Source organism: Pseudomonas muyukensis (assembly GCF_019139535.1).
Classification (GTDB): Bacteria; Pseudomonadota; Gammaproteobacteria; order Pseudomonadales; family Pseudomonadaceae; genus Aquipseudomonas; species Aquipseudomonas muyukensis.
The window spans coordinates 648,082-705,107 of record NZ_CP077073.1; the positions used below are offsets into that span (position 1 = coordinate 648,082).

Genomic DNA, 57,026 nt, shown 5'->3' on the forward strand with positions numbered 1-57,026 from the left:
GCGCAGAAGGCCGGCCGTGAATCCCGTGGCCACCGTTTCCACCACCCGGAAAACGTACTCATCACCACCCCGGCCAACTACGTCGAGGACCTGCGCAAGGCCCACGTGCTGGCCGACTTCGCCGAGCGTCGCGAGCTGATCAGCAAGCGCACCGCGGAGCTGGCCATGCAGCAGGAAGGCACGGCCATCGTGCCGCCGGCACTGCTGGACGAAGTGACCGCGCTGGTCGAGTGGCCGGTGCCGCTGGTGTGCTCGTTCGAGGAGCGTTTCCTCGAGGTGCCGCAGGAAGCCCTGATCACCACCATGCAGGACAACCAGAAGTACTTCTGCCTGCTGGACGGCGAAGGCAAGCTGCTGCCGCGTTTCATCACCGTGGCCAACGTCGAAAGCCGCGATCCGAAACAGATCGTCGAAGGCAACGAGAAGGTCGTGCGCCCGCGCCTGACCGACGCCGAGTTCTTCTTCAAGCAGGACAAGAAGCAGCCGCTGGAAAGCTTCAACGAGCGCCTGAAAAACGTGGTGTTCCAGGCGCAACTGGGCACCGTGTTCGACAAGGCCGAGCGCGTCTCCAAGCTGGCCGCGTTCATTGCCCCGCACATCGGCGGCAGCGCCGCCAACGCCGGCCGTGCCGGTTTGTTGTCCAAGTGCGACCTGGCCTCGGAAATGGTCGGCGAATTCCCTGAGATGCAGGGCATTGCCGGCTACTACTACGCCCTCAACGATGGCGAGCCGCAAGACGTCGCCCTGGCGCTGAACGAGCAGTACATGCCGCGTGGCGCCGGTGCCGAGCTGCCGCAGACCCTCACCGGTGCTGCCGTGGCCATCGCCGACAAGCTCGACACCCTGGTCGGCATCTTCGGCATCGGCATGCTGCCCACTGGCAGCAAGGACCCGTATGCCCTGCGTCGCGCCGCCCTGGGCGTGCTGCGCATCCTGATCGAGAAGCAGCTGGACCTGGACCTGACCGCCGCGGTCGAGTTCGCGGTCAAGCAGTTCGGTGCCAAGGTCAAGGCCGCCGGCCTGGCCGAGCAGGTGCTGGAGTTCATCTTCGACCGCCTGCGTGCGCGTTACGAAGACGAAGGCATCGACGTCGCCACCTACCTGTCGGTGCGTGCCCTCAAGCCCGGCTCGGCGCTGGACTTCGACCAGCGCGTGCAGGCCGTGCAGGCGTTCCGCAAGCTGCCGGAAGCCGAGGCCCTGGCCGCGGCGAACAAGCGCGTGTCGAACCTGCTGGGCAAGGCCGAAGGCGCCATCGCCGAGCAGGTCGAGCCGAAGTACTTCGACAACGCCAACGAGTTCTCGCTGTACTCGGCCATCCAGCAGGCCGACCAGGCCGTGCAACCGATGGCCGCCGCGCGTCAGTACAACGAGGCGCTGGCCCGCCTGGCCGCGCTGCGCGATCCGGTCGACGCCTTCTTCGAGGCGGTGCTGGTGAACGCCGAGGACGCCAAGGTACGCGCCAACCGTTATGCCCTGCTCAGCCGCCTGCGCGGTCTGTTCCTGGGCGTGGCCGATATCTCGCTGCTGGGGTAAGCCGTTGAAACTGCTGATTCTTGATCGAGACGGAGTGATCAACCATGACTCCGACGCCTACATCAAGTCGCTGGAGGAGTGGATCCCCATTCCTGGCTCGATCGAGGCCATCGCGCAGTTGAGCAAGGCGGGCTGGACCGTGGCTGTTGCCACCAACCAGTCCGGCATTGCCCGCGGCTACTACCCGCTGGCAACCCTCGAGGCCATGCACGCGCGCCTGCGCGCGCTGGTGGCCGAGCAGGGTGGCGAGCTCGGTGTCATCGTGCATTGCCCGCACGGTCCGGACCAAGGCTGCGATTGCCGCAAGCCCAAGCCCGGCATGCTGCGGGCCATTGCCGAGCACTACCAGGTTCCCCTGGCCGGCGTGTGGTTCGTCGGCGACAGCAAAGGTGACCTGGAGGCGGCCCTGGCCGTCGATGCACAACCCGTGCTGGTAAAAACCGGCAAGGGCGAGCGAACCCTGGCAAAGGGCGTTCCGGAAACTACACTGATTTTCGACGATCTGGCAGCCATCGCCAGAGAACTTATTTAAAAGGGTGCGCCTTGACCGGCGCACTTTTCATTAGGCGGGCCATGCCCCGCAACGGTACATGCCACTATGTCGATCCTGCAGGCGATCAGAATCTTTCTTTTTTACCTGCTGTTGGGCACCAGTTCGCTGCTGTGGTGCTCGCTGAGCTTCTTCGTCGCGCCTTTCCTGCCGTTCCCCAAGCGCTACAAGTTCATCAACGTGTACTGGTGCCGCTGCGCGTTGTTTCTGGTGCGCACGATCCTGGGCATCAACTACAAGATCACTGGCGCTGAGCATGTGCCGAAAGTGCCTTGCGTGATCCTGTCGAACCACCAGAGCACCTGGGAGACGTTCTTCCTCTCGGCGTACTTCTCGCCGCTGAGCCAGGTGCTCAAGCGCGAGCTGCTGTACGTGCCGTTCTTTGGCTGGGCCATGGCCATGCTGCGGCCGATCGCCATCGACCGGAAGAACCCCAAGGAGGCTCTGCGCCAGGTCGCCAGCCAAGGCGACGAGTTGCTCAAGCAGGGCACCTGGGTGTTGATCTTCCCCGAAGGCACCCGCGTGCCCCACGGCCAGATCGGCAAGTTCTCCCGTGGCGGTACCGCGTTGGCGGTGAACGCCGGGCTGCCAGTGCTGCCGATCGCCCACAACGCCGGCAAGTTCTGGCCGCGCGAGGGCTGGGGCAAGCGCCCAGGCACCATCGAGGTGGTGATTGGCGAGCCGATGTACCCCGAAGGCACCGGGCCACGGGCCATCGCCGAGCTGAACGACCGGGCCCAGGCGTGGAACGAGGCGGCCCAACGGGCCATGGGCTCGTTGCCACCAGCGGCGGAACGGCCGGAGCAGCAGCATGCCTGACGTTCTGTGGATAAGTTGTTAGTAAATTTTGGATTAAACGTCTCGATTGATAGCTAAGTGATTGAATTAGCTATTTATTTCTCTGTATGACGTTTTTTCGAAAATCGTGCATAAGTTTTTTCGCGCGATAAAAAAACCGGCTTTTACGCCGGTTTTTTTATGGGCTCCCAGGTTAAAACCCCAGCGCCACCTCACACCTTGTCGATATCCACATCCTTGGTCTCTTTCAGGCAGAAGATCCCCACCACCAGGCTCACCCCGGTGATCAGCACCGGGTACCACAGGCCGTAGAAGATATCCCCGGTGTACACCACCAGCGCGAACGATACCGTCGGCAGGAAGCCGCCGAACCAGCCATTGCCGATATGGTAGGGCAGGGACATCGAGGTGTAGCGAATGCGCGTGGGGAACAGCTCGACCATCACCGCCGCCAGTGGCCCGTAGGTCATGGTGGCGATCAGGATCATGGCGACGATCAGCACCACCACCATCACCTGGTTGACGTGGGCCGGGTCAGCCTTGGCCGGGTAGCCGGCGGCATCGATGGCACTGCGCATGGCTGCTTCGTCGAAGCCACTGATGGTCTTGTCGCCAATGCTCACGCTGACCCCACTGCCGGCAGTCTCCACCGAACTGTAGGGCAGGCCCTGCTTGACCAGGAACGTCTTGACCTTGTCGCAGGGGCTGTCGAAACGCGCCTTGCCCACCGGGTCGAACTGGAAGGTGCAGCCTTGCGGGTCGGCGCTGACCACGATCGGTGCCTGGCGGCTGGCCGCGTCGATCTGCGGGTTGGCGTAGTGGCTCAGGGCCTTGAACATCGGGAAGTAGCACACCGTCGCCAGCAACAGGCCGACCATCAGGATTGGCTTGCGCCCGATGCGGTCCGACAGCCAGCCGAAGAACACGAAGAACGGCGCGCCGATCACCACGCTGATGATCAGCAGGGTATTGGCCTGGGCCGGGTCCATCTTGAGCATCTGGGTCATGAAGAACAGCACGTAGAACTGCGCGGTGTAGAAGGTCACCGCCTGCCCGGCATTGATGCTGAACAACGCCGTGAGCACCACCTTGAGGTTCGGCCAGGAGGTGAAGGACTCGCGGATCGGCGACTTGCTCACCTTGCCCTGGGCCTTCATTTTCACGAAGGCCGGCGACTCGTGCATGCTCATGCGGATCCAGGTGGAAATCGCCAGCAGGAAGATCGAAAGCAGGAACGGCAGGCGCCAGCCCCAGGTCTCGAACTGATCGCCGCTGATGTAACGGCTGGCGAGCACCACGGTCAGCGACAACAGCAGGCCCAGAGTGGCGGTGGACTGGATGAAACCGGTGTGGAAACCGCGCTTGCCAGGTGGCGCGTGCTCGGCCACATAGGTGGCGGCGCCGCCGTATTCACCGCCCAGGGCCAGGCCCTGGAGCATGCGCAGCACCACGAGGATGATCGGCGCGGCGATACCGATGCTGGCGTAGGTGGGCAGCAGGCCGACCGCGAAGGTCGACAGGCCCATCAGCACGATGGTCACCAGGAAGGTGTACTTGCGCCCGATCATGTCACCCAGCCGGCCGAACACCAGCGCGCCGAACGGGCGCACCAGGAAGCCGGCGGCGAAGGCCATCAGGGCGAAGATGAAGGCGGTGGTGTCGTTGACCCCAGCGAAGAACTGCTTGCTGATGACCGCAGCCAGCGCGCCATAGAGAAAAAAGTCATACCACTCGAATACCGTCCCGAGGGATGACGCGAAAATGATCTTGCGTTCCTCACGGCGGCTGTCGCGGGTGACCGCCGCACCTTGCTCCTGGATGTAGTCCGACATCGTTGCTGTCCTCGGCCCGTGGGCCACAGTGATTATTCTTGTTGTTCCACTGTCGGCGACCTCTGAGCGCGGGTCGCCGGTGTTGCAAACACCCGGGTCAGGGCGTCGGTATCGCGTTGCTGTCGCTGAGGTGGGTCTGTGTATGCGCTCCCTTGAGGATCAGTTGCGCCGCCTTCTCGGCGATCATCAACGTGGGTGAACAGGTATTGCCGGAGACGATCTGCGGCATGATCGAGGCGTCGGCCACGCGCAGCCCAGGGATGCCATGCACACGCAGCTGGCTGTCCACCACGTCGAGGGCGCCACTGCCCATGCGGCAGGTGCCCACCGGATGGAAGATGGTGGTACCGATCTGCCCGGCGGCCTGGTGCAGGTCTGCTTCGCTGTGCAGGGCTGAGCCGGGCAGGTATTCACGCGGGTCGAACGCAGCCAGGGCCGGCGCCTGGACGATGCGCCGGGTGAGGCGGATGGCATCGGCGGCGACGCGCAGGTCCTCGGGGTCGCTGAGGTAGTTGGGGTCGATCAACGGCGCGGCGGCCATGTCCGCCGAGCGGATATCGATACGACCGCGGCTGGCCGGACGCAGGTTGCATACCGAGGCCGTGAAGGCCGGGAAGCGATGCAGCGGCTCGCCGAAGCGCTCCAGCGACAACGGCTGCACGTGGTACTGCAGGTTGGCGGTGGCCTGTTCCGAGCCTGAACGCACAAACGCGCCCAACTGGCTCGGCGCCATGGCCAGCGGGCCGCTGCGGTCGAAGGCGTAGCGCAGGCCCATGCCCAGTTTGCCCCACAGGCTGTTGGCCATCTGGTTGAGCGTGCGGGTGTTCTGGATCTGGTAGATCAGCCGCAGTTGCAGGTGGTCCTGCAGATTGCCACCCACGCCAGGCATGTCGTGACGCACCGCAATGCCCAGGCCTTCCAGCAACTTGCGCGAGCCAATGCCGGAGCGTTGCAGGATACCGGGCGAACCCACGGCGCCTGCGCACAGGATGATCTCGCGGCGGGCGCCAAACTCATGCCACGCGCCTTGCCAGCGTGCCTTCACGGCACGGGCCCGGGTGTTGCTGAGCAGCACCTGGTCGACCTGCACGCCGGTCAGCACGGTCAAGTTGGGGCGCTGGCGGATAGGCCGCAGGAATGCCTTGGCCGAGTTCCAGCGCACACCGCTGCGCTGGTTGACCTGAAAGTATCCACACCCTGCGTTGTCGCCGGTGTTGAAGTCGGCGACCTTGGCGATGCCGCTCTGCTCGGCGGCATCGCGGAACGCATCGAGGATCGGCCAACTGTAGCGCTGCTGCTCGACCCGCCATTCGCCATCGGCGCCGTGACTGTCGCTGGCGCCGGCAAAGTGGTTTTCGCAGGCCTTGAACAGCGGTAGTACATCTTTCCAGGCCCAGCCGTCGTTGCCTTGCTCGGCCCAGCGATCATAGTCGGCGGCCTGGCCACGCATGTAGATCATGCCGTTGATCGATGAGCAGCCGCCCAGCACCTTGCCCCGCGGATAACCCAGGGCACGCCCGTTCAGGCCTGGCTGGGCCTCGGTCTTGAAGCACCAGTCGGTGCGTGGGTTGCCGATGCAGTAGAGGTAACCGACCGGGACGTGAATCCACGGGTAGTTGTCGCGGCCACCGGCCTCGAGCAGCAGGACGCGGCAGGCAGGGTCGGCGGACAAGCGGTTGGCCAGCAGGCATCCGGCGGGACCGGCACCCACGACCACGTAGTCGTAGACAGAATCGGCTGATGGCATGTGCAACCTCGCGCCTGATTATTATTCTTGTCCCGCCCCATCTTATTGATTAATTTCGCCGAGGAAACACGAGATTTCGCGCAGCCGTTGTGCGTTTTAGCACAGCGCCGGAGTAAGGATCGGCGCAAATTCTGTAGGAGCGGCTTCAGCCGCGATGCAGCCTTCGCGGTGCTTGGCATCCGCTTCGCGGATGATCGCGGCTAAAGCCGCTCCTACAGTGAATCGAGGCCAATGAACAGCCAAGGGATCAGTATGTTCGACTGGAACGATCTGCGGTTTTTCCTCGAGTTGCAGCGCAGCGGTCGTCTGCTGACCGCTGCCAAGCGCCTCAACACCACCCACAGCACCGTGGCCCGGCATATCGAGAGCATCGAGAAGCACCTGGGCACCGCGCTGTTCGTCCAGCATGCCCAAGGCTACGAACTCACCCCCTCCGGCCAGGCCCTGCTCAAGCATGCCGAGGCCATGGAGAATACCGCGCTGCTGGCGCAGGAAGAGATCACCCAGGCCATCACCCCGCTGGGCAAGATCCGCCTGGGGGTCACCGAGGGCATCGGCATCATGTTCTTCACCCCGCGCATGAAGTCGCTGTTCCAACGCTACCCGGGGCTGGAGGTGGAGCTGGTGGCCGTGCCGCGTTTCGTCAGCATCCTCAATCGCGAAGCCGAGATCAGCATTCACCTGGAACGCCCCAACGCCGACCTGCTGATCACCCGCAAGCTCACCGACTATCGCCTGGCCCTGTACGCCAGCCAGGACTACCTGGACCGCGCACCAGCACTGCACAGCCGCGAGGATCTGGCCCGGCACAGCTGGATCGGCTATGTCGACGACCTGCTGTTCAGCCAGGAGCTGCTATTGCTCAACAGTTTTTGCCGGGCGCCCAACGTGGTGTTTCGCAGCACCAGCGTGATCGCCCAGCAGCAAGCCGCCCAGGCCGGGCTGGGTATCGCCGTGCTGCCCAACTACATGGCCGGGCACGACCCGAAGCTGGTGCGCGTGCTGCCCAGCGAAACCATCCAGCGCAGCTACTGGATCTGCACCCGCCGCGAACTGCACAAGTCGGTACGCCTGCGGGTGGTCTGGGACTACCTGCTGGCGCTGTGCGCCGCCGAGCAGGCTGCACTGCTAGCCGAGTAGCGCCTTGCTGGCCAGCAACACGGCAGCGCAGCAACCCGCAACCGCGAACAGCTGCTGCAGCCGTGGACCGGCCAGCTTGCTGGCCAAGGGCCTGGCCAGCAACAGGCCGAGCACCGCGCCCACGGCGAACGGCGCGCCGACCCACCAGTGCATGACCCCGGCCACGCTGGCGCTGACCACACTGCCGGTGGACACCAGGGCGATCACAGCCAGCGAAGTGGCGACGATGCTTTTCATGTCCAGGTTGGTATAGCGGTTCAAGGCCGGGATGATGACGAAGCCACCCCCCACGCCCAGCAACCCCGACAACAACCCCGAGAGCATCCCGGTGAATGCCAGCGCCCGAGCGCAGGGCAGGGTCCAGCGCAGGCGCCCCTGCAACGGGTTGAGCACGCAGGGCATGATCTGCCGCTCGCCACAGGGCGACTGCCCACGCAACTCGCGTGCGGCCTTGCGCCAGATACGCCGGCAGGCATAGACCAGCACAGCGGCGAAAACCAGCGCCAACGGTGTGTTGGGTAACTGGTGCGCCAACATCAGCCCAAGCGGCGCACAGGCGATGCCGATCAGCGCGATGAACAGTGCCGCCCGATAGCGCACCAAGCCTTGGCGCAGGCCGAGCAAAGCACCGACCGCAGCCGCCAGGCCCACGGCCAGCAAACCGATCGGCGCTGCCTCGACCATGCTCAGGCCAAGCCCGAACACCAGCAGCGGCACGGCGAGGATTCCACCGCCGGCACCGGTCAACGCCAGTACCGCGCCAATGATCGCCCCGAGACCGGCGCCCAGCAGTTGCTGTTCGATCACTGCGACGCCTCGACCAGCAAGGGTTGTGGCTTGGCCAACCATTCCCGGCCCTTGAGCATGGCCTGCCAGTACAGCGGTGGCAGGATCTGCGCCTTGAGCAACCAGGCCAGGCGGGTGGGCTTGCGGCCATCGAGCAACCAACGCGGGAAGCTCGGCGCGACCTTGCCGCCGTAGGTGAACTCGGCCAGGACGATCTTGCCGCGCTCCACGGTCAACGGACAGGAGCCGTAGCCATCGTACTGGGCCAAGGTCGACAGGCGGCCGAGCGCCACCAGCACATTGTTGGCCACCACTGGTGCCTGCTTGCGCGCCGCGGCGGCGGTCTTGGCATTGCTGGTATTGGCCACGTCGCCCAGCGCGTGGACATTGCCGAACTGGCGGTGGCGCAGGGTATGCGGGTCGACGTCCACCCAGCCGGCGGCATCGGCCAGTGGGCTGTGGCGGATGAAATCCGGCGCGACCTGTGGCGGTACCACGTGCAGCATGTCGAAGGTTTCGACGCGGGTCTCGCTGCTGCCGTCGGGGAGGGTACGGGTGAACGTGGCGCGCTTGTTCGGACCATCCACCGCCGTCAGGCGATGCTGGTAGTTCAGGTCCACGCCGTACTTGTCGATGTAGCTCATCAGCGCCGGCACATAGTCGGGCACCCCGAACAGCACGGCACCGGCATTGAAGAAGCTGGCGCGCACGTTACCGAGATGGCCGTGGCGCAGCCAGTGGTCGCAGGACAGGTACAACGCCTTCTGCGGCGCGCCGGCGCATTTGATCGGCATCGGCGGCTGGGTGAACAGGGCCCGGCCTTGCTTGAGGTTCTGTACCAGTTGCCAGGTATAGGGCGCCAGGTCGTAACGATAGTTGGAGGTGACGCCGTTGCGCCCGAGGGTTTCGCCCAGGCCTTCGATAGCCTGCCAATCCAGCTTCAACCCTGGGCAGACCACCAGTTGTTCATAGCTGACGGCGCGGCCATCGTCGAGGATGACCAATTGCCCTTGCGGGTCGAAGCCCTCGACCCGCGCCTTGATCCAGCGCACGCCGCGGGGCAGGGTGGCAGCCATGGTGTGGGCGGTGCTCGGTGCCTTGAACACGCCGGCACCGACCATGGTCCAGCCGGGTTGGTAGTAGTGCACCTCGGCAGGATCGATCAGGGCGATATCCAGCGACGGGTCGCGGGCTATCAGGCTCGAGGCGGTGGCGATACCAGCGGCACCGGCGCCGACAATCACCACCTTATGGTGGTCGGCACGGGAGGTATCGGTAGGGGGCAGCAGGGCAGGCATGGCAAGTGTTCCTTTGAATCTCGTTATGGGTGCAGCGTGGCTTACAACTTGTTCAGTGGAATTTTCAGGTAGCTCACGCCGTTCGCTTCTGGCTCGGGGAACTGTCCGCTGCGCATGTTGATCTGCACCGAGGGCAGGATCAGCACGGGCATGTCGAGGGTCTTGTCGCGGGCTTCGCGCATCTCGACGAAGCTGTCTTCGTTGACGCCTTCATGGATATGGATGTTGTCGGCGCGCTGCTCGGCCACGGTGGTCATGAACCGCAGCTCGCGGCCACCGGGCAAGTAGTCGTGGCACATGAACAGCCGGGTCTGGTCGGGGAAGGCCAGCAAGCGACGAATCGAGCGGTACAGGGTTCTCGCGCTGGCGCCGGGGAAGTCGCAGCGCGCGGTACCGTAGTCAGGGGTGAACAGCGTGTCGCCGACAAATACGGCAATCTCGCCTGCATCCTCGACCATGTAGCTCATGCATGCCGGGGTATGCCCAGGGGTATGCAGGGCACGGGCATGCAGGTTGCCGATGCGGAAGCCTTCTTCATCAACGAGCAGTACATCGAACTGGCTGCCATCCCGGGCAAAGCCGGGCTCGGCATTGAACAAGGTGCCGAAGACTTTCTGCACCTGGGTGATCTGCGCGCCGATGGCGATGCTGCCCCCCAGCTTTTCCTTGAGATAGGCCGCTGCGGACAGGTGGTCGGCGTGCACATGGGTATCCAGAATCCATTGCACCTTGGCGCCCAGCGCCTCGACCCGGGCGATCAGCTTGTCTGCCGAATCGGTGCAGGTGCGCCCAGACTTGGGGTCGTAGTCCAGCACGCTGTCGATCAGCGCGCACTGGCGCGTCTCGCCATCCATGACCAGGTAGCTGATGGTCCAGGTCGCTTTGTCGAAGAACGCTTCAACGTGAAGGTTGTTGCCGATGATCATTGCACTCTCCAGTTATCCACCAGGCCTCCTTGAAGGCATAGGCAGTGCAGGGTGCTTTATCAAGATACATGCCAGCCTTTCAGATAAGACGCCGTCCCCTTGCAGAAGCGGCCTCGTGCCGCGATGGGCTGCGCAGCAGCCCCATCCCAGCCAACCAAAGGTGACAGTTCCTGGCAGTCGACTGTCAGCCAATGGCAGTGTTTGGCAGTCCTTGCTACCCTCGCCAGGTCCTTCATCTGGTGCTGTCATGCTAGCCGCTTCCCATCCCGCGATCCTCGCGCTGGTGTCCTATCTCGAACACGATGTGCTGCCCAGCATCGTGCTCGATACCGACTACAACATCCTTGCCGCCAATGCCGCCTATCGTCGTCAGTTCGGCAGCGAGACGCATGCGCCGATCGGCGAGAAATGCCATCGGGTCTCGCACCACTATGCCGTGCCCTGCGACCAGGCCGGAGAGCATTGCCCGCTGCGCAAGTCGCTGGACAGCAAGGTGCCAGAGCGCGTGTTGCACATCCATCACACTCCGCGAGGGCCGGAACATGTGGATGTGGAACTGCGCCCGATCCTCGATGACCAGGGCAGGGTAGTGGCCTTCGTCGAGCGCCTGACCAGCGTCACCCTGGCATCGGCACAACCTCAACAACAAGGGCTGGTTGGCCGGGCGCCTGCCTTCAAGACCGCCGTGGCCAGTTTGCAGCGCGCAGCCCCTGCGCAGATTCCAGTGTTGCTCCAGGGCGAGTCGGGCACGGGCAAGGAGCTGTTTGCCCGCGCCTTGCACCTGGGCAGCCCACGAGCCAATGGCCCCCTGGTGGTGGTGGACTGCACCGGGCTGACCGAGTCGTTGTTCGAGAGTGAACTGTTCGGCTACGAGAAGGGCGCCTTCACCGGCGCAACTCAACGCAAGATCGGCCTGGCCGAAGCCGCTCACGGTGGCACCTTGTTCCTCGATGAGATCGGTGAGGTGCCGCTGGCCATGCAGGTGAAACTGCTGCGCCTGATCGAGTCCGGCAGCTTCCGCCCGGTCGGCAGCACGCGCACGGTCCATTCGGACTTTCGCCTGGTCTCGGCCACGCACAAGCCATTGAAAGAGATGGCTGCCGAAGGGACGTTTCGCGAAGACCTGTATTACCGCATCAGCGGATTCCCGATTCGCCTGCCGTCACTACGTGAGCGAGGCGAGGATTTACCGTTGCTCTGTGAGAGCCTGCTGCAACGCCTGGCCGGCAAGCATGCGCCCAAGGTTACCGCCGAAGCGCTCGAGTGCCTCAACCTGCATACCTTCCCAGGCAACATTCGCGAGCTCAGGAACATCCTGGAGCGGGCCAGGCTGTTTGCCGATGATGGTTTCATTCGCCCGGAGCATCTTACCGAGGACATCCATCCAGTGGCAGATCAGAGCCATTTCGGCCGTCGCGGACGCAATGAAATGGCCGAACTGGCGCATGCCTTGGAGACCTTCAAAGGCTCACGTAACGAGCTGGCGGCACATCTGGGCATGAGTGAGCGAACTCTCTATCGCCGTCTCAAATCACTAGGGCTTTGAGCGTTCCACGTGGAACACTCAACGAGACACTGCTGAATAGTATTGTTTTGATATCACCACTCAAGGAAGATTGCGAGCTTTGCCCTGGCTCACGGAGAGAGCGTTGAAAAAGATCATCGGCTTGGCCTTAATTACTGCAGCCCTGCAGGGCTGCAGCTTCTATGAAAAAACCAACATTCGAAACGAGGCCGAGACGGCCAAGTACGACCCCGCTACCATGGCTCGCATTCGCGCTTTTACGTCTCCGGAAATCACCGGGTACTATCAGGCCAATGCAACCTGTGAACAGTTTCGCCCCCTCCAAACCAAGGAAGGCAATCCGCTCACTGTAACGTTCAAAGATCGAACCTCTACCAAGCAGTACATGCTTTGGAGGAGGGTCGATCTGTTGGGAATGGTCGAAGAAGACTACATCAACCGCACCATCGGTATTCCCGCTTCGACAACGACAGAAGAGCTGAAGAACGACCGGGTAGGTTACAACGAGCATGTGATCCCGGCAGGCAAACCTGTCGTCCTGAGCTTGGGTTACCACGCTGTCTCTGATCAGGGAAAAGCCTGGTGCTACCCAAAACCTGTCTACCTGGTACCACAAGCGGGGAAGGACTATGAGGTCAGGTACATCACCGAAAAGGAAAGCTTCATGTCCTCGTCCTGCAAAGTCTCAGTCAGCGAGCTGACTGGCAATGCTCCGGTCAAGACGCCGCAGCCTGTGAGAATCGGAGTCTGTGTGCCGGACAAAGGCTACCTCTATAAATCCGTAGAGCCGTGAGGTAACAGCCGATCACCGTCAGACGGGCAAAAAAAAGCCAATACTCACGTATTGGCTTTTTCTTTTGCGTACCGCCCGAGTGATCAGAAGTCCAGGTTGGACACCGACAACGCGTTGCTTTCAATGAAGTCGCGACGCGGCTCAACCGCATCACCCATCAGGGTGTTGAACAACTGGTCAGCGGCAATGGCGTCTTCGATGGTCACCTTGAGCATGCGGCGCACGGTCGGGTCCATGGTGGTTTCCCACAGCTGGTCCGGGTTCATCTCACCCAGCCCTTTATAGCGCTGGATGGTGTGACGCTTGGTGCTCTCGTTCATCAGCCAGTCCAGGCCTTCCTTGAACTCGGTAACCGCCTTGCGACGTTCACCACGCTGCACGTAGGCGCCTTCGCCCAGCAGGGTGCCGAGCTTGGCACCGAGAACGACCACAGAACGGTAATCGTTGCTGCCGAAGAACTCACGGTTGAAGGTGACGTAGCTGGCCAGGCCATGGGAGGTGATTTCCACTTCCGGCAGCCAGATATTGCGCTCCTTGTCTTCGCGCAGGCGGGTCACGTAGCTCAGGCCAGACTTCTGGCTGTTGTTCAGGCGCTCCTGGAACTTGCCCAGCCAGGCTTGCATGTCCGCCTGGTTGGCCAGTTGCTCCTGGGTGACTTCCGGCAGGTAGATGAAGTGCTCGGTCAGCTCCTGCGGGTACAGGCGCGACAGGCGTTTTAGCGTCTTCATCACGCTGCGGAACTCGTTGACCAATGCCTCGAGCTGAACGCCGGATACCGCGGGTGCCGACTCGTCCAGGTGCAGGCTGGCATCCTCCAGGGCCGACTGGGTCATGTATTCTTCCATGGCCTCGTCGTCCTTGATGTACTGCTCCTGCTTGCCTTTCTTCACCTTGTACAGCGGTGGCTGGGCGATATAGATGTAGCCACGCTCGACCAGCTCTGGCAACTGACGGAAGAAGAAGGTCAGCAGCAGGGTACGGATGTGCGAACCGTCGACGTCAGCATCGGTCATGATGATGATGTTGTGATAACGCAGCTTGTCGATGTTGTACTCTTCGCGGCCGATGCCACAGCCCAGGGCGGTGATCAAGGTGCCGACCTCCTGGGAGGAGATCATCTTGTCGAAGCGTGCCTTCTCGACGTTGAGGATCTTGCCCTTCAGCGGCAGGATCGCCTGGGTGCGACGGTTACGGCCTTGCTTGGCCGAACCACCCGCGGAGTCACCCTCCACCAGGTACAGTTCGGAAAGAGCAGGGTCCTTCTCCTGGCAGTCGGCCAGCTTGCCCGGCAGGCCGGCAATGTCCAGCGCGCCTTTGCGGCGGGTCATCTCACGGGCCTTGCGCGCGGCTTCACGGGCACGAGCGGCATCGATCATCTTGCCGACCACGGCCTTGGCTTCGTTGGGGTTTTCCAACAGGAAGTCGGCGAAGTACTTGTTCATCTCCTGCTCCACGGCGGTCTTCACCTCCGAGGAAACCAGCTTGTCCTTGGTCTGCGAACTGAACTTCGGATCCGGCACCTTGACCGAAATGATCGCGGTCAGGCCTTCGCGGGCGTCGTCACCGGTGGTGGCAACCTTGTTCTTCTTGGCCAGGCCTTCCTGCTCGATGTAGCTGTTAAGGCTACGGGTCAGCGAGGAACGGAAGCCGACCAGGTGGGTACCACCGTCGCGCTGCGGAATGTTGTTGGTGAAGCACAGCAGGTTTTCGTTGAAGCTGTCGTTCCACTGCAGAGCAACTTCAACACCCACGCCATCGTCACGCTGGACATTGAAGTGGAAGACCTGGGAGTTGACCGGGGTCTTGTTGGTGTTGAGGTATTCGACGAATGCGCGCAGGCCACCTTCGTAACGGAAGAACTCTTCCTTGCCGGAGCGCTCGTCCTTCAACAGGATGCCGACGCCGGAGTTCAGGAACGACAGCTCGCGAATACGCTTGGCGAGGATGTCCCAGCTGAAGTGAATATTCTTGAAGGTCTCGGCCGAAGGCTTGAAGTGGATGTGGGTACCGGTGGTTTCGCTATCGCCCACCACCGCCATTGGCGCTTGTGGCACACCGTGCACGTAGGTCTGTTCCCAGATCTTGCCGCTACGGCGAACGGTGAGCACCAGTTTTTCGGACAGGGCGTTCACCACCGACACACCTACACCGTGCAGACCGCCGGATACCTTATAGGAGTTGTCGTCAAACTTACCGCCGGCGTGCAGTACGGTCATGATGACCTCGGCTGCGGAAACGCCTTCTTCTTTATGCACGTCGACCGGAATACCGCGGCCGTTGTCACGGACGCTGATGGATTCGTCCGGGTGAATGATGACGGTGATGTCATCGCAGTGCCCGGCCAGGGCTTCGTCGATCGAGTTGTCGACCACCTCGAACACCATGTGGTGCAGGCCGCTGCCGTCATCGGTGTCGCCAATGTACATGCCGGGACGTTTGCGTACGGCATCCAGCCCTTTCAGCACCTTGATGCTGGAGGAGTCGTACGTTTGATTTTCGCTCATGCCTTCACTCCCGATGGTCGTGGGTCTGGGTGATACGGCCTTGTTCCACGTGGAACAAGGCGACTGGCGTTTCCGTCTGCCAGCCTTCCCTCAGAAATTCGTGGTCTACACAGGTGATGAACACCTGGCAGTTCAATTCTTCAAGCAAGCGGCACAGGGCACGGCGATGCTGCTCGTCCAGTTCGGACGGCAAGTCATCCACCAGATAAATACACTGGCCGCGGCGAACCTGGCTGACCAGATGCCCTTGGGCAATTCGCAGGGCACACACCACCAGCTTTTGCTGGCCCCGCGAGAGAATGTCAGCCGCGTTGTTCGCGCCCAATCGCAGGCGTAGATCAGCGCGCTGGGGACCGGCCTGGGTATGGCCCATCTGCTGATCGCGAAGCAGGGAGGTGGCGAGGACTTCGTTGAGTTCCCGGTCCTTGTCCCAGCCGCGGTAGTAGCTCAGGGTCAGCCCGTCCAGTTCGACCAGCTCGCTCAGGGTCTGCTCGAAGACGGGCTTCAAGGCCTTGATGTAGTTGCGACGGTATTCATCTATTTCCGCACTGGCGAGGCAAAGCTCCCGATCCCAGGCGGCTTGCGAAACGGCGTCCAGTGTACCATGCCGCAGCCATGAGTTCCGCTGCCGCAGGGCCTTCTGCAGGCGCTGCCAAGTGGCCATGAAGCGCGGTTCCACGTGGAACACACCCCAATCGAGGAACTGGCGACGCACCTTCGGCGCGCCTTCAAGCAACCTGAAACTGTCCGGGTTGATCAGTTGCAGTGGCAGCATTTCGGCCAGTTGTGCGGCACTGCGCGCATTCTGTCCGTCAATGCGAATGGTGAACTCACCTTGCCGCTCCCGCGAAACCCCAAGGTTGCTGGTGCCACCCTCGGCCAGTTCAACCTGGCCGAACACTGTGCAGGTCGGTTGCTCGTACTGGATGACCGGGTTCAACCGGGTACTGCGGAACGAGCGCGCCAGCCCAAGCAGGTGCACGGCTTCGAGCACGCTGGTCTTGCCACTGCCGTTGGCGCCGTAAAGGATGTTGATGCGGGGGGAGGGTGAGAGGGTCACCGGGTGCAGGTTGCGCACCGCGGTGACCGAAAGACGTCGAAGGGACATGTCGCCTGCTTAGGTTACAGACGCATCGGCATGACAACGTAGGACGAGTCGTCATTGCCCGCTTCCTGCAGCAAGGCGCTGCTGTTGGAGTCAGACAGAATCAGGCGAACCTGTTCGGTGGTCATGACACCCAGCACGTCCAGCAGGTAGCTGACGTTGAAACCGATCTCCAGCGAGCTGCCGTTGTAGTCGACGCTGATCTCTTCTTCCGCTTCTTCCTGTTCCGGGTTGTTGGCCTGGATCTTCAGCTGGCCGGCGGCCAGTTGCAGGCGAATACCACGGTACTTCTCGTTGGACAGGATCGCGGTACGGCTGAACGCTTCGCGCAGGGCCTGGCGATCACCGATGACCAGCTTGTCACCGCCCTTGGGCAGGACGCGCTCGTAGTCTGGGAACTTGCCATCGACCAGCTTGGAGGTGAAGGTGAATTCACCGGTGGTGGCGCGGATGTGGTGCTGGCCCAGGACAATGCTGACCATGCCTTCCGGATCGGTGAGCAGACGCGCCAGTTCGAGGATACCCTTGCGTGGCACGATGACCTGGTGACGATCAGCCTGGCCAATCGGCGCCTGCATGGCACACAGGGCCAGACGGTGACCGTCGGTGGCAACGGCGCGCAGGGTGTCGGTGGACACCTCCAGCAGCATGCCGTTGAGGTAGTAACGCACGTCCTGCTGGGCCATGGCGAAGCTGGTGCGTTCGATGAGGCGACGCAGCTTGCTCTGTTCCAGGTTGCAGGTCAGCGAGCCCGGGCCTTCTTCCACGGTGGGGAAATCATTGGCCGGCAGGGTCGACAGGGTGAAACGGCTGCGACCGGCCTTGACCAGCAGCTTCTGCTCGTCGACCTTGATGTCGATCAGCACGTCGCTGGGCAGGCTCTTGCAGATGTCCATCAGCTTGCGCGCCGGGACGGTGATCTCGCCTGGCTCCGCAGGCTCTTCCAGCTGGACGCGGCCAACCAGTTCGACTTCCAGGTCGGTACCGGTCAACGACAGTTGCTGGCCTTGCACGACCAGCAGCACGTTGGACAGTACCGGCAAGGTCTGGCGGCGCTCGACGACGCCGGCGACCAGTTGCAGGGGTTTCAACAGGGCTTCGCGTTGAATGGTGAAATGCATGGTCTAGTCCCTTGCCTTCAATAAGCTGCGCAGACGGCCATCAGGTCGTCAGCGTACGCAGCAGGTTCTTGTAGTCCTCGCGGATGTCCGCGTCGGATTCCTTCAATTCATTGATCTTGCGGCAGGCGTGCAGCACGGTGGTGTGGTCGCGGCCGCCAAACATGTCGCCGATTTCCGGCAAGCTGTGGTTGGTCAGCTCCTTGGACAACGCCATGGCCACCTGGCGCGGGCGCGCCACCGAGCGCGAACGGCGCTTGGACAGCAGATCGGCGATCTTGATCTTGTAGTACTCGGCCACAGTGCGCTGGATGTTATCCACACTGACCAGTTTGTCTTGCAGCGCCAGCAAGTCCTTGAGCGACTCGCGGATCAGCTCGATGGTGATGTCGCGGCCCATGAAGTGCGAATGGGCGATCACCCGCTTCAGGGCGCCTTCCAGTTCACGCACGTTGGAGCGGATGCGCTGGGCAATGAAGAACGCGGCATCGTGCGGCAGCTCGACCTTGGCCTGGTCGGCCTTCTTCATCAAGATCGCCACGCGGGTTTCCAGCTCGGGCGGCTCGACTGCCACGGTCAGGCCCCAACCGAAGCGCGACTTCAGGCGTTCCTCCAGGCCTTCGATTTCCTTCGGATAGCGGTCACTGGTGAGAATCACCTGTTGGCCGCCTTCGAGCAGGGCGTTGAAGGTGTGGAAAAATTCCTCCTGGGAACGCTCCTTGCGGGCGAAGAACTGGATATCGTCGATCAGCAGCGCATCGACCGAACGGTAGAAGCGCTTGAACTCGTTGATGGCGTTTAGCTGCAAGGCTTTGACCATGTCAGCGACGAAGCGCTCCGAGTGCAGGTACACCACCTTGGCGTTGGGGTTCTTCTTCAGCAGGTGGTTACCCACAGCGTGCATCAAGTGGGTCTTACCCAGACCGACCCCGCCATAAAGGAACAGCGGGTTGTAGCCATGCTTGGGGTTGTCGGCCACCTGCCAGGCGGCGGCGCGGGCCAGCTGGTTGGACTTACCCTCGACGAAGGTTTCGAAGGTGAAGGTGCGGTTCAGGTAGCTGGTGTGCTTGAGCGCGCCCTCGACCTGCACCGTGCGCTGCTCGCTGCGCCCGCCGGTGGTCGGCGTTGGCGCAGGTTCGGCCATGCTGTCGAAACTGTCGCGAGAGGTCGGTTCTTCGACGGCCTCGGCTACCAGCGCCGGCTCGGCCACCGGCGCGCTGACCGGCTCGACCGGGCGCGCGACCTGGGCGCTCTGCTGCGCCTGTTGCGCGGCAACCGCGGCGCTGACCGGGGCATTGGGTGCGGCACGTGCCGCCGAGCTGCGGCGGCTGCCTATTAATAAGGAAAGGGCGGGGGCAATACCGCTGCCTTGTTCGCCGAGCAGCTCAAGCAAACGGCCAAGGTACTTTTCATTGACCCAATCGAGAACGAAGCGGTTGGGCGCATAGACGCGCAACTCGTCGCCTTCGGCTTCGACCTGTAGCGGACGGATCCAGGTGTTGAATTGCTGGGCAGGCAGTTCATCGCGCAGAAGCTCCACGCACTGCTGCCAAAGTTCCACTGACACGGATATCCCCTGAGTTGAAAGCCGGATGAGGCAAAAACAAACCGCCATTGTACCGGGCACAGGGTTACTTATCCACACGTGGCGACGGCCACAGGCAGGGTAAAGACGCCAAAATCAGACGGGAATACCGTTTCAGCGTGTGAATAAGCTCTGTGGATAAACGCACCTGAGGGCTATGCACAACCCTGAGTTCAACCCTGTGGATAAATCACCTGTGGATAAACAGCCTTTTGCTGCACAGGTTGTACCCATGCCCAGCACAGTCAAAGCACCCGTTACCGACAAGGTTGTGAAACGCTGTACATAGCATGGATATTGGGCTTAGAACGGTTATCCACAGAAGGTTATCCACCTAAACTCTTTAAGATCTTCAGAAAAGCTTTTTATATGCCTCTTTGTTTTTTTCAGTAACCGGTGTGTTCCGGTGATCCAGTGCCCACTGCACGGTATTGGCCCATTCGACCTTCCATAAGGAAAGGCTGGTTGGAAATTGACCTATTGCCTTGCTTTCTCTAGAATCGCCGATCTCTTAAAAAGGGGGCCCTTCCGGCCCGTTGTCGACCAACCCAGGTAACACGCCATGAAACGTACTTTCCAACCAAGCACCATCAAGCGCGCCCGCACCCACGGTTTCCGTGCCCGTATGGCTACCAAGAACGGCCGCGCCGTACTGTCGCGTCGTCGTGCCAAAGGCCGTAAGCGTCTGGCCATTTGATTTTCCGGCACAGGTGGTGAGTCAGGACTTCAGTCGGGAAAAGCGACTGCTTACACCCCGGCATTTCAAAGCGGTCTTCGACTCCCCAACCGGCAAGGTTCCAGGGAAAAACCTGCTTATCCTTGCCCGCGAGAACGGCCTCGATCACCCACGCCTCGGCCTGGTAATCGGCAAGAAGAGCGTCAAGCTCGCCGTTCAACGCAATCGCCTGAAACGCCTGATGCGCGATTCGTTCCGCCTGAACCAGCAGTTGTTGGCTGGTCTGGATATCGTGATCGTCGCGCGCAAGGGGTTGGGCGAAGTGGAAAACCCAGAATTGCACCAACACTTTGGCAAGCTCTGGAAGCGACTGGTTCGCAGTCGGCCCTCTCCAGCGGTCAATGCCGATACCGCAGGGGTAGACAGTCACGATGCGTAAACTGGCACTCGTTCCGATCCAGTTTTATCGTTACGCCATCAGTCCACTGATGGCCAGTCACTGTCGTTTCTATCCCAGCTGTTCCTGTTACGCCTATGAAGCCATCGAAAATCATGGCCTCTTGCGTGGTGGGTGGCTGGCCGTTCGTCGCCTGGGGCGTTGTCATCCGTGGAACGACGGCGGTTTCGATCCCGTTCCACCAGCTCCTTCCTCCCGAACTTCTTCGATAGCCGAGTAATCATGGATATTAAACGCACGATCCTGATCGTCGCCCTGGCAATCGTGTCCTATGTCATGGTCCTCAAGTGGAACCAGGACTATGGCCAGGCTGCCCTGCCGACTCAGCATGCTGCCGCCAGCAATGCCACTGCGTCCCTGCCGGACAGCGTGCCCGCCAGCAACAACGGCGCCAACGCCGATTTGCCGAGCGTCGATGCCCAAGCCGGCAACACTGGCGTGGCGCCAGCGCCCGTTGCGGTCAGCAAGGACCTGATCCAGGTCAAGACCGATGTCCTGAACCTGGCTATCGACCCGGTTGGCGGCGATATCGTCCAGCTGACCCTGCCTAAGTACCCACGCCGTCAGGACCATCCTGAAATTCCGTTCCAGTTGTTCGACAACGGCGGCGAGCGTGTCTACCTGGCCCAGAGCGGCCTGATCGGCAGCAATGGCCCGGACCGCGCCAGCGGCCGTCCGTTGTATGCCACCGAACAGAAGAGCTACCAGCTGGCCGACGGCCAAAACCAACTGGTGGTCGACCTGAAGTTCAGCGAAAACGGCATCAACTACATCAAGCGCTTCAGCCTCAAGCGCGGCGAGTACGACCTGACCGTCAGCTACCTGATCGACAACCAGAGCGCCCAGGCCTGGAGCGGCAACATGTTTGCCCAGCTCAAGCGTGACGCCAGCTCCGATCCGTCGTCGAGCACCGCCACCGGCACTGCCACTTACCTGGGCGCGGCCCTGTGGACAGCTTCCGAGCCGTACAAGAAAGTGTCGATGAAGGACATGGACAAGGGCGGTTTGCAAGAAAATGTGTCCGGCGGCTGGGTCGCCTGGCTGCAGCACTACTTCGTCACCGCCTGGATCCCGAGCAAGTCGGACAACAACGCCGTCCAGACCCGCAAGGACAGCCAGGGCAACTACATCATCGGCTACACCGGCCCGGCCCTGAACGTGCCAGCCGGCGGCAAGGTCGAAACCAGCGCCATGCTGTATGCCGGCCCGAAGATTCAGTCCAAGCTCAAGGAGTTGTCCCCAGGCCTGGAGCTGACCGTCGACTACGGCTTCCTGTGGTTCATCGCCCAGCCGATCTTCTGGCTGCTGCAACATATCCACAGCCTGCTGGGTAACTGGGGCTGGTCGATCATTGTCCTGACCATGCTGATCAAGGGCCTGTTCTTCCCGCTCTCTGCCGCCAGCTACCGCTCGATGGCGCGCATGCGTGCCGTGGCGCCGAAACTGGCCCAGCTCAAGGAACGCTTCGGTGACGATCGCCAGAAGATGTCCCAGGCGATGATGGAGCTGTACAAGAAAGAGAAGATCAACCCGCTGGGCGGCTGCCTGCCGATCCTGGTACAGATGCCGGTGTTCCTGGCCCTGTACTGGGTACTGCTGGAAAGCGTAGAGATGCGCCAGGCCCCATGGATGCTGTGGATCACCGACCTGTCGATCAAGGATCCGTTCTTCATCCTGCCGATCATCATGGGCGCCACCATGTTCATCCAGCAGCGCCTGAACCCGACGCCGCCGGATCCGATGCAGGCGAAGGTCATGAAAATGATGCCGATCATCTTCACCTTCTTCTTCCTGTGGTTCCCGGCTGGCCTGGTGCTGTACTGGGTTGTGAACAACTGCCTGTCGATCGCGCAGCAGTGGTACATCACCCGTAGCATCGAAGCGGCGACCAAGAAAGCTGCCGCTTGACGGGCGACCCGGTTTGCCTGTGAATAAAAACGCCCCCTAGTGGGGCGTTTTTGCTATCTGACGAATTCGTTGTAGAGGCTTTCGAGCATGAACACTGTGCGTGAAACCATTGCCGCCATCGCCACCGCCCAAGGCCGTGGCGGGGTCGGTATCGTTCGCTTGTCCGGGCCATTGGCGACCCAGGCCGGGCTGGCCATCACCGGCCGCACCTTGACCCCGCGGCATGCCCACTACGGGCCGTTGCGCGACGCCGATGGCCTGGTCCTGGACGAAGGCATCGCGCTGTTCTTCCCCGGACCCAACTCCTTTACCGGCGAAGACGTGCTGGAACTGCAGGGCCACGGCGGCCCGGTGGTGATGGACATGCTGCTGCAGCGTTGCCTGCAGCTGGGTTGCCGCTTGGCGCGCCCTGGCGAGTTCAGCGAGCGGGCGTTTCTCAACGACAAGCTCGACCTGGCCCAGGCCGAAGCCATCGCCGACCTGATCGAAGCCAGCTCCACCCAGGCCGCGCGCAATGCCCTGCGCTCGTTGCAAGGCGCGTTCTCCAAGCGTGTGCACAGCCTGACCGAGGCGCTGATTGCCCTGCGCATCTACGTCGAGGCGGCCATCGACTTCCCCGAGGAGGAAATCGACTTCCTCGCCGACGGCCATGTGCTGCGCATGCTCGATGAGGTGCGCGACGAACTGTCCAGCGTGCAGCGCGAGGCCGGGCAAGGCGCCTTGCTGCGTGACGGCATGACCGTGGTCATCGCCGGGCGGCCGAATGCCGGCAAGTCGAGCTTGCTCAACCAGTTGGCTGGGCGTGAGGCGGCAATCGTCACCGACATCGCCGGCACTACCCGGGACATCCTCCGCGAACATATCCACATCGACGGCATGCCGCTGCACGTGGTCGACACCGCAGGGCTGCGCGATACCGACGACCATGTGGAAAAGATCGGTGTCGAACGCGCCCTCAAAGCCATCGGCGAGGCCGATCGGGTGCTGTTGGTGGTGGATTCCACCGCGCCAGAAGCCAGCGATCCGTTCGCCCTGTGGCCGGAATTTCTCGACCAGCGCCCGGACCTGGCCAAGGTCACGCTGATTCGTAACAAGGCTGACCTCAGCGGCGAGCGGGTGGGGATGGAGCAGAGCGACGACGGTCACGTGACCATTACCCTGAGTGCCCGCGACAGCGACATGGGCCTGGAACTGCTGCGCGATCACCTCAAGGCCTGCATGGGCTATGAACAGACCGCCGAAAGCAGTTTCAGCGCCCGCCGCCGGCACCTGGAAGCACTGCGCCAGGCCTGTGAGCACCTCGAGCATGGTCGCGCGCAGTTGACCCTGGCGGGCGCCGGCGAGCTATTGGCAGAGGATCTGCGCCAGGCACAGCAGGCGCTGGGGGAGATCACCGGGGCGTTCAGCTCGGATGACCTGCTGGGGCGGATCTTCTCGAGTTTTTGTATCGGCAAGTAATCCACAATTTGCGAGAGAACCAAGGCCGCTCCTTCAGGAGCGGTTTTTTTTTGCCTGTGATTCGCTCATGCAGGGGACTGCTTGCCTTGTGAACTCCATCAACAGAGGCAATTTGATGCGTATAAGCTCTGTGGAAAACTCGCCTTCAGCTCCGTTGATAACCAGGCTTTTTTTCTGAGGACAACCCCGCCTGTTGATAACCATTACTTTCATCCACAGCTTACACGCGGTTATCCAGACCCCTCAGGCCTAGTGGGACACAGGGTTATGAAACCTTGCAGGCACCACCATTATTGGGCTTCAAGCAGTTATCCACATGGGGATAGGTGCCTAAGAATAAACATAAAAACAAAGCTTTTTTAAATTTTTCCTCTTTGTTTTCTTTTACCTGCCATTCATCCACAGCCTGGTCAAATTTTGTTCAGAAGGTTTATCGAAGGGGACTAAGCCCCTATACTGGTCCGCTTCCCTTCTCTATTCGCAAAAACAGGCACGAGGTGCGTGGTGGATTTCCCTTCCCGTTTTGAAGTGATCGTCATCGGCGGCGGCCATGCCGGTACCGAGGCTGCGCTTGCGTCCGCACGCATGGGTGTGAAGACCCTGTTGCTGACCCACAACGTGGAAACCCTCGGTCACATGAGTTGCAACCCGGCCATCGGTGGCATCGGCAAGAGCCACCTGGTCAAGGAAATCGATGCGCTCGGCGGCGCCATGGCCCTGGCCACCGACAAGAGCGGCATCCAGTTCCGCATCCTGAACAACCGCAAGGGCCCGGCGGTGCGCGCCACCCGCGCACAGGCCGACCGCGCCATCTACAAGGCGGTGGTACGGGAAATCCTGGAAAACCAGCCGAACCTGTGGATATTCCAGCAGTCCTGCGATGACCTGATCGTCGAGCAGGACCAGGTCAAGGGCGTGGTCACGCAAATGGGCCTGCGCTTCTTCGCCGACTCGGTGGTGTTGACCAGCGGCACCTTCCTTGGCGGGCTTATCCACATCGGTCTGCAGAACTACTCCGGTGGTCGCGCCGGCGATCCACCCGCCAACGCCCTGGCCAGCCGCATGCGTGAATTGCCGCTGCGCGTCGGCCGCCTGAAAACCGGCACGCCGCCGCGTATCGATGGCCGTTCGGTGGACTTCTCGGTGATGACCGAGCAACCCGGCGATACCCCGATCCCGGTGATGTCGTTCATGGGCGAGGCGCAGATGCACCCACGCCAGGTGAGCTGCTGGATTACCCACACCAATGCCCGCACCCACGAGATCATCGCCTCGAACCTCGACCGTTCGCCGATGTACTCCGGGGTGATCGAGGGCATCGGCCCGCGCTACTGCCCGTCGATCGAGGACAAGATCCACCGCTTCGCCGACAAGGAAAGCCACCAGGTGTTCATCGAGCCGGAAGGCCTGACCACCCATGAGCTTTACCCCAACGGCATTTCGACCTCGCTGCCGTTCGACGTGCAGCTGCAGATCGTCCGCTCGATCCGCGGCATGGAAAACGCCCACATCGTGCGCCCGGGCTATGCCATCGAGTACGACTACTTCGACCCGCGCGACCTCAAGTACAGCCTCGAGACCAAGGTCATCGGCGGCCTGTTCTTCGCCGGCCAGATCAACGGCACCACCGGCTACGAAGAAGCCGGCGCCCAGGGCCTGCTGGCCGGGACCAACGCCGCGCTGCGCGCGCAGGGTCGCGAAAGCTGGTGTCCGCGCCGCGACGAGGCATACATCGGGGTACTGGTCGACGACCTGATCACCCTGGGTACCCAGGAGCCGTACCGCATGTTCACCTCGCGCGCCGAGTACCGGTTGATCCTGCGCGAGGACAACGCCGACCTGCGCCTGACCGAAAAGGGCCGCGAGCTGGGCCTGATCGACGACGCCCGCTGGGCCGCGTTCTGCGCCAAGCGCGAAGGCATCGAGCGTGAAGAACAACGCTTGAAGAGCACCTGGGTGCGTCCAGGCACCCCGCAGGGCCAGGCCATTGTGGATAAGTTCGGCACGCCACTGGCCCATGAGTACAGCCTGCTGAACCTGTTGGCACGTCCGGAGGTCGACTACGCTGGGCTGATCGAAGCGACCGGCGGCGAGCTGATCGATCCACAGGTCGCCGAGCAGGTCGAGATCAAGACCAAGTACGCCGGCTACATCGACCGCCAGCAGGAAGAGATCGCCCGTCTGCGCGCCAGCGAGGACACCCGCCTGCCTGTGGATATCGACTACACCACGATTTCCGGCCTGTCCAAGGAGATCCAGGGCAAGCTCGAGCAGACCCGCCCCGAGACCCTGGGCCAGGCGTCGCGCATTCCGGGTGTTACCCCGGCGGCGATTTCCCTGTTGCTGATTCACTTGAAAAAACGCGGCGCAGGCCGCGAATTGGAGCAAAGCGCTTGAGTTCCCTGGTCACCCCGCAACACGCCGAAGAGTTGTCCACAGGTGCGCGCCAGCTCGGTGTCGAGCTGAGCGCGCAGCAGCACGAACTGCTGCTGGGCTACCTGGCCCTGTTGATCAAATGGAACAAGGCCTACAACCTGACCGCGGTGCGCGACCCGAACGAAATGGTTTCGCGCCATCTGCTCGACAGCCTCAGCGTCATGCCGTTTATCCACAACGACACCCAGCGCTGGCTGGATGTCGGCAGTGGCGGCGGCATGCCGGGCATCCCGCTGGCCATCCTGCACCCGCACAAGCAGGTGACGGTGCTCGACAGCAACGGCAAGAAGACCCGCTTCCTCACCCAGGTGAAGATGGAGCTGAAACTGGACAACCTGACGGTTATCCACAGCCGGGTGGAAGAGGTCCAGCCCGAGCAGCCGTTCTGCGGGATCATCTCCCGGGCCTTCAGCAGCATGGAGAATTTCACCAACTGGACCCGCCACCTGGGTGACGCCCGCACGCAATGGCTTGCAATGAAGGGGCTGCATCCTGCCGATGAACTGGTAGCATTGCCCGCAGACTTCACAGTGGAAAGCGAGCAGGCCCTGACCGTTCCAGGTTGCCAGGGCCAGCGCCATCTGCTGATACTGCGCCGCAAGGCATGACTGGGAACACACGCAACAATGGCTAAGGTATTCGCAATCGCGAACCAGAAGGGTGGTGTGGGCAAGACCACCACCTGCATCAATCTCGCCGCATCGCTGGCCGCGACCAAGCGTCGCGTGCTGCTGATCGACCTCGATCCACAGGGCAACGCCACCATGGGCAGCGGTGTGGATAAACACGAGCTCGAGCATTCGGTGTACGACCTGCTGATCGGGGAATGCGACCTGGCCCAGGCCATGCACTATTCCGAGCATGGCGGCTTCCAGCTGCTGCCGGCCAACCGCGACCTCACCGCCGCCGAGGTGGTGCTGCTCGAGATGCAGATGAAGGAGAGCCGCCTGCGCAACGCGCTGGCGCCGATCCGCGAGAACTACGACTACATCCTCATCGATTGCCCGCCGTCGCTGTCGATGCTGACGCTCAACGCCCTGGTCGCCTCCGATGGCGTGATCATCCCCATGCAGTGCGAGTACTACGCGCTGGAAGGCTTGAGCGACCTTGTGGATAACATCAAGCGCATCGCCGCCCGGTTGAACCCGGCGCTGAAGATCGAGGGCCTGCTGCGGACCATGTACGACCCGCGCCTGAGCCTGAACAACGATGTTTCGGCGCAGCTCAAGGAGCACTTCGGCGACCAGCTGTACGACACGGTGATCCCGCGCAACATCCGCCTGGCCGAGGCGCCGAGCTTCGGCATGCCGGCACTGGCCTACGACAAGCAGTCCCGCGGCGCCCTGGCCTACCTGGCCCTGGCCGGGGAACTGGTACGCCGCCAGCGCCGTCCATCACGCACTGCACAAACAACTTAAGGAATCCGCATGGCCATCAAGAAACGCGGTCTCGGACGTGGGTTGGATGCACTGCTCAGTGGTCCTTCCGTCAGCGCGCTGGAAGCGCAGGCTGTCAAGATCGACCAGAAGGAACTGCAACAGCTGCCGGTCGAGCTGATCCAGCGCGGCAAGTACCAGCCGCGTCGGGACATGGACCCCGAGGCGCTCGAGGAACTGGCGCACTCGATCCGTCTGCACGGCGTCATGCAACCGATCGTGGTCCGCCCGATCGGCGACAACCGCTACGAGATCATCGCCGGTGAGCGGCGCTGGCGCGCCACCCAGCAGGCCGGGCTGGACACCGTCCCGGCCATGGTCCGCGAAGTGCCCGACGAAGCCGCCATCGCCATGGCGCTGATCGAGAACATCCAGCGCGAGGACCTCAACCCGCTGGAAGAAGCCCTGGCCTTGCAGCGCCTGCAGCAAGAGTTCGAGCTGACCCAGCAGCAAGTGGCCGATGCCGTCGGCAAGTCGCGGGTGACCGTGGCCAACTTGCTGCGCCTGATTTCGCTGCCCGAGGCGATCAAGACCATGCTCGCCCACGGCGACCTGGAGATGGGCCACGCCCGCGCCTTGCTCGGCCTTGGGGAAGATCGCCAGGAAGAAGGGGCGCGTCATGTTGTCGCACGCGGCCTCACCGTGCGCCAGACCGAGGCACTGGTGCGCCAGTGGCTCAACGGCAAACCTGAGCCGGTCGAATCGAGCAAACCTGATCCGGACATCGCGCGTCTCGAGCAGCGTCTGGCAGAGCGCCTGGGCTCCGCGGTGCAAATCCGCCATGGCAACAAGGGCAAGGGCCAGTTGGTTATCCGCTATAACTCGCTCGACGAGTTGCAAGGCGTGCTTGCTCACATCCGCTGAAACAATTCCCGTTGTAGCGCGCAGTCGGAAATCACTACCGAAGAGTTGAATAGGGGTTAATCCACCCCTATACTCTGCGCGCATTTTGTCGGCACAAATTATGCCAAGTCATTGCTGACGAGGCGGTCGACTTTCGAGGAGCAGTTGTGATGGAAATCCGCACGCCAAACCGCCTGCCTTTCCATCGCTGGGCGGTTTTCCCGGTTCTGCTGGCTCAATTTGTCGTGCTGCTGCTGGCAACCTTGGTGTTGTGGCAGTGGAAAGGGGTGGTCAGTGGATATTCAGGCCTTTGCGGAGGTTTGATTGCCTGGCTGCCCAATGTGTATTTCGCCTGGAAGGCTTTTCGCTTCAGCGGAGCCCGGGCGGCGCAGGCCATCGTCAAGTCGTTCTACGCAGGCGAGGCAGGCAAGATGATTTTGACGGCAGTGCTGTTTGCACTGACCTTCGCAGGAGTGAAGCCATTGGCGCCGTTGGCAGTATTCGGCGTCTTCGTGCTGACCCTTTTGGTCAGCTGGTTCGCGCCCCTGCTGATGAATAAAAGACTTTCGAGACCTTAGGGCGTTTGAGGCAACCATGGCAGAAGAAACCGCTTCGGGTTATATCCAGCACCACTTGCAGAACCTGACCTACGGTCAACTACCAGACGGCAGCTGGGGCTTCGCCCATTCGGCTGCAGAAGCCAAGGCAATGGGCTTCTGGGCGTTCCACCTGGACACCCTGGGCTGGTCCGTTGCGCTGGGTCTGATCTTCCTGTTCATCTTCCGCATGGCGGCCAAGAAGGCGACTTCCGGGCAACCGAGCGGTCTGCAGAACTTCGTGGAAGTGCTGGTGGACTTCGTCAACGGCAGCGTGAAGGACTCCTTCCACGGCCGTAGCCCGGTGATCGCCCCACTGGCGCTGACCATTTTCGTCTGGGTGTTCCTGATGAACGCCATCGACCTGGTACCGGTCGACTGGATTCCGCAGCTGGCCATCCTGATCTCCGGTGATCCACACATTCCGTTCCGCGCCGTGTCGACCACCGACCCGAACGCGACCCTGGCCATGGCCTTCAGCGTATTCGCCCTGATCATCTTCTACAGCATCAAGGTCAAGGGCCTGGGCGGCTTCATCGGCGAGCTGACCCTGCACCCGTTCGGCAGCAAGAACATCTTCGTGCAGATCCTGCTGATTCCGGTCAACTTCCTGCTCGAATTCGTCACCCTGATCGCCAAGCCGATCTCGCTGGCACTGCGTCTGTTCGGCAACATGTACGCCGGCGAGCTGGTGTTCATCCTGATCGCGGTGATGTTCGGCGCCGGTATCCTGTGGCTCAGCGGCCTGGGTATCGTGCTGCAGTGGGCGTGGGCAGTGTTCCACATCCTGATCATCACCCTGCAAGCTTTCATCTTCATGATGCTGACCATCGTCTACCTGTCGATGGCCCACGAAGATAACCATTAAGACCGCCTGGCGTGTCTGATAGCCTTCCCCGCCGGTTTGGGGGGAGGGCTTAAAAAGTCCGCAAGGGCATGCTGTACCAAACGATTTGTTTTACCGCTTCAAACTAAAAACCTAACCAATACGACGTAAAAGTCGGGAGGAAAGATGGAAACTGTAGTTGGTCTGACCGCTATCGCTGTTGCTCTGCTGATCGGCCTGGGTGCTCTGGGTACCGCCATTGGTTTCGGCCTGCTGGGCGGCAAATTCCTGGAAGGCGCTGCTCGCCAGCCAGAAATGGTTCCGATGCTGCAGGTCAAAATGTTCATCGTTGCCGGCCTGCTCGACGCCGTGACCATGATCGGTGTTGGTATCGCTCTGTTCTTCACCTTCGCAAACCCCTTCGTTGGTCAGATCGCCGGCTAATCACTCGTTTTTTACGAGTTGATTGCTGTGATGAACAAAGACCGAGCGAGGTGTTGGCGTGAACATTAATGCAACCCTGATTGGCCAATCCGTTGCTTTCCTGATTTTTGTACTCTTCTGCATGAAGTACGTATGGCCTCCGGTCATCACTGCTCTGCAAGAGCGTCAAAAGAAGATTGCCGACGGCTTGGACGCTGCCAACCGCGCAGCTCGCGACCTGGAGCTGGCCCAAGAGAAAGCGGGTCAGCAACTGCGTGAAGCGAAGGCACAGGCAGCCGAAATCATTGAGCAAAGCAAGAAACGCGCTGCTCAGCTTGTCGAGGAAGCCCGTGAACAGGCCCGCGTCGAAGCTGACCGTGTGAAGGCTCAGGCTCAAGCCGAGATCGAACAGGAACTGAACAGCGTCAAAGACGCCCTGCGTGCCCAAGTGGGTGCCCTGGCCGTTGGCGGTGCTGAAAAGATCCTTGGCGCCACAATCGATCAAAACGCGCATGCGGAGCTGGTTAACAAACTGGCCGCTGAAATTTAAGCGAGGGCGATCATGGCAGAACTGACCACGTTGGCCCGACCTTACGCTAAGGCTGCCTTCGAGCATGCCCAGGCCCATCAGCAACTGGCCAATTGGTCAGCCATGCTCGGCCTGGCTGCTGCGGTGTCGCAAGACGACACCATGCAGCGCCTGCTCAAGGCCCCGCAACTGACTAGCGCAGAAAAGGCCGCCGCATTCATTGAAGTGTGCGGTGACAAGTTTGACGCCAAGGCACAGAATTTCATTCATGTTGCCGCGGAAAACGAACGTCTCCTGCTTCTGCCGGAGATTTCGACTCTGTTCGACCTGTACAAGGCCGAGCAAGAGAAGTCCGTGGACGTGGAAGTCACCAGTGCTTTTGCGTTGAACCAAGAACAGCAAGACAAACTCGCCAAGGTTCTCAGTGCACGGTTAGGCCAGGAAGTGCGCCTGCACGCGTCGGAGGATGCCAGCCTGATCGGCGGCGTCGTCATCCGCGCTGGCGACCTGGTAATCGACGGTTCGGTTCGCGGGAAAATCGCGAAACTGGCCGAAGCCTTGAAATCTTGAGTTTGAAGGGGCAGCAGAGCAATGCAGCAACTCAATCCTTCCGAAATTAGTGAAATCATCAAGGGCCGCATCGACAACCTCGATGTCGGCTCCCAAGCCCGTAACGAAGGTACCGTCGTTTCGGTTTCCGACGGCATCGTGCGGATCCACGGTCTGGCCGACGTCATGTACGGCGAAATGATCGAGTTCCCTGGCAGCGTATTCGGCATGGCCCTGAACCTGGAGCAAGACTCCGTAGGTGCAGTGATCCTGGGTGCCTATGACACCCTCGCCGAAGGCATGAGCGCCAAGTGCACCGGTCGCATCCTGGAAGTTCCGGTTGGTAAGGAACTGCTGGGTCGCGTCGTCGACGCACTGGGTAACCCGATCGACGGCAAAGGTCCTCTGGGCAACACCCAGACCGACGCGGTCGAGAAAGTCGCTCCAGGCGTGATCTGGCGTAAGTCGGTAGACCAGCCTGTACAGACTGGCTACAAGTCCGTCGACGCCATGATCCCTGTCGGCCGTGGCCAGCGCGAGCTGATCATCGGTGACCGTCAGATCGGCAAGACCGCCATGGCCATCGACGCCATCATCAACCAGAAAGACTCCGGTATTTTCTGTGTTTATGTTGCAGTCGGCCAGAAGCGTTCCACCGTTGCCAACATCGTTCGCAAGCTGGAAGAAGCCGGCGCCCTGGCCAACACCATCGTGGTCGTTGCCAGTGCTTCGGAATCCGCCGCACTGCAGTTCCTGGCGCCTTACGCCGGCTGCACCATGGGCGAGTTCTTCCGTGACCGCGGCGAAGACGCCCTGATCGTTTACGATGACCTGTCCAAGCAGGCCGTTGCCTACCGTCAGATCTCCCTGCTGCTGCGCCGTCCACCAGGACGTGAAGCGTACCCAGGCGACGTGTTCTATCTCCACTCCCGTCTGCTGGAGCGTGCATCGCGCGTTTCCGAAGAGTACGTCGAGAAGTTCACCAACGGTGCCGTAACTGGCAAGACTGGCTCGCTGACCGCTCTGCCGATCATCGAAACCCAGGCTGGCGACGTTTCCGCGTTCGTTCCGACCAACGTGATCTCGATCACCGACGGTCAGATCTTCCTGGAATCGGCCATGTTCAACGCAGGCATCCGTCCTGCCGTTAACGCCGGTGTGTCGGTATCCCGTGTTGGTGGTGCCGCCCAGACCAAGATCATCAAGAAGCTGTCCGGTGGTATCCGTACCGCCCTGGCCCAGTACCGTGAACTGGCGGCCTTCGCCCAGTTCGCTTCGGACCTGGACGAGGCTACCCGCAAGCAGCTGGAGCATGGTCAGCGCGTTACCGAGCTGATGAAGCAGAAGCAGTACGCGCCAATGTCGATCGCCGACATGGCTCTGTCGCTGTACGCCGCTGAGCGTGGTTTCCTGACCGACGTAGAAGTCTCCAAGGTTGGCAGCTTCGAGCAAGCGCTGATTGCCTACTTCAACCGTGATCACGCCGAACTGATGGCCAAGATCAACGTGAAGGGTGACTTCAACGACGAAATCGACGCTGGCATGAAAGCCGGTATCGAGAAGTTCAAGGCCACCCAGACCTGGTAAGCCGCAGCGGGGGCCCCGGCCCCCGCTTGCTAACCTGATAGGTGATACATGGCAGGCGCAAAAGAGATTCGCAGTAAGATTGCGAGCATCAAAAGCACGCAAAAAATTACCAGCGCCATGGAGAAAGTGGCGGTCAGCAAGATGCGCAAGGCACAAATGCGCATGGCTGCTAGCCGTCCTTACGCGGAGCGTATCCGCCAGGTGATCGGTCATCTGGCCAACGCCAACCCGGAATACCGCCACCCGTTCATGATCGAGCGCCCTGTAAAGCGCGCCGGTTATATCGTGGTGAGCAGTGACCGTGGTCTGTGCGGTGGCTTGAATACCAACCTGTTCAAGGCCCTGGTCAAGGACATGAACGAAAACCGCGAACAGGGCGTTGAAATCGACCTGTGCGTGATCGGCAGCAAGGGTGCGACTTTCTTCCGCATCTTTGGCGGCAACGTCGTAGCCGCGATCAGCCACCTGGGCGAAGAGCCATCGATCAATGATCTGATCGGCTCCGTCAAAGTGATGCTGGACGCCTACCTGGACGGCCGTATCGATCGCCTCTCGGTGGTTTCGAACAAGTTCATCAACACCATGACCCAAAAACCGACGGTAGAGCAGTTGGTACCGTTGGTGGCAACCCCGGATCAGGAACTCAAGCACCACTGGGACTACCTGTACGAACCCGACGCAAAAGAGCTGCTGGACGGCTTGATGGTGCGTTACGTGGAGTCGCAGGTGTACCAGGCGGTGGTCGAGAACAACGCTGCTGAACAAGCGGCCCGGATGATCGCCATGAAGAACGCCACAGACAACGCCGGTGATTTGATCAAAGAGCTTCAGTTGATCTACAACAAGGCGCGTCAGGCTGCGATCACCCAGGAGATCTCGGAAATCGTCGGCGGCGCTGCCGCGGTTTAACGGTTCAAAAATTCAGAGGATCCAGCTATGAGTAGCGGACGTATCGTTCAAATCATCGGCGCCGTCATCGACGTGGAATTCCCACGTGATGCCGTGCCGAGTGTTTACAACGCGCTGAAAGTACAAGGCGCGGAAACCACCCTGGAAGTTCAGCAGCAGCTGGGCGACGGCGTGGTTCGTACCATTGCGATGGGCTCGACCGAAGGTCTGAAGCGCGGTCTGGATGTCGTCGACACCAAGGCTGCCATCTCGGTACCTGTCGGCAAGGCAACCCTGGGCCGTATCATGGACGTCCTGGGCAACCCGATCGACGAAGCCGGCCCGATCGGCGAAGAAGAGCGTCGCGGTATCCACCAGCCAGCGCCTTCGTTCTCGGACCAGGCAGGCGGCAACGACCTGCTGGAAACCGGCATCAAGGTTATCGACCTGGTCTGCCCGTTCGCCAAGGGTGGTAAGGTTGGTCTGTTCGGTGGTGCCGGCGTCGGCAAGACCGTGAACATGATGGAACTGATCCGTAACATCGCCATGGAACACAGCGGTTATTCCGTGTTCGCTGGTGTGGGTGAGCGTACTCGTGAGGGTAACGACTTCTACCACGAGATGAAGGACTCCAACGTTCTCGACAAGGTAGCGCTGGTCTACGGTCAGATGAACGAGCCACCAGGAAACCGTCTGCGCGTAGCGCTGACCGGCCTGACCATGGCTGAGAAGTTCCGTGACGAAGGTAACGACGTTCTGCTGTTCGTCGACAACATCTATCGTTACACCCTGGCCGGTACCGAAGTATCCGCACTGCTGGGCCGTATGCCTTCGGCAGTAGGTTACCAGCCGACCCTGGCCGAAGAGATGGGCGTTCTGCAAGAGCGTATCACTTCGACCAAGGAAGGTTCGATCACCTCCGTCCAGGCCGTATACGTACCTGCGGACGACCTGACCGACCCGTCGCCAGCGACCACCTTCGCCCACTTGGACGCCACTGTCGTTCTGTCCCGTGACATCGCTTCCCTGGGTATCTACCCAGCGGTCGACCCACTGGACTCGACTTCGCGCCAGCTGGACCCGAACGTGATCGGCACCGAGCACTACGAGACCGCTCGTGGCGTTCAGTATGTTCTGCAGCGCTACAAAGAGCTGAAGGACATCATCGCGATCCTGGGTATGGACGAACTGTCCGAAGCCGACAAGCAACTGGTTGCCCGCGCTCGTAAGATCCAGCGCTTCCTGTCGCAGCCGTTCTTCGTGGCCGAAGTCTTCACCGGCTCGCCAGGCAAGTACGTTTCGCTCAAGGACACCATCGCTGGCTTCAGCGGCATCCTCAAAGGTGACTACGACCACCTGCCAGAACAAGCGTTCTACATGGTCGGCAGCATCGACGAAGCGATCGAGAAAGCCAAGAAACTGTAATCCCGGCGCCCCGCAAGGGGCGCTAATCAGGTTGAGGCAAGCAGATGGCTATGACAGTCCATTGCGATATCGTCAGCGCGGAAGGAGAGATCTTTTCCGGCCTGGTCGAGATGGTAGTAGCGCACGGCAACCTGGGCGATCTGGGTATCGCTCCAGGCCACGCGCCGCTGATCACCAATCTCAAGCCTGGTCCGATCACGCTGACCAAGCAAGGTGGCGATCGTGAGGTGTTCTACATCTCCGGTGGTTTCCTCGAAGTGCAGCCGAACATGGTCAAGGTTCTTGCCGACACCGTGCAGCGCGCTGCCGATCTGGACGAAGCTCAGGCTCAGGAAGCCCTCAAGGCTGCTGAGAATGCTCTGAACGCGAAAAGCTCGGACTTCGACTACGGTGCTGCTGCCGCACGTCTGGCCGAGGCTGCAGCTCAGCTGCGTACTGTCCAGCAATTGCGCAAAGGCAAGTAATCCGGCCCTGGCCGCTTACTTTCGCTGCGATTGAGTTAAAGGGTAGCCTCGGCTACCCTTTTTCTTTTTCTAAAAATTCCCTTTTTGGTCACGTCCCTGACCGCTCAGGATTGGTAGCCAGTCAATGTCCCTCGATATCGTCATCCTCGCCGCCGGCCAAGGTACCCGCATGCGCTCGGCGCTGCCCAAGGTGCTGCACCCGGTAGCCGGCAACTCCATGCTCGGTCATGTTATCCACAGCGCGCGCCAACTGCAGCCCAAGGGCATTCACGTGGTCATTGGCCATGGCGCCGAGCGGGTGCGCGAGCGCCTGGCTGCGGACGACCTGAATTTCGTCATGCAGGACAAGCAACTGGGCACCGGCCATGCCGTGGCCCAGGCACTGCCTGCCATTACCGCCGACACCGTGCTGGTGTTGTATGGCGATGTGCCGTTGATCGAGGTGGAAACCCTGCAGCGCCTGCTGGCCAAGGTCAGCGCCAGCCAGCTGGGCCTGTTGACGGTGAACCTGGCCGACCCCAGCGGTTATGGCCGAATCGTTCGGGACGCCCAGGGCCAGGTCACGGCGATCGTCGAGCACAAGGACGCCAGCGAGGCGCAGAAGGCGATCAAGGAAGGCAACACCGGCATTCTCGCCATGCCGGCGGCGCGCCTGGCCGACTGGATGGGGCGCTTGTCCAACAACAACGCCCAGGGCGAGTACTACCTGACCGATGTCATCGCCATGGCCGTGGCCGATGGCCTGGTGGTCGCCACCGAACAGCCCCACGACCCGATGGAAGTGCAGGGCGCCAACGACCGCCGCCAGCTGGCCGAGCTCGAGCGCCATTACCAGCTGCGCGAAGGCCGCCGCCTCATGGCCCTGGGCGTGACCTTGCGTGATCCGGCGCGCTTCGATGTGCGTGGCGAAGTGACCGTGGGCCGCGACGTACTTATCGATATCAACGTGATCCTCGAAGGCCAGGTGGTCATCGAGGACGACGTGCAGATCGGCCCGAACTGCGTGATCAAGGACAGCACCCTGCGCAAGGGCGTGGTGATCAAGGCCAACAGCCATATCGAAGGCGCGGTGATGGGCGAGGGCAGCGATGCCGGCCCGTTCGCGCGCCTGCGTCCGGGTAGCGTGCTCGAGGCCCGTGCCCATGTGGGTAACTTCGTCGAGCTGAAGAACGCGCACCTGGGCGAAGGCGCCAAGGCCGGTCACCTGAGCTATCTGGGCGATGCCGAGATCGGCGCGCGCAGCAACATCGGTGCTGGCACCATCACCTGCAACTACGACGGCGCCAACAAGTTCCGTACGGTGATGGGCGAGGACGTGTTCATCGGCTCCAACAACTCGCTGGTGGCGCCTGTGCAAATCCAGGCCGGGGCCACCACTGCGGCGGGTTCGACCATCACCCAGACGGTCGAGGCCGGGCAGCTGGGCGTGGCGCGGGCGCGTCAGCGCAATATCGAAGGCTGGAAGCGGCCGGAGAAGCTCAAGAAGAGCTGAGTTATCCACAGCGGTTTCGCTCGAAGGCCGGCTTATGTGAATAAGCCGGCTTTTTCTTGGGTGCCGTACCGCGGCCCTTGTGTAGGAGCGGCCTTGTGTCGCGAAGGCCGCGAAGCGGCCCCGGCGATCTATGCGGCGCCGCTGAAACCTGGGGCCGCTGCGCGCCCCATCGCGACGCAAGGCCGCTCCTACAGGAACCGTGTCAGGGCAGAGAAAAACTATCCACAGCGCAGCGGCAGCTTGACGAATCGTTCATCTTAGGTTTTGATTGCACTACTTATCTTTCGAATCGAAACTTAAAACCGAAATGTCGAAACGTAATACCCCCCAGCGTCGTCACAATATCCTCACCTTGCTCAATGAGCAGGGCGAGGTGAGCGTCGACGCCCTGGCCAAGCGTTTCGAAACTTCCGAAGTGACCATTCGCAAGGACCTCGCCGCCCTGGAAGCCAACGGCCTGCTGCTGCGCCGCTACGGCGGCGCGGTGACCATGCCCCAGGAACTGCTGGGCGACAACGTCCAGCCGGTGTCCCTGTACAAGCAGGCCATTGCCCGCGCGGCGGTGGGGCGCATCCGCGAACACGCGCGCATCATCATCGACAGTGGCAGCACCACGGCCGCGATGATCCCGCAGCTCGGGCGCCAGCCAGGCCTGGTGGTAATGACCAACTCGCTCAATGTAGCCCGGGCCATCAGCGAACAAGAGCACGAGCCGGTGCTGCTGATGACCGGCGGCACCTGGGACCCGCACTCGGAGTCGTTCCAGGGCCAGGTCGCCGAGCAGGTACTACGCTCATACGACTTCGACCAACTGTTCATCGGTGCCGATGGCATCGACCTGGAGCGTGGCACCACCACCTTCAACGAACTGCTGGGGTTGAGCCGGGTCATGGCCGAAGTGGCCCGCGAGGTGATCGTCATGGTCGAGTCGGACAAGGTCGGCCGCAAGATCCCCAACCTCGAGCTGCCCTGGGGCAGCGTCAACACCCTGATTACCGATGACCGCCTGCCTGCCGAGGCACGCGAGCGGATTCAAGCCCGCGGCATCAACCTTATCTGCGCCGCTATCAGCTAGGAGCAACAACATATGTGTGGAATCGTCGGTGCCGTTGCCGAGCGCAATATCACAGCCATCCTCATCGAAGGCCTCAAGCGCCTGGAATACCGCGGTTATGACAGCGCCGGCCTGGCCGTGCTGACCGCGCAGGGCGGGCTTGAGCGCCGCCGCCGCATCGGCAAGGTCAGCGAGCTGGAGGCCGCTGTGGCCGCCGAGCCGCTGGCCGGGCAACTGGGCATCGCCCACACCCGTTGGGCGACCCATGGCGCACCGACCGAGGGCAATGCCCACCCGCATTTCTCCGGCCAGCAGGTGGCGGTGGTGCACAACGGCATCATCGAGAACCACGAAGCGCTGCGTGAAGAGCTCAAGGGCCTGGGTTACGTGTTCAGTTCGCAGACCGACACCGAGGTCATCGTCCACCTGATCCATCACCTGCTCAAGAGCATCCCGGACCTGGCCGACGCGCTCAAGGCTGCGGTCAAGCGCCTGCACGGCGCCTACGGCCTGGCGGTGATCAGCGCCAGCCAGCCTGACCGCCTGGTCGCCGCCCGTAGCGGCAGCCCGTTGGTGATCGGCCTGGGCCTGGGTGAGAACTTCCTGGCCTCCGACCAGTTGGCCCTGCGCCAGGTCACCGACCGCTTCATGTACCTGGAAGAAGGCGACATCGCCGAGATCCGCCGTGACCAGGTCAGCATCTGGGACCAGGCCGGTCGCCCGGTGCAGCGCGAGACCGTGCAGTACCACGAAGGCGCCGAAGCCGCTGACAAGGGTGTGTACCGTCACTTCATGCTCAAGGAGATCCACGAGCAACCGAGCGTGGTACAACGCACCCTCGAAGGCCGCCTGGGCAAGGACCACGTGATGGTCCAGGCCTTCGGCCCGAATGCCGCCGAGCTGTTCGCCAAGGTGCGCAACGTGCAGATCGTCGCCTGCGGCACCAGCTATCACGCCGGCATGGTCGCCCGTTACTGGCTCGAAAGCCTGGCCGGCATCCCTTGCCAGGTGGAAGTGGCCAGTGAGTTCCGCTACCGCAAGGTGGTGGTGCAGCCAGACACCCTGTTCGTCTCCATTTCCCAGTCGGGCGAGACCGCCGACACCCTGGCGGCCCTGCGCAATGCCAAGGAGCTGGGTTTCCTTGGCAGCCTGGCGATCTGCAACGTCGGTATCAGTTCGCTGGTGCGTGAATCCGACCTGACCCTGCTGACCCTGGCCGGCCCGGAGATCGGTGTGGCCTCGACCAAGGCCTTCACCACCCAGCTGGTATCGCTGATGCTGCTGACCCTGGCCCTGGGCCAGGTGCGCGGCACCCTGGCTGCCGGCGTCGAAGCCGAGCTGGTGGACGAACTGCGCCGCCTGCCGGCCCGCCTGGGTGAAGCCCTGGCCATGGACGCTGTGGTCGAGAAGACCGCCGAGCTGTTCGCCGACAAGCACCACACCCTGTTCCTCGGCCGCGGCGCGCAATACCCGGTGGCGATGGAAGGTGCGCTCAAGCTCAAGGAAATCTCCTATATCCACGCCGAAGCCTACCCGGCCGGCGAGCTCAAGCACGGCCCGCTGGCGCTGGTGGACAGCGATATGCCGGTGGTCACTGTGGCGCCGAACAACGAGCTGCTGGAAAAGCTCAAGTCGAACCTGCAGGAAGTCCGCGCCCGCGGCGGTGAGCTGGTGGTGTTTGCCGACGAGCAGGCTGGCATGAGCAACGGCGAGGGCACCCACGTGATCAATGTCCCGCACATCAACGATGCGCTGGCGCCGATCCTCTACACCATCCCGCTGCAGTTGCTGTCGTACTACGTTGCCGTGCTCAAGGGCACCGACGTCGACCAGCCGCGCAACCTGGCCAAGTCGGTGACGGTGGAGTAACACTGCGGCAGTGGTTGTGCCGTATCAATCACAACCCCCGGTCAGCCGGGGGTTTTTCGTTCTCAGGATGAGCAATAAAGATGTTGATGAAACTGGCGCCGAAAAGGCCGCGCAGCCTGCGCAAGTTCTACCTGTCGATAGGCGCGACGCTGGTAATCATGGTGGTCGGCCGCTATTACGCGCTCAAGGCCGAGAAACAACGGGCCGAGCAGCAGGCGCAGTGGATAGAGCAGGTGCTGCAGGTGAACAGCACGCTGCCCAGGCAGATCGATGCGGTCACCCAGCTTGTGCGGGTCGAGTTCGTCTGGGGGGATACCTTGCTCTATGTCTATCACGTTGGCCTGAGCGCCAACCTGCCGTGGGAGCGCCGGGCGAAGATGCAGGAGCGAGCCAGCCAGCAGCTGGAGCAGCTGGCTTGCAAGGAGCCGCAAATGCTCGAAGCGATGCGCAGGTTCAAGCTCCGCCAGAAACATCTTTATGTCGCAGACGAAGCGGGCGAGTTGTTCCACGTCGAGCTGCGGCCCGACAAGCTGGCCTGCACGAGCTGACGAGCGCCGTGATGTTCATCGCAAGCTCGTCGTTATAGGAAAATTCTGTACGCCGTATCCGGCATGGATCAATGTTTTCCCCCGGTGTTTGCCCTAACGTCCCCCGACCCATCAGTCATCAAGGACGACAGGAAATGCAGACGCTGCAACGAAAGCACGATATCCAGCCATTGGAAGGCGCCGAAATGACCCTTCTGGTCAATGGCTTGCCGGCGGTGGCCAGCGCCGGGGAAACCGTCCTCAGCGTGCTCAACGCGGTAGGTCTGCGCCAGGTGGCGCGCAATGATCACGGCCAGCTCAGCGGTGCCTACTGTGGCATGGGCGTCTGCCATTGCTGCCTGGTCCAGATCGATGGCCGCCCCAAGCGGCGCGCCTGCCAGACTGTAGTGCGGCCCGGCATGCGTATCGAGACCGAGGTGAACCGCGTGCAAGAGGAGGCCCATTCATGAGCCTTCGTCCAGTGATCGTCGGCGGTGGTTCGGCCGGCATGGGCGCGGCCATCGAGTTGGCCGACCATGGTGTGGACTGCCTGCTGTTCGACGAGGCTTCCCGTCCCGGTGGCGTGGTCTATCGCGGCCCGCTGCGCGCCGGTGTCGACCTGGGCTACCTCGGCCCGCGCTACACCAAGGCGCTGAATAAACTGCACGAGGATTTCGCGGCGAGTGCCGCGCATGTCGACCTGCGTTTGAACCACCGGGTGGTCGGTGGTGACGACCAGCGCCTGATGGTGCTCGACGCCGACGAGCGCCTGCACGAGATCGAATACTCGCACCTGCTGCTGGCCGCCGGTTGTCACGAACGCAACGTGCCGTTCCCCGGCTGGACCCTGCCTGGGGTGATCCTGCTCGGAGGCCTGCAGTTGCAGATCAAGAGCGGCGTGGTCAAGCCGCTGGGCAGCACCTTGATTGCCGGTACCGGGCCGCTGCTGCCGCTGGTGGCCTGCCAGCTGCACGCCGCTGGCGCCAAGGTCGCCGGGGTGTACGAAGCCTGCTCGTTCAACCGCATCGCCAAGGAAAGCCTGGCGCTGATGAACAAGCCGCAGCTGTTCCTCGATGGCCTGAGCATGCTTGCCTACATGAAGCTCAACGGCATCCCCATGCACTACGGCTGGGGCGTGGTGGGCGCCACCGGCGAGGATGAACTGCAAGAGGTCAGCGTCGCGCCCTACACCCAGGACTGGAAACCGGACATGTCCCGCGTCCAGCGCGAGCAGGTGCGTACCCTGGCGGTTGGCTATGGCTTCATCCCGCGTACCCAGCTCAGCCAGCAGCTGGGCCTGGAACATGGCTTCAGCGAAGACGGCTACCTGCGTGCCGAATGCAACGTCTGGCAGCAGAGCAGCCGGCCGAACATCCACCTGGCCGGCGACATGGCCGGGATTCGTGGGGGCGAGGCGGCGATGCTCACCGGGCGAATCGCCGCGGTGTCGATGCTCCAGCAAATGGGCAAGCTCGATGCCGAGCAGGCCATCGAATTGCGTGAGCGCTACCTGGGCAAGCTGGCGGCGATCAAGCGCTTCCGCTCCGGGGTGGAGCGCTACACCGCCCGCGGCGCCGCGCAGGTCGAGCTGCCGCAGGCCGACACGGTGATCTGCCGTTGCGAGCACGTCACCCGCGAGCAGATCGACCTGGCCCTGGAGCAGGGCGTCGAGGACATGGCCAGCCTGAAGATGCGCACCCGGGTGAGCATGGGCGACTGCCAGGGCCGCATGTGCGTCGGCTATTGCAGTGATCGCTTGCGCAGCAGCACCGGGCGCAAGGACGTGGGCTGGCTGCGTCCGCGTTTCCCGGTCGACCCGATTCCATTTTCCGCATTCGAACAACTGGGCACGGAGGCCTGAGCATGAACAAGACCTACGACATCATCATTGCCGGCGGTGGCGTGATCGGCGCGTCCTGCGCCTACCAACTGTCCAAGCGCGGCAACCTGAAGATCGCCCTGATCGACTGCAAGCGCCCAGGCAATGCCACCCGCGCCTCGGCCGGCGGGCTGTGGGCGATCGGCGAATCGGTGGGGTTGGGTTGCGGGGTGATCTTCTTTCGCATGATGTCTTCGCGCAGCAAGCGCGAGGCCAACGGCGCGGCGGTGGTGGTCGACTCGAGCACCCCGCACATCCTGCCGGAATGCTTCTTCGACTTCGCCTTGCAGTCCAACGCGATTTATCCACAGCTGCACCAGGAGCTGATCGAGCGCCATGGCATGGACTTCAAGTTCGAGCGCACCGGCCTCAAGTACATCATCCAGGACGAAGAGGACCAGCTGTACGCCGAGCATATCGTCAAGCAGATCCCGCACCTGGCCGACCAGGTGCGCTGGCTCGACCGTGATGCGCTGCGCGCATCGGAGCCGGCGGTGACCCTCAAAGCCAATGGCGCGCTGGAGTTCCTCTGCGATCACCAGGTCAGCCCGTTCCGCCTGGGCGATGCCTACATGGAGGCGGCGCGGCAGAACGGTGTCGATCTGTACCCCAACGTGAACATCACCGGCGTGCTGCATGAAGGCTCACGGATCAAGGGCGTGCGTACCGCCGAGGCCGGTGAGTTCCATTGCGGCACATTGATCAATGCCGCTGGCGCCTGGGCAGCGGAACTGAGCGAGTGGGCGACCGGGGAGAGCATTCCGGTGAAACCGGTGAAAGGCCAGATCGTGCTGACCGAGCGCCTGCCCAAGCTGCTCGATGGCTGTATCACCACCAGCGATTGCTACATGGCGCAGAAGGACAACGGCGAGATCCTGATCGGCAGTACCACCGAGGAGAAGGGCTTCGACGTCAGCAACACCTTCCCGGAGATCAATGGCCTGGTGCAGGGCGCGATCCGCTGTGTGCCGCAGCTGGCGCAGGTGAACCTGAAGCGCACCTGGGCCGGCTTGCGCCCGGGTTCGCCGGACGAGCTGCCGATCCTTGGGCCTGTGGATAATGTCGAGGGTTATTTCAACGCCTGTGGACATTTCCGTACCGGGATCCTCACCTCGGCAATTACCGGGGTGTTGCTCGATAAAGTTGTCCACAATGAGGCGTTGCCGCTGGATATCACGCCGTTCCTGGCGTCGCGCTTCCGTGAAACTGTGGATAAACAGCAAGCCCACGGCTGACAGTACCGCTAGCAAGGCCGGCGCCTACTCACCCGGTAGGCGCCAGCCTTGCTGGCGAAACAAGCACCGCGGTAGAGGGCCACCGGGGTGCGAGGCCTTGGCTCAGATCTGCATTGCCTTGCCATCCACATTCATTGCCGCCTGGCGCAAGGCCTCGGAGCGGGTCGGGTGAGGGTGGCAGGTAAGGGCAATGTCCTCGGCCGAGGCCGAGAACTCCATCGCCACGCAGAACTCGCCGATCATCTCGCTCACGCTTGGGCCGACCAGGTGCACGCCCAGCACTTCATCGGTCGTGGCATCGGCGATGACCTTGGCGAAGCCTTCGGTCTCATGGTTGATCTTGGCGCGGCTGTTGGCGGTGAAGGGGAACTTGCCGACCTTGTAGGCGCGGCCCTCGGCCTTGAGCTGCTCTTCGGTCTTGCCGACGCTGGCCAGTTCCGGGCGGGTGTAGATGACGCCCGGGATGAGGTTGTAGTTGACCTCGTGAGGCTTGCCGGCGATGCGTTCGATGCACGACACCGCTTCATCCTCGGCCTTGTGCGCCAGCATCGGGCCGGAGGTGACGTCGCCGATCACCCAGATCCCGGGCACCGTGCTGCGGTGGTGGTCGTTGGCGAGCATGCCGCGCTTGTCGGTGGCCAATCCGACGCTTTCCAGGTTCAAGCCCTGGGTGTACGGGCGGCGACCGATGGCCACCAGCACGTAGTCGGCTTGCAAGGTTTCGGCGGTGCCACCGGCGGCTGGCTCCAGGACCAGGCTGACGCCATCGGCCGAGGCCGTGGCCTGGGTCACCTTGCTGCCCAGCTTGAAGGTCATGCCTTGCTTGGCCAGGGCCTTCTGCAGGGTCTTGGCGGTTTCCTCGTCGGTGCCTGGGCAGATGCGGTCCAGGTACTCGATCACCGTTACCTCGGCGCCCAGGCGCCGCCAGACCGAACCCAGCTCCAGGCCGATCACGCCGGCACCGATCACGATCAGGTGCTTGGGCACCTGCGGCAACGACAGCGCGCCGGTGGAGTCGATGATGCGCTGGTTATCGATGGTTACCCCTGGCAGAGGCGTGGGCTCGGAGCCGGTGGCGATGACGATGTCCTTGGCCTGCAGGGTGGTTTCGCTGCCATCCTCGGCCTTGACGATGACCTTGCCGACGCCGTCCAGGCGGCCCCAGCCCTTGACCCAGTCGACCTTGTTCTTGCGCAACAGGTACTCGATGCCCTTGGTCAGGCCGGTCACGCTTTGGTCTTTCTGTTTCATCATCTGGGCCAGGTTGAGGGTCGGCTTGACCTCGATCCCCAGGTGGGCGAATTCCTCGCCGCTGGCGGCCTCATACAGCTCGGAGGCGTGCAGCAGTGCCTTGGACGGCATGCAGCCGACGTTCAGGCAGGTGCCGCCGAGGGTAGAACGCCCCTCGACGCAGGCCACGCTCAGGCCCAGCTGGCCGGCACGAATCGCCGCGTTGTAGCCGCCGGGGCCGCCGCCGATGATCACCACGTCATAGGATTTCATGGGTTTTACTCCGAGAGTGTGAGGAAGCGAAGAGGGCACAAGGTTAATCTGCGAGCGGTAGATTGTATACAATCTGTTGATTGCCCCGATCCACAGCGGCTCGACCATCGTCGTGTTTCACGGAAACTTCCTACGAATGAACTACCCTGATCCGGTGGCGTCCGACAAAAGAGGTGTGACGCCCGGTATCAACGAAAGGGAGGGTCATGAATGCTTGCGCAACTTCCACCCGCGTTGCAGAGCCTGCACTTACCTTTGCGCGTCAAGCTGTGGGACGGCAACCAGTTCGACCTGGGGCCCAGCCCGCAGGTCACCATCCTGGTCAAGGAACCCCAACTGATCGCCCAGCTCACCCACCCTAATCTGAATGAACTGGGTTCTGCCTTCGTCGAAGGCAAGCTGGAACTGGAAGGCGATATCGGCGAGGTCATCCGGGTCTGCGACGAGTTGAGCGAAGCCTTGCTCACAGATGAAGAGGAAGACTCGCCAACCCGCACCGCCCATGACAAGTCCACCGACGCCGAAGCCATTTCCTACCACTACGACCTGTCCAACGCGTTCTATCAACTGTGGCTCGATCCGGACATGGCCTATTCCTGCGCCTACTTCAAGGAGCCGGATAACACCCTGGCCCAGGCCCAGCAGGACAAGTTCGACCACCTGTGCCGCAAGCTGCGCGTGCAGGCCGGTGACTACCTGCTCGATGTCGGCTGCGGCTGGGGCGGGCTGGCGCGTTTTGCCGCCCGCGAGTACGGCGCCAAGGTGTTCGGCATCACCCTGAGCAAGGAGCAGCTCAAGCTCGGTCGCCAGCGGGTCAAGGAGGAGGGCCTGGCCGACAAGGTCGAGCTGCAGGTTCTCGACTATCGCGACCTGCCCCAGGACGGTCGCTTCGACAAGGTGGTCAGCGTCGGCATGTTCGAACATGTCGGCCACGCCAACCTCGAACTGTATTGCCAGCGGTTGTTCGGCGCGGTGCGTGAAGGGGGCCTGGTGATGAACCATGGCATCACCGCCAAGCATGTCGATGGCCGTCCGGTCGGGCGCGGCGCCGGTGACTTCATCGACCGCTATGTGTTCCCCCATGGCGAGCTGCCGCATATCTCGATGATCAGCGCGCGGATCTGCGAAGCGGGCCTGGAGGTGGTCGACGTCGAGAGCCTGCGCCTGCACTACGCCAAGACCCTCAACCACTGGAGCGAGAACCTGGAGAACCAGCTGCACCGGGCCGCCGCGCTGGTGCCGGAAAAGACCCTGCGCATCTGGCGCCTGTACCTGGCAGGTTGCGCCTACGCCTTCACCAAGGGCTGGATCAACCTGCACCAGATCCTCGCCGTGAAACCTTACGCCGACGGCCACCACGACCTGCCGTGGACCCGTGAGGACCTCTACCGCTGACCGTTACAGGATCGGTGAAATCAGCCGTGCGATGCGCATCCCCAGCTGTTGCAGGCGGTGCGTGTCGCGGCTGTCCTCCGCGGTGATCTCCCGAGCCTGCGCGAAATCCCGCTCCAGCATCTGCTCGACCTGATCGGCGAAGGCGCGGTCCACGGTCAGCAGGGTGATCTCGAAATTCAGGCGGAACGAGCGGTTGTCCAGGTTGGCGCTGCCGATGGCGCTGATTTCGTCGTCCACAAGCACCACCTTCTGGTGCAGGAAGCCTGGTTGATACCTGAACATGCGCACCCCGGCGCGGACGGCTTCGAAGGCGAACAGGCTGGAGGCGGCGTAGACGATGCGGTGGTCGGGGCGCGACGGGATCAGGATGCGCACATCCACGCCGCGCAGCACCGCCAGGCGCAGGGCGGCGAAGATCGCCTCGTCGGGGATGAAATAGGGGCTGGTGATCCATACCCGGCGGGTGGCCGAATGGATCGCTTCGAGGAAGAACAGCGCGCAGGTTTCCTGGGGGTCGGCCGGGCCGCTGGCCAGGGCCTGGCACAGCACGCCGTCCTCGGGGTAGGTGTCTGGCAGGATCAACGGTGGCAACTGGCGCGTGGCCCAGTACCAGTCCTCGGCGAACGACTCCTGCAGGCAGGCCAGCACCGGGCCACTGATTTGCACATGGGTGTCGCGCCATGGCGACAGCTTTGGATGGGCGCCGAGGTATTCGTCGCCGACATTGTGCCCACCGAGGAAACCCAGCAGGCCATCGACCACCACGATCTTGCGGTGGTTACGAAAGTTGACCTGGAAGCGGTTGAACCAGCCTCGGCGCGTGGCAAAGGCCTGGATCTGCACTGCGCCATCGCGTAGCGCCTGGCTGTAGCTGGCCGGCAGGGCATGGCTGCCGACCCGGTCATACAGCACGAACACCCGCACCCCTTCGGCTGCCTTGCGCAGCAGCAGCTGTTGCAGCTCTCGCCCCAGGGCGTCGTCGTGGATGATGAAAAACTGCACCAGCACGGTGTCGCGGGCGGCGCGGATCGCCGAGAAGATCGCCTCGAAGGTGGCCTCGCCGTCGATCAGCAGCTTCACCTCGTTGTTGGCCAGGCACGGCATGCGGCCCAGCTTGGGCATCGCGCGCAGGGCCGCGTAGCTGTCCGACTCGCGGGCGGTGAGCGCTTCCTCCACCCAGGGCCGCCAGTTCAGGTTGGCCATGGCCACGTGCATTTCCTGGTTGGCCTGGCGCCGCGCCTGGATGTAGGCATAGAAGGAACGGGCACCGAACACCAGGTAGGGGATCAGGGTGAAGTAGGGAATGAACAGCAAGGACATGGCCCAGGCGATCGCACCCTGGGCGGTGCGCACGGTGAACACCGCATGCAGCGCGGCGGCAATGCCGAGCAGGTGAATCAGGCCGAGCACGTAACCGAAGAAGTAGGGGCTGTGGTAATCCATACGCATCCTGCTTGCCGTGAGCACTGCCGCTAACAGACCACGTTCCAGGGGGCTCCTGCAACCCGCAGGCGATTTTGGCGTCTAACGGCTAGTCCGGCCGGAGCCGGTATTTTTTTGGAGCTTTGACCCATGAAGATTCGCCTGCCACTGCTTGCCCTGATGTTCGGCCTGGGCAGCCCGCTGGTTCACGCGCAGATGCTGCAACCTGGCTTGTGGGAGCTGACCACCAGCAACATGCAGGTCGATGGCAAGCCACTGCCGGACATGGCGTTCATGCTCGGGCAGTTGAAGAACCTGCCACCAGAGCAACGGGCGATGATGGAGGGCGCCTTGGCCAAGCAGGGCATCACCGTGGGCGGCAAGGGTGTGCGCTCCTGCCTGACCCCAGAGCAGGTCAAGACCGATGACATTCCATTGCAGGACCCGCAGTCGGGCTGCACGCAGAAGATCACCGAGCGCACGGGCAATGTCTGGAAGTTCCAGTTCAGTTGCCCGAAAGCCCAGGGTCAAGGCCAAGCCACTTTCCTCAGTGATCGTGAGTTCCTGACCAAGGTCAATGGCACCTTCAATGCGTCCGGTGTGCAGCAGCAGGGCAGCATGGACACCCGTGCCGTGTGGTTGGGCAATGACTGCGGGGCCGTCAAACCCCGAAGCTGAGTGGCCTACGCCGAGCCATCGAGCCAGGCATAACGACTCTCGGCCACCGCATCGTGGGCGTGCAGGCTCTCTGCATGTTCCACGCGCACGCTGAACCCCCGTACCCACTCCAGCTGGCGCAGCGCCTGGTGCAGGCGCCGCGCGGCATCCTCGCAGAACATCAGGTTCTGGCCGTTGGCCAGGGCGAAGGCTTGTTCATCGGCGCGCTTTACCGCCGTCTGCACCGCAGTACCCAGTGCCGCCTCGGCTTGGTCGATCAGCTCCGCGAGCCCGATATCGTCCCCGGCAAGTCGCACCTGCAACTTGGCCAAGCTCCGCTGGCTATGGGGCGTGGCGACAATTCCGCCACTGCTGCCGAGCCACTGGCGAACCTCGTCGCGGTTCAGCGGCTGATCGGCAAAGTCCTTGTCGAACTGTGCCTGAATCAGTTGCCTGGCCAGTGCCGCCGAGCAAGGGCAGGTCGAGGAGTAGGGGATGTGCACCGATAGTTCCACGTGGAACATTTCATTTTCCAAACGGGCATCCAGGCTCACCGGATAGCGTTTCCAGCCAGCCAGTGGGCTGACCAGCGCCGGGCGCTTGAGCAGATGATCGAAGCTCAGGCGCAGGTAGGCCCTGTGCGACAGGCCGGCATGGCTGGCCAGAAACTGCCCAAGGATGTCGTGCACGCCTCGTGCTGTCAGTGCTTGGTGTTCAAGCGCCTCCAAGGCCAGGTACAGCCGTGACATATGTATGCCCCGCGAGGCGCCATCGTCGAGGCTTACCCCGGCATCGGCGTAGGCGGTCACGTTGCGCCCATCAATCAACAGCGGCAGGGCGATGCCGCACATGCCGACCCAGTCCAGGGGCAGGGCTTGCTGGCTGCTCTGGGCGGCGACATCGGGAAGGGTAAGGCTGGTCATGGAAGCATCCTGTGGGTGGTTCAACGGCAACCGCCGATGAGGCTGCAGTGCAAATTGAAGCGTTCGCCGCTGGAGCTGGAGACCCGATTGCGCGTGGTCCAGCCGATGCGTTGGCTGTAACCGACCCAGGCTTCACCATCACTGGCCAGCCCGCTGAAGAAGGTCAGGCCGCCATAACGACTGTTGGTTTGTGTCCAGAGGCGTTTGCTCGCAGCCTCATAACCGCGCAGGTAGAAGGTGCTGCCTTCGGTGCGCACACTGTAGTAGTTGCCCCTGCTGTCCTGGCAGGCGAGCAGGGTGGCGCTGCGTGTGCACAACGCCAGGTCACTGCGAGGCATGGCAGGGAGTTGCAGGGGCAATGCGAGCAACAGCAAGGCGACGGTGCCAGGTAGTTTCATGACGCTCTCCAGTCGACCGTTCGGCAATACGGCTTGGCGAAATTGTATTGTTATAATATAACATTATGCAATGCATCGCTTCGAATGCGCCTGCCCGATGAGGTCCGTCATGCCCAACCGTCTTCCTGTCACCGTGCTGTCCGGCTTCCTTGGCGCCGGCAAGAGCACGCTGCTCAACCATGTGCTGCGCAACCGTGACGACCTGCGCGTCGCGGTAATCGTCAACGACATGAGCGAAATCAACATCGACGCCAGCGAGGTGCAGCGCAACGTCAGCCTTAACCGCGCCGAAGAGAAACTGGTGGAGATGAGCAACGGTTGCATCTGCTGCACCCTGCGTGAAGACCTGCTGGAAGAAGTGGCCCGCTTGGCCGGTGAAGGTCGCTTCGACTACCTGCTGATCGAGTCGACCGGTATCTCCGAGCCGCTGCCGGTGGCCGAAACCTTCACCTTCCGTGACGAGCAGGGCCGCAGCCTGAGCGACATGGCGCGGCTGGACACCATGGTCACGGTGGTCGATGGCCTGAATTTCCTGCGCGACTATCAGGCCGCCGACAGCCTCGCCAGCCGTGGGGAAACCTTGGGTGAGGAAGACGAACGTTCGATCAGCGACCTGTTGATCGAGCAGGTCGAGTTCGCCGATGTGCTGCTGCTGAGCAAGATCGACCTGATCAGCCAGGCCGAGCGCGAGGAGTTGATCGCCATTTTGCGCAGCCTCAATGCCCGGGCGCAGATCGTGCCGATGGTGATGGGCCAGGTGGCGTTGTCGCGGATCCTCGACACCGGGCTGTTTGACTTCGACCAGGCGGCCCAGGCCCCAGGCTGGTTGCAGGAGCTGCGCGGCGAGCATGTGCCCGAAACCGAGGAGTACGGCATTGCCGCGAGCACCTGGCAGGCACGCCGGCCGTTCCATCCGCAGCGCTTCTTCGATTTTATCCACAGGCCCTGGAGCAATGGCCGGTTGCTGCGTTCCAAGGGCTTCTTCTGGCTGGCCAGCAAGTTCCAGGAGGCCGGCAGCTGGTCCCAGGCCGGCGGCATGATGCGCCATGGCCTGGCCGGGCGGTGGTGGCGGTTCGTGCCACGCGAGCAATGGCCGCAGGATGAAGAGAATACCGCGGCGATCCTCAAGCAGTGGACGGTGGAAGCCGGCGATTGCCGCCAGGAGCTGGTATTCATTGGGCAGAACATCGATTTTGCGCAGTTATCCACAGAGCTGGAGGCTTGCCTGTTGACTGATGCAGAAATGGACCTGGGGCCGATGGGCTGGTTGCGCCTGGCTGACCCGTTCGGTGCCTGGCATGAGGAAGCGGCGGCATGAGCCCTATGCTCAACCGCCAGGTGTTCGCGGACTCGCCGCGGGTGCTGACCGAGATCCTCGCCGATGACGTCAACCTGGCGACCTGGCAGCGCCGTCTGCCGGCCCAGGTGGAGGACTTTGCCGGGCTGGTGCTGAGCCAGGGCCAGATGCTGGCCGATGAGCGGGTGGTCGAGGTGGACGAACACCAGGTCCCGGTGCTGCCAGGGCTGCTCAGGGAGGCCTCGGACCTGCATGGCTATGCGGGTTTCGTCGCCGATGTGGTGTGGCTGGTCGAGGCCTTTACCTGCTTGCTCGGGGCGCGGCGTATCGGCTTGCGTTTGCGCGTGCTGGAGGGCGCCATGTGCCCGCGTTTTCACGTGGACCATGTGCCGCTGCGGTTGTTGAGCACTTACGCCGGGGCTGGCAGCGAGTGGCTGGAGGAGGGGCGGTTGGATCGGTCACGGTTGCAGTTCGAGCCGCCGCCTGTGGATAACATTCAGCGGCTGGCAGCGGGAGAGGTGGCGCTGCTCAAAGGAGAGCGTTGGCTGGGCAATGAGGGCGGTGGGCTGATCCACCGTTCGCCACCGACGCCTGCCGGTGAGCGGCGCTTGTTGTTGAGCCTGGATTGGCTGGCGTGAGTGCCATCGTGGGACCAGCCACCTTGCCAGCAGGTTAGACTGACGCAACCCTTCTCGCCGATAGCCAATCATGCTGCGTAACATCCCCACCCATGTGATCGCCGGCCCTCTGGGTGCCGGCAAGACCAGCCTGCTCCGCCAGCTGCTCGACCAGCGCCCGGCGAACGAGCGCTGGGCCGTGCTGGTCAACGAGTTCGGCCAGATCGGCCTGGACGCCGCCTTGCTCAGTCGTGACGACGCCGGCATCGCCATTGGCGAGGTGGCCGGCGGTTGCCTGTGCTGCGTCAACGGCGCGCCATTCCAGGTAGGCCTTGCCCGCCTGCTGCGCAAGGCCCGCCCCGATCGGCTGTTGATCGAGCCGTCCGGCCTTGGCCATCCGCTGCAACTGTTGGAACAACTGCGCCAGGCGCCATGGAGCGGGGTGCTGGCGGTACAGCCGCTGTTGATGGTGCTGGATGGCGCGGCGCTGGCGCGTGGGGAGGGTTTGCCGCCTGCCCAGCAACAGGCGCTGCAGCAGGCGGGGCTGCTGGTTATCAACAAGGCGGATGCTGTGGATGAGCCGACACGCTTGTTGATAACTGCCCAGTTGCCCGAGGTGCCGGCCATCTGGAGCGCGTTTGGCGCGCTTGCCCTCGAGGCGTTGCCAGCGTCGCTGGCGCAGGCTTGCGCAGCGCCGGCGACCTTGCCTGTGGACAACGGCACGGCGTCGCTACCTGCGCTGTGGGCAGATCCTCGCCAGCCCATCCGCCAGGCCCAGCAGGGTGATGGCGGCTGGAGCAGCGGCTGGCGCTGGCACCCCAGCCAGCGCTTCGATGACGCGGCATTGGGCCGGGTCCTTGAACAATGGCCGTGGCGTCGGGCCAAGGGGGTTATCCACAGCGCGGCTGGGTGGATGTCGTTCAACGGCCTGGACAGGGGAGCGCTGGACTGGCGCCCGAGCGAATGGCGCAACGACTCGCGGATCGAGCTGATCTTCGCTCAGCCACAATCTTTGCAGGCCCTGCACGTTGCGATCGAGGCCTGCCGCCTGGACCACTGATCAGTTGCGCCAGCGGTTATGCTCCTGGCGCCATTGCTGCATCTCGATGACATTGTCGGTGCGTGGCGGGGTCTTGATCTCGAAGGGGTAGGGCGCCAGTTCGATCTGCATGGTGTGGGCACCGAACTGGGTGACGGTGCCGGGGTGGCGTTGTTCGCCGGTGACGGTGAACTCGAAGTTGTAGATGCGCGCCAGGCGCTTGCGGCCATTGGCATCACGCACCAGGCCGATGCGTTTGAGCGCCACGGCGTCGTCGAGCAGTTCCAGGTCGAGCTTGGCGCAATGCTGCTTGACCCGCGCCAGGGCCTTTTCGCGCAGCCCGTGGTTGTGCCACAGCCAGGCGCCCGCGGTCGCCACCAGCAGCAGGACGAAGAGGTTTTCCAGGGTCAGCATTTGCGTAAGCTCCAGACAGGTCGATCCAGCTTAACTGCGTCTCTGGCCTGTCGTACAGATGGCAATCAGGTTCATACTGCGGGCCGCACACTTATTCACACAGTTTCGGAATTGCCCTGCATGAAACGTACGCCGCACTTGCTCGCCATTCAGTCCCATGTGGTCTTCGGACACGCTGGCAACAGCGCTGCGGTGTTTCCCATGCAGCGGGTCGGGGTCAATGTCTGGCCGCTCAATACCGTGCAGTTCTCCAACCACACTCAGTATGGACAGTGGTCGGGTGAAGTGCTTGCCCCGGCGCAAATTCCAGCGTTGGTGGAAGGGATTTCCAATATCGGTGAGCTGGGCCACTGCGATGCGGTGTTGTCGGGCTACCTGGGCAGCGCCGAACAAGGCCGGGCGATCCTGGCCGGGGTCGAGCGGATCAAGGCGGTCAACCCCAAGGCCCTGTACCTGTGCGACCCGGTCATGGGGCATGCCGAGAAAGGCTGCATCGTGCCGGCCGAGGTCAGCGAGTTCCTGCTCGGGCAGGCGGCCGCCAAGGCCGATATCCTGTGCCCCAACCAGCTGGAACTGGACAGTTTCTGTGGCCGTCGGGCGCAGTCACTGAACGATTGCGTGGGCATGGCCCGTGGGCTGCTTGAGCTTGGACCGCAGGTGGTGCTGGTCAAGCACCTTAACTACCCAGGCCGTGCGGACGATGCCTTCGAGATGCTGCTGGTGACCCGCGATGGCAGTTGGCATCTGCGCCGGCCCTTGCTGGCGTTCCCGCGCCAGCCGGTGGGCGTGGGCGATCTGACCTCTGGCCTGTTCCTCGCCCGGGTGCTGCTGGGCGACAGCTGGGTCGCGGCCTTCGAGTTCACTGCCGCCGCAGTGCACGAGGTGCTCCTGGAAACCCAGGCCTGCGCCAGCTACGAGCTGCAACTGGTGCGGGCCCAGGATCGCATTGCCCACCCGCGGGTGCGTTTCGAGGCGCAGCGGGTTCCCGGCTGATTGACCGGCGCAGCCGGTGCCAGGCACCGCGTCGTCGGATTCGCCAGCAAGGCTGGCGTCTACGGGAAGAGCAACAACTCAGGGTCAGATCGAATCGGTCTTGAGGTTCTGGTAGCGCTGTTCCAGTTCCTGGCGAATCTGGCGGCGCTGCTGGCCCTGGAGGAAACGGCGCTTCTCTTCGCTGCTCTGCGGCTGGCGCGGCGGCACTTTCACCGGCCGGCGGTCGTCGTCCACCGCGACCATGGTGAAGAAGCAACTGTTGGAATGGCGCACCGAGCGCTCGCGAATGTTCTCGGTGACCACCTTGATGCCCACTTCCATCGAGGTGTTGCCGGTGTAGTTGACCGATGCCAGGAAGGTGACCAGTTCACCGACATGCACCGGCTCGCGGAAGATCACCTGGTCCACCGACAGGGTCACCACATAGGTGCCGGCATAGCGGCTGGCGCAGGCATAGGCGACCTCGTCGAGGTACTTGAGCAGGGTGCCGCCGTGTACGTTGCCAGAGAAGTTGGCCATGTCCGGTGTCATCAGGACGGTCATGGTCAGCTGGGCGTTTCCAGGTTCCATAGAGAGCTCACGGTGAATTTGCGCTGAATCGGGGCGGGTATCTGCAGACACTTCTGTTCCCCTCTTTGAGGTTTCCCATCCTGGTACGGGACGTCGGCTGACGCTCCATCGTCACGCTGATCTTGCCATCGGCGGTGCTAGTGTGGTGTTTCACAAATAACGACCATAATTCACGGTGCTTTTTGCGCCCATGCTGCGTTGTCGCTCCTCGCCGTAGCTGGGCTACGACTCGTCGCGACGCCTTGCTTGGGCACAAAAATCACTCGCGAATTATTGGTCGTATTTGCAAAACACCACACTAGATCTGCCGATCTGTTTCTGCATATTGCATCGGCAATTTGCGGCAAGGCGCGATGTTAACCTGACGGGGCCCACGCAATGTGGGCTTTATGCGTCTATCACAACAGTATGTGCCTGCTCCGCGCCCTGGCCCTTTCCAGGGGAGGAACGGTTCGTCCCCTGCACCCCGACAAGGAGTATCACGCCATGCATGCCATCAGCTTCATCCAGGATCTGGCGGTGATCATGCTGGTCGCCGGGGTGGTCACCATCCTCTTTCACCGGCTCAAGCAGCCGGTGGTGCTGGGCTACATCGTCGCCGGTTTCATCATCGGCCCGCATACGCCGCCATTCGGCCTGATCCACGATGAAGACACGATCAAGACCCTCGCCGAACTGGGGGTGATCTTCCTGATGTTCTGCCTGGGTCTGGAATTCAGCCTGCGCAAGTTGTTCAAGGTCGGTGCCACGGCGTTCATCGCCGCCTTCCTGGAAATCGTCCTGATGATCTGGATCGGTTTCGAGATCGGTCGCTGGTTCGGCTGGAACACCATGGACTCGCTGTTCCTCGGCGCGATCCTGGCAATCTCCTCGACCACCATCATCGTCAAGGCACTCAACGACCTGAAGATGAAGAACGAGCGCTTCGCCCAACTGATCTTCGGCGTGCTGATCGTCGAGGACATCCTCGGTATCGGCATCATCGCCCTGCTGTCGGGCATCGCGGTCAGCGGCACGGTGAGTTCCGGCGAGGTGTTCTCGACGGTGGGCAAGCTGTCGCTGTTCATGATCGTCGCGTTGGTCATCGGCATCCTGCTGGTGCCGCGGCTGCTGGCCTACGTGGCCAAGTTCGAAAGCAACGAGATGCTGCTGATCACCGTGCTGGGGCTGTGCTTCGGTTTCTGCCTGCTTGTGGTCAAGCTGGAGTACAGCATGGTGCTGGGTGCCTTCCTGATCGGCGCGATCATGGCTGAATCACGCCAGTTGCTGAAGATCGAGCGCCTGATCGAACCGGTTCGCGACCTGTTCAGCGCTATCTTCTTCGTTGCCATCGGCCTGATGATCGACCCTTCGATCCTGCTCGAATACGCCTGGCCAATCGTGGTGATTACCCTGGCGGTGGTATTGGGCAAGATGCTCTCGTGCGGCATGGGCGCGTTCATTGCCGGCAACGACGGGCGCACGTCGCTGCGGGTGGGCATGGGCCTTTCGCAGATCGGCGAGTTCTCCTTCATCATCGCCGCCTTGGGCATGACCTTGCAGGTCACCAGTGACTTCCTCTACCCGGTGGCGGTCGCGGTGTCGGCCATCACCACCTTGCTCACGCCGTACCTGATCCGCGCCGCCGACCCGCTGTCGCTGAAGCTTGGCAAGGTGGTGCCCAGTCGCCTGGCACGGGTGCTGTCGCTATATGGCGAGTGGCTGCGCAGCATTCAGCCCCAGGGCGAAGGGGCCATGCTGGCGGCGATGATCCGGCGCATTTTGCTGCAGGTGGGGGTCAACCTGGCGCTGGTCATCGCGATCTTCTTCAGCGGTGGTTACTTCGCTGGGCGGATTGGCGCCTGGCTCAGCGAGTGGGTCGCTGATGCCGGTCAGCAGAAGGCGCTGATCTGGGGCGCGGCGTTGTTGCTGTCGCTGCCGTTCCTGATTGCCGCGTATCGCAAGCTCAAGGCATTGTCGATGCTGCTGGCAGAGATGGGGGTCAAGCCGGAGATGGCCGGC

Annotated in this window: 53 protein-coding genes (2 of these 53 only partly in view); 38 read left to right on the forward strand and 15 right to left on the reverse strand. The window is 62.3% G+C overall.

Features of this window, described 5'->3' with window-relative positions:
* The 3 genes from glyS to KSS95_RS03050 form a co-directional block, all read left to right on the forward strand.
* Positions 1-1,533: the 3' portion of a glycine--tRNA ligase subunit beta gene (gene glyS, locus KSS95_RS03040; RefSeq protein ID WP_217851584.1), read on the forward strand. The gene continues 522 nt to the left of window position 1, outside the view; 1,533 of the gene's 2,055 nt are visible here — the last part of the coding sequence; its start codon lies beyond the left edge, outside the window; it ends in the stop codon at positions 1,531-1,533.
* Positions 1,534-1,537: 4 nt separating this feature from the next.
* Positions 1,538-2,065 carry a D-glycero-beta-D-manno-heptose 1,7-bisphosphate 7-phosphatase gene (gene gmhB / locus KSS95_RS03045; RefSeq protein ID WP_217851585.1) on the forward strand — a complete coding sequence of 176 codons (528 nt, stop codon included), beginning with the start codon at positions 1,538-1,540 and terminating at the stop codon, positions 2,063-2,065.
* Between the two features lie 66 nt (positions 2,066-2,131).
* Complete coding sequence (locus KSS95_RS03050) at positions 2,132-2,902, forward strand: lysophospholipid acyltransferase family protein (protein WP_217851586.1); 771 nt, start codon at positions 2,132-2,134, stop codon at positions 2,900-2,902.
* Positions 2,903-3,093: 191 nt separating this feature from the next.
* Here the strand turns inward: KSS95_RS03050 and KSS95_RS03055 are convergent, their stop codons facing one another.
* Together KSS95_RS03055 and KSS95_RS03060 are read right to left on the reverse strand one after the other, a co-directional pair.
* Complete coding sequence (locus KSS95_RS03055) at positions 3,094-4,713, reverse strand: MFS transporter (protein WP_217851587.1); 1,620 nt, start codon at positions 4,711-4,713, stop codon at positions 3,094-3,096.
* 97 nt (positions 4,714-4,810) lie between these two features.
* On the reverse strand, positions 4,811-6,460 hold the full coding sequence (locus KSS95_RS03060; protein WP_217851588.1) for a GMC family oxidoreductase: 1,650 nt from the start codon (positions 6,458-6,460) through the stop codon (positions 4,811-4,813).
* Between the two features lie 252 nt (positions 6,461-6,712).
* Here KSS95_RS03060 and KSS95_RS03065 point away from each other — a divergent pair, with 252 nt between their 5' ends.
* Positions 6,713-7,600 carry a LysR family transcriptional regulator gene (locus tag KSS95_RS03065; RefSeq protein WP_217851590.1) on the forward strand — a complete coding sequence of 296 codons (888 nt, stop codon included), beginning with the start codon at positions 6,713-6,715 and terminating at the stop codon, positions 7,598-7,600.
* Here KSS95_RS03065 and KSS95_RS03070 read toward each other — a convergent pair.
* From KSS95_RS03070 to KSS95_RS03080, 3 genes are read right to left on the reverse strand one after another with little or no spacing between them, the layout of a single operon-like run.
* Positions 7,589-8,407: a sulfite exporter TauE/SafE family protein gene (locus tag KSS95_RS03070; RefSeq protein ID WP_217851591.1), complete on the reverse strand. Its 819-nt coding sequence runs from the start codon at positions 8,405-8,407 to the stop codon at positions 7,589-7,591. The two genes, KSS95_RS03065 and KSS95_RS03070, sit on opposite strands and share 12 nt — an antisense overlap.
* A complete protein-coding gene (locus tag KSS95_RS03075; RefSeq protein WP_217851593.1) occupies positions 8,404-9,684 on the reverse strand; it encodes an NAD(P)/FAD-dependent oxidoreductase in 1,281 nt (426 codons plus the stop codon). Before KSS95_RS03075 ends, KSS95_RS03070 begins: the two co-directional genes overlap by 4 nt.
* A 41-nt stretch (positions 9,685-9,725) precedes the next feature.
* Positions 9,726-10,610, reverse strand: a complete 885-nt coding sequence (locus KSS95_RS03080) for an MBL fold metallo-hydrolase (protein WP_217851595.1) — start codon at positions 10,608-10,610, stop codon at positions 9,726-9,728.
* A 247-nt stretch (positions 10,611-10,857) separates the two neighbouring features.
* Here KSS95_RS03080 and KSS95_RS03085 point away from each other — a divergent pair, with 247 nt between their 5' ends.
* Positions 10,858-12,156 carry a sigma-54 interaction domain-containing protein gene (locus KSS95_RS03085; RefSeq protein ID WP_217851597.1) on the forward strand — a complete coding sequence of 433 codons (1,299 nt, stop codon included), beginning with the start codon at positions 10,858-10,860 and terminating at the stop codon, positions 12,154-12,156.
* Between the two features lie 103 nt (positions 12,157-12,259).
* Complete coding sequence (locus tag KSS95_RS03090; protein WP_217851599.1) at positions 12,260-12,928, forward strand: hypothetical protein; 669 nt, start codon at positions 12,260-12,262, stop codon at positions 12,926-12,928.
* Between the two features lie 83 nt (positions 12,929-13,011).
* On the opposite strand, the gene gyrB is transcribed toward KSS95_RS03090, so the two are convergent.
* The 4 genes from gyrB to dnaA are packed head-to-tail and all read right to left on the reverse strand — an operon-like array spanning position 13,012 to position 19,222.
* Positions 13,012-15,432, reverse strand: a complete 2,421-nt coding sequence (gene gyrB, locus KSS95_RS03095) for a DNA topoisomerase (ATP-hydrolyzing) subunit B (RefSeq protein WP_217851601.1) — start codon at positions 15,430-15,432, stop codon at positions 13,012-13,014.
* A gap of 4 nt (positions 15,433-15,436) precedes the next feature.
* Positions 15,437-16,540, reverse strand: coding sequence for a DNA replication/repair protein RecF (gene recF, locus KSS95_RS03100; protein WP_217851602.1), 1,104 nt, complete (start codon positions 16,538-16,540; stop codon positions 15,437-15,439).
* Positions 16,541-16,554: 14 nt separating this feature from the next.
* Positions 16,555-17,658, reverse strand: a complete 1,104-nt coding sequence (dnaN, locus tag KSS95_RS03105; RefSeq protein WP_134689112.1) for a DNA polymerase III subunit beta — start codon at positions 17,656-17,658, stop codon at positions 16,555-16,557.
* 40 nt (positions 17,659-17,698) lie between these two features.
* Positions 17,699-19,222: a chromosomal replication initiator protein DnaA gene (gene dnaA / locus KSS95_RS03110; RefSeq protein ID WP_217851604.1), complete on the reverse strand. Its 1,524-nt coding sequence runs from the start codon at positions 19,220-19,222 to the stop codon at positions 17,699-17,701.
* Between the two features lie 580 nt (positions 19,223-19,802).
* On the opposite strand from dnaA, the gene rpmH reads away from it, so the two are divergent.
* From rpmH to hcnC, 25 genes are all read left to right on the forward strand, one after another.
* A complete protein-coding gene (gene rpmH / locus KSS95_RS03115) occupies positions 19,803-19,937 on the forward strand; it encodes a 50S ribosomal protein L34 (protein WP_003253163.1) in 135 nt (44 codons plus the stop codon).
* 13 nt (positions 19,938-19,950) lie between these two features.
* Positions 19,951-20,355: a ribonuclease P protein component gene (gene rnpA, locus KSS95_RS03120; protein ID WP_134689227.1), complete on the forward strand. Its 405-nt coding sequence runs from the start codon at positions 19,951-19,953 to the stop codon at positions 20,353-20,355.
* A complete protein-coding gene (gene yidD / locus KSS95_RS03125) occupies positions 20,348-20,593 on the forward strand; it encodes a membrane protein insertion efficiency factor YidD (protein WP_011536514.1) in 246 nt (81 codons plus the stop codon). The genes rnpA and yidD overlap by 8 nt, the downstream gene beginning before the upstream one ends.
* 2 nt (positions 20,594-20,595) lie before the next feature.
* Positions 20,596-22,281, forward strand: a complete 1,686-nt coding sequence (gene yidC, locus KSS95_RS03130) for a membrane protein insertase YidC (protein WP_217851605.1) — start codon at positions 20,596-20,598, stop codon at positions 22,279-22,281.
* Between the two features lie 87 nt (positions 22,282-22,368).
* Complete coding sequence (gene mnmE, locus KSS95_RS03135) at positions 22,369-23,739, forward strand: tRNA uridine-5-carboxymethylaminomethyl(34) synthesis GTPase MnmE (RefSeq protein WP_217851607.1); 1,371 nt, start codon at positions 22,369-22,371, stop codon at positions 23,737-23,739.
* A gap of 504 nt (positions 23,740-24,243) precedes the next feature.
* A complete protein-coding gene (gene mnmG / locus KSS95_RS03140) occupies positions 24,244-26,136 on the forward strand; it encodes a tRNA uridine-5-carboxymethylaminomethyl(34) synthesis enzyme MnmG (RefSeq protein WP_217851609.1) in 1,893 nt (630 codons plus the stop codon).
* Complete coding sequence (gene rsmG, locus KSS95_RS03145) at positions 26,133-26,783, forward strand: 16S rRNA (guanine(527)-N(7))-methyltransferase RsmG (RefSeq protein WP_217851611.1); 651 nt, start codon at positions 26,133-26,135, stop codon at positions 26,781-26,783. The genes mnmG and rsmG overlap by 4 nt, the downstream gene beginning before the upstream one ends.
* Positions 26,784-26,801: 18 nt before the next feature.
* The gene (locus KSS95_RS03150; RefSeq protein ID WP_217851613.1) at positions 26,802-27,593 is read left to right on the forward strand and encodes a ParA family protein; all 792 of its coding nucleotides are present in this window, start codon (positions 26,802-26,804) and stop codon (positions 27,591-27,593) included.
* Between the two features lie 9 nt (positions 27,594-27,602).
* Positions 27,603-28,475 carry a ParB/RepB/Spo0J family partition protein gene (locus KSS95_RS03155; RefSeq protein WP_134689119.1) on the forward strand — a complete coding sequence of 291 codons (873 nt, stop codon included), beginning with the start codon at positions 27,603-27,605 and terminating at the stop codon, positions 28,473-28,475.
* A 149-nt stretch (positions 28,476-28,624) separates the two neighbouring features.
* Positions 28,625-29,032: a F0F1 ATP synthase subunit I gene (locus KSS95_RS03160; RefSeq protein ID WP_011536507.1), complete on the forward strand. Its 408-nt coding sequence runs from the start codon at positions 28,625-28,627 to the stop codon at positions 29,030-29,032.
* A gap of 16 nt (positions 29,033-29,048) precedes the next feature.
* Positions 29,049-29,918, forward strand: a complete 870-nt coding sequence (gene atpB / locus KSS95_RS03165; RefSeq protein ID WP_134689120.1) for a F0F1 ATP synthase subunit A — start codon at positions 29,049-29,051, stop codon at positions 29,916-29,918.
* Between the two features lie 144 nt (positions 29,919-30,062).
* Complete coding sequence (gene atpE, locus KSS95_RS03170) at positions 30,063-30,320, forward strand: F0F1 ATP synthase subunit C (protein ID WP_003097235.1); 258 nt, start codon at positions 30,063-30,065, stop codon at positions 30,318-30,320.
* A 58-nt stretch (positions 30,321-30,378) separates the two neighbouring features.
* A complete protein-coding gene (locus tag KSS95_RS03175) occupies positions 30,379-30,849 on the forward strand; it encodes a F0F1 ATP synthase subunit B (RefSeq protein ID WP_023383136.1) in 471 nt (156 codons plus the stop codon).
* A gap of 12 nt (positions 30,850-30,861) precedes the next feature.
* Positions 30,862-31,398 carry a F0F1 ATP synthase subunit delta gene (locus KSS95_RS03180; protein ID WP_023628561.1) on the forward strand — a complete coding sequence of 179 codons (537 nt, stop codon included), beginning with the start codon at positions 30,862-30,864 and terminating at the stop codon, positions 31,396-31,398.
* Between the two features lie 21 nt (positions 31,399-31,419).
* Positions 31,420-32,964 carry a F0F1 ATP synthase subunit alpha gene (atpA, locus tag KSS95_RS03185; protein ID WP_038707082.1) on the forward strand — a complete coding sequence of 515 codons (1,545 nt, stop codon included), beginning with the start codon at positions 31,420-31,422 and terminating at the stop codon, positions 32,962-32,964.
* A gap of 48 nt (positions 32,965-33,012) precedes the next feature.
* Complete coding sequence (atpG, locus tag KSS95_RS03190; RefSeq protein WP_028690020.1) at positions 33,013-33,873, forward strand: F0F1 ATP synthase subunit gamma; 861 nt, start codon at positions 33,013-33,015, stop codon at positions 33,871-33,873.
* 27 nt (positions 33,874-33,900) lie between these two features.
* The gene (atpD, locus tag KSS95_RS03195; RefSeq protein WP_028690019.1) at positions 33,901-35,277 is read left to right on the forward strand and encodes a F0F1 ATP synthase subunit beta; all 1,377 of its coding nucleotides are present in this window, start codon (positions 33,901-33,903) and stop codon (positions 35,275-35,277) included.
* A gap of 44 nt (positions 35,278-35,321) precedes the next feature.
* Positions 35,322-35,741, forward strand: a complete 420-nt coding sequence (locus tag KSS95_RS03200) for a F0F1 ATP synthase subunit epsilon (protein ID WP_011536500.1) — start codon at positions 35,322-35,324, stop codon at positions 35,739-35,741.
* Between the two features lie 124 nt (positions 35,742-35,865).
* Positions 35,866-37,233 carry a bifunctional UDP-N-acetylglucosamine diphosphorylase/glucosamine-1-phosphate N-acetyltransferase GlmU gene (gene glmU / locus KSS95_RS03205; RefSeq protein ID WP_217851615.1) on the forward strand — a complete coding sequence of 456 codons (1,368 nt, stop codon included), beginning with the start codon at positions 35,866-35,868 and terminating at the stop codon, positions 37,231-37,233.
* A 307-nt stretch (positions 37,234-37,540) separates the two neighbouring features.
* Entirely contained in the window at positions 37,541-38,308 is a 768-nt protein-coding gene (locus KSS95_RS03210) for a DeoR/GlpR family DNA-binding transcription regulator (protein ID WP_217851617.1), read from the forward strand.
* A gap of 12 nt (positions 38,309-38,320) precedes the next feature.
* Entirely contained in the window at positions 38,321-40,156 is a 1,836-nt protein-coding gene (gene glmS / locus KSS95_RS03215; protein WP_217851619.1) for a glutamine--fructose-6-phosphate transaminase (isomerizing), read from the forward strand.
* Positions 40,157-40,236: 80 nt separating this feature from the next.
* Complete coding sequence (locus tag KSS95_RS03220; RefSeq protein WP_217851621.1) at positions 40,237-40,704, forward strand: hypothetical protein; 468 nt, start codon at positions 40,237-40,239, stop codon at positions 40,702-40,704.
* A gap of 134 nt (positions 40,705-40,838) precedes the next feature.
* Complete coding sequence (gene hcnA / locus KSS95_RS03225) at positions 40,839-41,153, forward strand: cyanide-forming glycine dehydrogenase subunit HcnA (protein WP_217851622.1); 315 nt, start codon at positions 40,839-40,841, stop codon at positions 41,151-41,153.
* On the forward strand, positions 41,150-42,544 hold the full coding sequence (gene hcnB, locus KSS95_RS03230) for a cyanide-forming glycine dehydrogenase subunit HcnB (protein ID WP_134689126.1): 1,395 nt from the start codon (positions 41,150-41,152) through the stop codon (positions 42,542-42,544). Before hcnA ends, hcnB begins: the two co-directional genes overlap by 4 nt.
* Positions 42,545-42,546: 2 nt before the next feature.
* The gene (gene hcnC / locus KSS95_RS03235) at positions 42,547-43,797 is read left to right on the forward strand and encodes a cyanide-forming glycine dehydrogenase subunit HcnC (protein WP_217851624.1); all 1,251 of its coding nucleotides are present in this window, start codon (positions 42,547-42,549) and stop codon (positions 43,795-43,797) included.
* 102 nt (positions 43,798-43,899) lie between these two features.
* Here hcnC and lpdA read toward each other — a convergent pair whose 3' ends face one another.
* Positions 43,900-45,300: a dihydrolipoyl dehydrogenase gene (gene lpdA, locus KSS95_RS03240; protein ID WP_217851626.1), complete on the reverse strand. Its 1,401-nt coding sequence runs from the start codon at positions 45,298-45,300 to the stop codon at positions 43,900-43,902.
* Between the two features lie 210 nt (positions 45,301-45,510).
* Here lpdA and cfaB point away from each other — a divergent pair, with 210 nt between their 5' ends.
* On the forward strand, positions 45,511-46,695 hold the full coding sequence (gene cfaB, locus KSS95_RS03245) for a C17 cyclopropane fatty acid synthase CfaB (protein ID WP_217851628.1): 1,185 nt from the start codon (positions 45,511-45,513) through the stop codon (positions 46,693-46,695).
* Positions 46,696-46,698: 3 nt separating this feature from the next.
* Here cfaB and cls read toward each other — a convergent pair whose 3' ends face one another.
* Positions 46,699-48,138, reverse strand: a complete 1,440-nt coding sequence (cls, locus tag KSS95_RS03250; protein ID WP_217851630.1) for a cardiolipin synthase — start codon at positions 48,136-48,138, stop codon at positions 46,699-46,701.
* A 129-nt stretch (positions 48,139-48,267) separates the two neighbouring features.
* Here cls and KSS95_RS03255 point away from each other — a divergent pair, with 129 nt between their 5' ends.
* Positions 48,268-48,795, forward strand: a complete 528-nt coding sequence (locus KSS95_RS03255; protein ID WP_217851632.1) for a DUF3617 domain-containing protein — start codon at positions 48,268-48,270, stop codon at positions 48,793-48,795.
* A gap of 5 nt (positions 48,796-48,800) precedes the next feature.
* Here the strand turns inward: KSS95_RS03255 and folE2 are convergent, their stop codons facing one another.
* Both folE2 and KSS95_RS03265 read right to left on the reverse strand, forming a co-directional pair.
* A complete protein-coding gene (folE2, locus tag KSS95_RS03260; protein WP_217851634.1) occupies positions 48,801-49,697 on the reverse strand; it encodes a GTP cyclohydrolase FolE2 in 897 nt (298 codons plus the stop codon).
* 20 nt (positions 49,698-49,717) lie between these two features.
* Entirely contained in the window at positions 49,718-50,095 is a 378-nt protein-coding gene (locus KSS95_RS03265; protein WP_217851636.1) for a glutamine synthetase, read from the reverse strand.
* 109 nt (positions 50,096-50,204) lie between these two features.
* Here KSS95_RS03265 and zigA point away from each other — a divergent pair, with 109 nt between their 5' ends.
* The 3 genes from zigA (at position 50,205) to KSS95_RS03280 (ending at position 53,069) form a co-directional block, all read left to right on the forward strand.
* Entirely contained in the window at positions 50,205-51,413 is a 1,209-nt protein-coding gene (zigA, locus tag KSS95_RS03270) for a zinc metallochaperone GTPase ZigA (RefSeq protein ID WP_217851638.1), read from the forward strand.
* Positions 51,410-52,030, forward strand: a complete 621-nt coding sequence (locus KSS95_RS03275; RefSeq protein ID WP_437179569.1) for a DUF1826 domain-containing protein — start codon at positions 51,410-51,412, stop codon at positions 52,028-52,030. The genes zigA and KSS95_RS03275 overlap by 4 nt, the downstream gene beginning before the upstream one ends.
* Before the next feature lie 70 nt (positions 52,031-52,100).
* The gene (locus tag KSS95_RS03280; protein WP_217851639.1) at positions 52,101-53,069 is read left to right on the forward strand and encodes a CobW family GTP-binding protein; all 969 of its coding nucleotides are present in this window, start codon (positions 52,101-52,103) and stop codon (positions 53,067-53,069) included.
* On the opposite strand, the gene KSS95_RS03285 is transcribed toward KSS95_RS03280, so the two are convergent.
* Positions 53,070-53,462, reverse strand: a complete 393-nt coding sequence (locus tag KSS95_RS03285; RefSeq protein WP_217851641.1) for a DUF3301 domain-containing protein — start codon at positions 53,460-53,462, stop codon at positions 53,070-53,072.
* Positions 53,463-53,582: 120 nt separating this feature from the next.
* On the opposite strand from KSS95_RS03285, the gene pdxY reads away from it, so the two are divergent.
* Positions 53,583-54,455 (forward strand): pyridoxal kinase PdxY, encoded by an 873-nt coding sequence (pdxY, locus tag KSS95_RS03290; protein ID WP_217851647.1) that lies wholly within the window; start codon positions 53,583-53,585, stop codon positions 54,453-54,455.
* A gap of 84 nt (positions 54,456-54,539) precedes the next feature.
* Here the strand turns inward: pdxY and KSS95_RS03295 are convergent, their stop codons facing one another.
* Entirely contained in the window at positions 54,540-55,025 is a 486-nt protein-coding gene (locus KSS95_RS03295; protein WP_023629682.1) for an acyl-CoA thioesterase, read from the reverse strand.
* Positions 55,026-55,511: 486 nt separating this feature from the next.
* Here KSS95_RS03295 and KSS95_RS03300 point away from each other — a divergent pair, with 486 nt between their 5' ends.
* On the forward strand, positions 55,512-57,026 hold the 5' portion of the coding sequence (locus KSS95_RS03300; RefSeq protein WP_217851650.1) for a cation:proton antiporter. Its footprint extends 243 nt past the window's final position; the window shows 1,515 of its 1,758 coding nt (coding positions 1-1,515); the start codon lies at positions 55,512-55,514; its stop codon lies beyond the right edge, outside the window.

Excerpts from the sequence above, each read along its gene's own strand:
- KSS95_RS03050 (WP_217851586.1), top strand. The coding sequence starts at position 2,132 with ATGTCGATCCTGCAGGCGATCAGAATCTTTCTTTTTTACCTGCTGTTG.
- KSS95_RS03055 (WP_217851587.1), bottom strand. The coding sequence starts at position 4,713 with ATGTCGGACTACATCCAGGAGCAAGGTGCGGCGGTCACCCGCGACAGC.
- KSS95_RS03060 (WP_217851588.1), bottom strand. The coding sequence starts at position 6,460 with ATGCCATCAGCCGATTCTGTCTACGACTACGTGGTCGTGGGTGCCGGT.
- KSS95_RS03065 (WP_217851590.1), top strand. The coding sequence starts at position 6,713 with ATGTTCGACTGGAACGATCTGCGGTTTTTCCTCGAGTTGCAGCGCAGC.
- KSS95_RS03075 (WP_217851593.1), bottom strand. The coding sequence starts at position 9,684 with ATGCCTGCCCTGCTGCCCCCTACCGATACCTCCCGTGCCGACCACCAT.
- KSS95_RS03080 (WP_217851595.1), bottom strand. The coding sequence starts at position 10,610 with ATGATCATCGGCAACAACCTTCACGTTGAAGCGTTCTTCGACAAAGCG.
- KSS95_RS03085 (WP_217851597.1), top strand. The coding sequence starts at position 10,858 with ATGCTAGCCGCTTCCCATCCCGCGATCCTCGCGCTGGTGTCCTATCTC.
- gyrB (WP_217851601.1), bottom strand. The coding sequence starts at position 15,432 with ATGAGCGAAAATCAAACGTACGACTCCTCCAGCATCAAGGTGCTGAAA.
- recF (WP_217851602.1), bottom strand. The coding sequence starts at position 16,540 with ATGTCCCTTCGACGTCTTTCGGTCACCGCGGTGCGCAACCTGCACCCG.
- dnaN (WP_134689112.1), bottom strand. The coding sequence starts at position 17,658 with ATGCATTTCACCATTCAACGCGAAGCCCTGTTGAAACCCCTGCAACTG.
- rpmH (WP_003253163.1), top strand. The coding sequence starts at position 19,803 with ATGAAACGTACTTTCCAACCAAGCACCATCAAGCGCGCCCGCACCCAC.
- yidD (WP_011536514.1), top strand. The coding sequence starts at position 20,348 with ATGCGTAAACTGGCACTCGTTCCGATCCAGTTTTATCGTTACGCCATC.
- yidC (WP_217851605.1), top strand. The coding sequence starts at position 20,596 with ATGGATATTAAACGCACGATCCTGATCGTCGCCCTGGCAATCGTGTCC.
- mnmE (WP_217851607.1), top strand. The coding sequence starts at position 22,369 with ATGAACACTGTGCGTGAAACCATTGCCGCCATCGCCACCGCCCAAGGC.
- KSS95_RS03150 (WP_217851613.1), top strand. The coding sequence starts at position 26,802 with ATGGCTAAGGTATTCGCAATCGCGAACCAGAAGGGTGGTGTGGGCAAG.
- KSS95_RS03155 (WP_134689119.1), top strand. The coding sequence starts at position 27,603 with ATGGCCATCAAGAAACGCGGTCTCGGACGTGGGTTGGATGCACTGCTC.
- KSS95_RS03160 (WP_011536507.1), top strand. The coding sequence starts at position 28,625 with ATGGAAATCCGCACGCCAAACCGCCTGCCTTTCCATCGCTGGGCGGTT.
- atpB (WP_134689120.1), top strand. The coding sequence starts at position 29,049 with ATGGCAGAAGAAACCGCTTCGGGTTATATCCAGCACCACTTGCAGAAC.
- atpE (WP_003097235.1), top strand. The coding sequence starts at position 30,063 with ATGGAAACTGTAGTTGGTCTGACCGCTATCGCTGTTGCTCTGCTGATC.
- KSS95_RS03180 (WP_023628561.1), top strand. The coding sequence starts at position 30,862 with ATGGCAGAACTGACCACGTTGGCCCGACCTTACGCTAAGGCTGCCTTC.
- atpA (WP_038707082.1), top strand. The coding sequence starts at position 31,420 with ATGCAGCAACTCAATCCTTCCGAAATTAGTGAAATCATCAAGGGCCGC.
- atpG (WP_028690020.1), top strand. The coding sequence starts at position 33,013 with ATGGCAGGCGCAAAAGAGATTCGCAGTAAGATTGCGAGCATCAAAAGC.
- atpD (WP_028690019.1), top strand. The coding sequence starts at position 33,901 with ATGAGTAGCGGACGTATCGTTCAAATCATCGGCGCCGTCATCGACGTG.
- KSS95_RS03200 (WP_011536500.1), top strand. The coding sequence starts at position 35,322 with ATGGCTATGACAGTCCATTGCGATATCGTCAGCGCGGAAGGAGAGATC.
- glmU (WP_217851615.1), top strand. The coding sequence starts at position 35,866 with ATGTCCCTCGATATCGTCATCCTCGCCGCCGGCCAAGGTACCCGCATG.
- KSS95_RS03210 (WP_217851617.1), top strand. The coding sequence starts at position 37,541 with ATGTCGAAACGTAATACCCCCCAGCGTCGTCACAATATCCTCACCTTG.
- glmS (WP_217851619.1), top strand. The coding sequence starts at position 38,321 with ATGTGTGGAATCGTCGGTGCCGTTGCCGAGCGCAATATCACAGCCATC.
- KSS95_RS03220 (WP_217851621.1), top strand. The coding sequence starts at position 40,237 with ATGTTGATGAAACTGGCGCCGAAAAGGCCGCGCAGCCTGCGCAAGTTC.
- hcnA (WP_217851622.1), top strand. The coding sequence starts at position 40,839 with ATGCAGACGCTGCAACGAAAGCACGATATCCAGCCATTGGAAGGCGCC.
- hcnB (WP_134689126.1), top strand. The coding sequence starts at position 41,150 with ATGAGCCTTCGTCCAGTGATCGTCGGCGGTGGTTCGGCCGGCATGGGC.
- hcnC (WP_217851624.1), top strand. The coding sequence starts at position 42,547 with ATGAACAAGACCTACGACATCATCATTGCCGGCGGTGGCGTGATCGGC.
- lpdA (WP_217851626.1), bottom strand. The coding sequence starts at position 45,300 with ATGAAATCCTATGACGTGGTGATCATCGGCGGCGGCCCCGGCGGCTAC.
- cfaB (WP_217851628.1), top strand. The coding sequence starts at position 45,511 with ATGCTTGCGCAACTTCCACCCGCGTTGCAGAGCCTGCACTTACCTTTG.
- cls (WP_217851630.1), bottom strand. The coding sequence starts at position 48,138 with ATGGATTACCACAGCCCCTACTTCTTCGGTTACGTGCTCGGCCTGATT.
- KSS95_RS03255 (WP_217851632.1), top strand. The coding sequence starts at position 48,268 with ATGAAGATTCGCCTGCCACTGCTTGCCCTGATGTTCGGCCTGGGCAGC.
- folE2 (WP_217851634.1), bottom strand. The coding sequence starts at position 49,697 with ATGACCAGCCTTACCCTTCCCGATGTCGCCGCCCAGAGCAGCCAGCAA.
- KSS95_RS03265 (WP_217851636.1), bottom strand. The coding sequence starts at position 50,095 with ATGAAACTACCTGGCACCGTCGCCTTGCTGTTGCTCGCATTGCCCCTG.
- zigA (WP_217851638.1), top strand. The coding sequence starts at position 50,205 with ATGCCCAACCGTCTTCCTGTCACCGTGCTGTCCGGCTTCCTTGGCGCC.
- KSS95_RS03275 (WP_437179569.1), top strand. The coding sequence starts at position 51,410 with ATGAGCCCTATGCTCAACCGCCAGGTGTTCGCGGACTCGCCGCGGGTG.
- KSS95_RS03280 (WP_217851639.1), top strand. The coding sequence starts at position 52,101 with ATGCTGCGTAACATCCCCACCCATGTGATCGCCGGCCCTCTGGGTGCC.
- KSS95_RS03285 (WP_217851641.1), bottom strand. The coding sequence starts at position 53,462 with ATGCTGACCCTGGAAAACCTCTTCGTCCTGCTGCTGGTGGCGACCGCG.
- pdxY (WP_217851647.1), top strand. The coding sequence starts at position 53,583 with ATGAAACGTACGCCGCACTTGCTCGCCATTCAGTCCCATGTGGTCTTC.
- KSS95_RS03295 (WP_023629682.1), bottom strand. The coding sequence starts at position 55,025 with ATGGAACCTGGAAACGCCCAGCTGACCATGACCGTCCTGATGACACCG.